This window comes from Kitasatospora sp. NPDC023118, from assembly GCF_055560875.1.
The window spans coordinates 1-56622 of the sequence record NZ_JBVHHW010000008.1; the positions used below are offsets into that span (position 1 = coordinate 1).

Genomic DNA, 56622 nt, shown 5'->3' on the forward strand with positions numbered 1-56622 from the left:
GGCTCCCAGTAGACGACTGGGTTGATAGGCCGGATATGGAAGCCCTGTGAGGGGTGGAGTTGACCGGTACTAATAGGCCGAGGGCTTGTCCTCAGTTGCTCGCGTCCACTGTGTTGTTCTGAAACAACGACCCCGACCGATCGTGGTTGGTGCGGTTGACAGTTTCATAGTGTTTCGGTGGTCATAGCGTGAGGGAAACGCCCGGTTACATTCCGAACCCGGAAGCTAAGCCTCACAGCGCCGATGGTACTGCAGGGGGGACCCTGTGGGAGAGTAGGACGCCGCCGAACAATTCTTCGAGAGAGGCCCCCGCCGGGTGAACCGGACGGGGGCTTTTCTGTTGTAAGGTCAACGTGCATTGTCGTCACATGGGACAGGAGGCCCCCAGGTGGAGGTCCAGGAGACGCGGGTCCAGACCGATCGCGTGCTCACCATCCCCAACCTGCTGAGCATGGGCCGGCTGGTCGGCGTTCCGCTTTTTCTCTGGCTCATCCTGTGGCCGGCCTTCGGCGGGCCCAACAATGACGGTTGGGCGTTGTTGATCCTGGCGCTGAGCGGAGTCAGCGACTACCTGGACGGGAAGCTCGCCAGGCGGTGGGGGCAGATCAGTCGGGTGGGGCAGCTGCTGGACCCGCTGGCCGACCGGCTCTATGTGCTGTCCACTCTGGTCGGATTGACTTGGCGTGAGATACTGCCGTGGTGGGTGACGGCGATTCTGCTGGCCCGGGAACTGTTCATCGCCTCGTTGCTGCCCATTCTGAACAAGCACGGTTACGGGCCACTGCAGGTCAGTTTCCTCGGGAAGGCCGCGACCTTCAATCTGATGTACGCGTTTCCGCTTCTGCTGCTCGGCAACGTGCACAGCTGGATCGCGCGGCCGGCCGAGGTGGTGAGCTGGGCGTTCATCTGGTGGGGAACCACGCTCTACTGGTGGTCCGCCATTCTTTACGCGGTGCAGGCGCGGCAGATCGTCAAGGCCGACTCCGCGGCCTCGGCGTCCACGGCCTGAGACGTGATCTGAGAGAAGTCCCACGCCGTACCGGTGCGTCGGACGATACCTTCCGGGTAGAGAACCCTCTGGAACGGTTTGATGGACCTGCAGGTCCACCACCGCGAAGGAGGACGCACCCGTAATGAAAGCCGTTGTAATGGCAGGGGGCGAGGGCACCCGACTCCGCCCGATGACCTCCAGCATGCCGAAGCCGCTGCTTCCGGTCGCCAATATGCCGATCATGGAGCACGTGCTTCGGCTGCTGAAGCGGCACGGCCTCTCCGACACCGTGGTCACCGTCCAGTTCCTGGCGTCACTGGTCAAGAACTACTTCGGTGACGGCGAGGAACTGGGGATGCATCTCACCTATGCCCATGAGGAGACGCCACTAGGCACTGCGGGGAGTGTCAAGAACGCCGAGGACGCGCTCAGGGGCGACTCCTTTCTGGTGATCTCCGGTGACGCGCTGACCGACTTCAATCTCTCTGAATTGATCGACTTTCACCGCAGCAAGAACGCCCTGGTCACCGTCTGTCTCACCAGGGTGCCGAACCCTCTGGAGTTCGGTATCACGATCACGGACGACGACGGGCGGGTCGAACGCTTCCTGGAGAAGCCGACCTGGGGGCAGGTCTTCTCCGACACGGTGAACACCGGTATCTACGTGATGGAACCCGAGGTCTTCGACTACGTCGCGGCGGGTGAGTCCGTCGACTGGTCGAGCGACGTCTTCCCGCAGTTGTTGAAGGAGGGCAAGCGGGTCTACGGCTACGTCGCCGAGGGCTACTGGGAGGACGTGGGCACCCACGAGAGCTACGGCAAGGCCCAGGCGGACGTCCTGGAGGGCAAGGTCGACGTCGAGATCGACGGCTTCGAGATCTCGCCGGGCGTCTGGGTGGCGGAGGGGGCGGAGGTCGACCCCGAGGCCGTACTGCGCGGGCCGCTGTACATCGGCGACTACGCCAAGGTCGAGGCCGGTGTGGAAATCCGCGAGCACACCGTGCTGGGCAGCAACGTGGTGGTCAAGCGCGGAGCCTTCCTGCACAAGGCGGTGGTGCACGACAACGTGTACGTCGGCCCGCAGAGCAATCTGCGCGGCTGCGTGGTGGGCAAGAACACCGATGTGATGCGGGCCGCGCGGATCGAGGACGGCGCGGTGATCGGGGACGAGTGCTTGGTCGGCGAGGAGTCGATCATCGCGGCGAACGTCAGGGTCTACCCGTTCAAGACCATCGAGGCCGGAGCCGTCGTCAACACCTCGGTGATCTGGGAGTCCCGCGGTCAGGAGCACCTCTTCGGTGTCCGCGGCGTCTCGGGGATCCTGAACGTCGAGATCACCCCCGAGCTGGCCGTACGGCTGGCCGGCGCGTACGCCACGACGTTGAAGAAGGGTGCCACCGTCACCATTGCGCGTGACCACTCGCGAGGTGCGCGTGCGCTCAAACGGGCGATGATCTCGGCGCTGCAGACGAGCGCGATCGACGTCCGGGACCTGGAGAACGTGCCGATGCCGGTGGCCCGGCAGCACACGGCGCGGGGGAGTGCGGGCGGGATCTTCCTGCGGACCACGCCCGGGGTGCCGGACTCGTTGGACATCCTCTTCTTCGACGAGCGCGGCGCGGACCTCTCGCAGGCGGGGCAGCGCAAGCTCGACCGCGTGTACGCGCGCCAGGAGTACCGGCGGGCCTTCCCCGGCGAGATCGGGGACCTGACCTTCCCGTCCAGCGTCTTCGACTCCTACGCGGGCAACCTGCTGCGGACGGTGGACACCACCGGGGTCCGGGAGGCTGGGCTGAAGGTGGTCGTGGACACCGCGCACGGCAGCGCGGGGCTGGTTCTGCCGAGCATCCTCGGCCGACTCGGGGTGGAGGCGCTCACCGTCTCCAGCGGGCTGGACGAGGCGCGGCCGACCGAGGACGCGGAGACGCGGCGGGCCGGGCTGGCCAGGCTCGGTGAGCTGGTGGCCTCGTCACGGGCGGCCTTCGGTGTCCGCTTCGACCCGGTCGGTGAGCGCGTCGCCTTCGTCGACGAGTTGGGCCGGGTGATCGACGACGACCGGGCGCTGCTGGTGCTGCTGGACCTGGTCGCGGCCGAGCGCCGCAGTGGGCAGGTGGCGCTGCCGGTGACCACGACCCGGATCGCCGAGCAGGTCGCCGCCTACCACGGCACCCAGGTCATCTGGACCACGACGACGCCGGACGACCTCGCGAAGGCGGCTTCCGCCGAGGGCACGGTGTTCGGCGGGGACGGGCGTGGTGGCTTCGTGGTGCCCGAGTTCAGCGGGGTGCTGGACGGCGCCGCGGCCTTCGTCCGGTTGGTCGGCCTGGTGGCCCGGACCCAGCTCACGCTGAGCCAGATCGACGCGCGGATCCCGCAGGCGCACATCCGGCGCCGGGACATCGCGACGCCGTGGGCGGCCAAGGGCATGGTCATGCGCTCGGTGGTGGAGGCGGCCGGAAGCCGGCGGCTGGACACCACGGACGGCGTCCGGGTGGTCGAGGCGGACGGGCGTTGGACGCTGGTGCTGCCGGACCCGGCCGAGGCGGTCACCCACCTATGGGCCGAGGGACCGGACGACGAGGCTACCGAGGCGCTGCTCGACGAGTGGGCGGCGGTGGTCGACGGCGCGGGGCGGTGACGGACTGAGCGTACGAATGCCCTGATCGGCGGGGCGTGCGACCTGCTTCGCACGCCCCGCTGTCCGTTTTCACATCATTCGGCGCAGTCCGTCGCTTTCCATGGGTGTGTGCAACGTGTGTGCAGCTCAGGGGCCGTGCACGGGGCCCCTCGCGTCCATGGGACGATGGTCCGCATGCCAGCGACGCCGACGCCGAGTGCCCCGAACGGACGGTACAACCGTCCGGACGCCTCGATGTCACTGCTGACGAACGTGATGGACCACAGCCTGGACGAGGGCTACGCCGAGGCGGCCGCTGCGCGGGGCGGCGAGCACGACAGCCGGATACCCCGGACCCTGCGGGGTCTGCTCACGCTGGGCGCCGGACTGGCGCTGGTCGGGGGCGTGGTGACGGTCGGCGCGGTGAACGCGCACAAGGCGGAGCCTTCGCTCGCCAAGGAGCGGGACGCGCTGATCCACCGGATCAACGACAGCAACGGCTCGGCCGACCACCTGCAGAAGCAGGTCCAGGACCTGCGGCGCAAGGTCGAGGACACGCAGCAGCAGGCGCTCCCCTCGGGGGACGGCGACGCGGGCGGTCTGACCGGCACGGTGGGCCTGGGGGAGGTCACCGGGCCGGGAGTGAAGCTGGTCCTGGAGGACGCCCCGGGGACGGGGAGCGGGGGCAATGTCGACCCGCGGGCCGGGCAGGGCTTCTCCAACAGCGGGCGGCTGCGCGATCATGACCTGCAGCTGGTGGTGAACGGTCTGTGGGGCTCCGGCGCGGAAGCGGTCTCGATCAACGGCCAGCGGCTGACCGCGCTGTCCGCGATCCGGGCCGCCGGTGAGGCGGTGCTGGTGGACAACCGGCCGCTGGTCCCGCCGTACAACATCCAGGCGATCGGGGACGGGCCGAAGCTCCTCTCCGCCTTCGAGAGCGACATGGCCGGGCAGTACCTGCGGCTGCTCCAGGAGAAGTACGGCATCAAGTCGACGCTCTCCACGCAGAAGAGCCTGACGCTGCCGGCGGCAGTGGGGGTGACGCTGCGGACCGCCCAGCCGGTCACGCCCGAGCCCACGCCCACGGCGACCCCCTCGGCCACGTCGTCGGCGACCTCGTCGGCCGGCCCGAGCGGCACTCCTTCGGGCGGTCCCGGAACCTCTGAGAGCCCCGGCGCGTCCGTTTCACCATCCGCACGCAGCGGTGGTCCGACCCCGAAGCGGCGTCCGACCAGCGGATCCGCCAAGACCACGACAGGGACAGGAGCAGCTAGACCGTGATTGCCGTACTGGGTCTCGTGATCGGGGTGGTCGTCGGCCTCTTCGTCCAACCCGAGGTGCCGGACGCCGTCGTGCCGTACCTGCCGATCGCGGTGGTGGCGGCGCTGGACGCGGTGTTCGGCGGCGTCCGGGCGATGCTGGACGGGATCTTCAACGACAAGGTGTTCATCGTCTCGTTCCTGTCGAACGTGGTGGTCGCGGCGCTGATCGTCTTCCTCGGTGACCAGCTGGGCGTCGGCTCGCAGCTGTCCACGGGAGTGGTCGTCGTCCTGGGCATCCGCATCTTCTCCAACGCGGCCGCGATCCGGCGTCATGTCTTCCGTGCCTGAGCCGGGCCGCGAGGCGGCGGCGGAGGAGAAGGCGGACGGGAAGGCCGTCGAGACGTCCGAGTCGGCGGCGGAGGAGGAGACCGCTGCGGTCGATCCTGCGGACTCGGGAGCGGAGCCGGGGGCGGCTGAGGCGGAGTCCGAGCCGGCGGAGCCGGAGAAGTCTGACGCTGAGGCTGAGCTTGAGGGCGCCGTGGCGGAGCCGGTGCCGGTGGTATCGCTGACGAAGGCGGCGGAGCCGGAGTCCGCTGCCGGGAAGTCGAAGGCAGAGCCCGAGCCCGAGCGTGACCCGAAGCCCGAGCCGAAGGACGAGGCAGGGCCGGAGCCCACTGAGTCCGAGCCGGCCGAGCCGGCCGGGATCGCCGAAGCCGAGCAGCCTTCCGCAGGGGACCGGAACGCCGGTCGGCGGCGGCTGAAGGCGGCGCTGTGGCCGCCGCGGCTGTCGCGCGGGCAGCTGGTCGTGGCGCTGCTGCTGTTCTCGCTCGGCCTGGCGCTGGCGATCCAGGTGCGCTCGACCAACGACCACCACAACCAGCTGCGCGGGGCCCGGCAGGAGGACCTGGTCCGGATCCTCGACGAACTGGACAGCCGTCAGCAGCGTCTCCAACAGGAGAAGGCGGAGCTCGAACAGTCCCTGGCGAAGTTGGAGAACAGCTCCAACCAGGCCAAGGAGGCCCAGGAGCAGACCAGGAAGAAGATGACGGAACTGGGTGTGCTGGCCGGTACGGTCAAAGCCACTGGCCCGGGCATCGTACTCACGGTCGACGATCCCCAAGGGCAGGTGAAGGCAGATATGCTGCTGGACACCCTGCAGGAACTTCGAGCGGCGGGGGCGGAGGCGATTCAGATCAACGATGTGCGCGTGGTGGTCAACACCTACTTCACCGACCTGTCGGGCGGCGGGGTGCAGATCGACGGCAAGAAGGTCGCGCCGCCCTATCGGTTCACCGTCGTGGGGAACCCGCAGGATCTGACTCCCGCGCTGAACATCCCGGGTGGTGTCGTCCGTACGTTGGAGAGCCACCAGGCGCGGGCGACGATCACCCAGCAGCAGAAGGTGGTCGTGGACGCCCTCGCGGATCCGAAGACGCCGCAGTACGCCAAGCCGGCTTCGAAGTGACGGGGCGCCCGACGAACGGCCCGTCACGGGCGGGCGGCACCCGGTGCGGGGAGCCGCCGCCGCGTGGGAGAGACTGGTTCGCACCAGTACGCTCCGTAGCACCAACCGCAGCACCAACCGTCGGAGTACCACTCCAGCAGGCCCGAGCCGCAACCGGGCCCGCAGCCTGTCCGAGGTTCTCACCCTGCCCCGCGGGCGGGTCTGTCACACGCAAGGGGATTCGCCCGTGAGTTTCTTCTCGAAGTTGTTCGGTCGTAACAAGGGCCGTGACGCGGCCGCCGTCGAGGCGCCCACCGCTCGGCACCGTCGGCCGGAGGACGAGCCCGTAGTTCCGGGCATGCGCCCCGCCCCCGAGGCCGCGCCGTACGCCGGACAGCAGCTGTACCGGGACGGCGGCGCCGCCCAGTACGCGGGAAATCAGGCGGGCTACGGCGCGTCGGTTGACCCCTCCGGCGACCCGCGCATAGGTTTCCCGTCAGCACCCTCAACCTCTGGTGGAGGGTTTGCCCCGGACCCGTACGCCGGGCACAACCCGTCGGGTGTGCCGCGCCAGGAGGCTGTGAACATGGCTGGCCCTACTCCGTGTCCCAGGTGTGGTAACCAGAACCCGGCCGCGGCCCGCTTCTGTTCCAACTGCGGCACCGCGCTGCGCGGCGGCCTGCTGCCCGAGGGGGCGGTGGAGACCACCTCGACCATCTCGATCTCCGGCCTGGAGTCCTACGACCCCACCGCCACGACCGGCACCGGCACCACGCCGGCCCTGTCGGCCGAGGTGCTGCAGGCGATCGACGCGCTGCCGCCGGGCTCGGCCCTGCTGATCGTGCAGCGCGGCCCGAACTCGGGCAGCCGGTTCCTGCTGGACTCGGACGTCACCACGGCCGGACGTCACCCGCAGGGCGACATCTTCCTGGACGACGTCACGGTCTCGCGCCGCCACGTGGAGTTCCGCCGCACCCCGGCCGGCTTCAGCGTCGCGGACGTGGGCAGCCTGAACGGCACCTACGTCAACCGGGAGCGGATCGACGAGGTGCCGCTGAACAACGGCGACGAGGTGCAGATCGGCAAGTACCGGCTGGTGTTCTTCGCCGGCCACCACCGGGGGTACTGAAACCAACGTCGGCAGGAGCCCGAGTGAGCAGCGATACCCCTTCTTCTCTCGGGGCGGCCAACCCCGCGTCGTCGTCCGGTCCGCAGGTGGACCGGGTCGGGCGCGGGGTGGTCGCGGGCCCCAGGCAGCCGCTCCGGCCGGACCGACCCGCCGGGCGGCGGCGGGGCGGTGACGAGTTGTTGAGCATCGGCGCGGTGCTGGCCTTCCTGCGCGACGACTTCCCCGAGGTGACCATCTCCAAGATCCGCTTCCTGGAGGCGGAGGGGCTGGTGGAGCCGCAGCGCACTCCTTCGGGGTACCGCAAGTTCAGCCCGGCCGACGTCGAGCGGCTGGCCTACGTGCTGCGGATGCAGCGCGACCACTACCTGCCGCTGCGGGTGATCCGCGAGCACCTGGACGCGATCGAGCGCGGCGAGGCCCCGCCCGCGCTTCCGCCAGCCGCCGACGGCCGGCCCGGGCCGGTGGAGGAAGCCGACCGCGAGCTGGTGGCCTCCGCCGACGTCCCGTCCGGGGTCCGGCTGGGGCGCGCCGAGTTGCTGGCCGCCGCCGAGGCCGGGGAGCGGGAACTCGTAGAGTGGGAGTCCTACGGGCTGGTCGCGCCGGGCCCGGACGGCGGGTACGACGGCGAGGCGCTGCAGGTGGCCCGGTTGGTCGCGGAGCTCGGCCGGTACGGGCTGGAGCCGCGGCACCTGAGAGCCATGAAGGCTGCGGCGGACCGCGAGATCGCGCTGGTGGAGCAGGTGGTGGCGCCGTTGCGGCGGCACCGGAACCCGCAGACCCGGGCGCACGCTGAGGCCACCGCGAGGGAGCTCGCGACGCTGTCCGTACGGCTGCACGCGGCCATGGTCCAGGCCGGTCTGCGGACCCGTCCGTAGCGTCCGAAGAGTCCTCCGCCCGCCGGGTGCACCGCGCTGACCAGCGGCGTCGGTCCTGCGCTTTCATATCCGGGGTCGGAGCCATAGGGTTGCCTGTGTGAATGAGCTCGACGTCGTGGGTGTCCGAGTGGAGATGCCTTCCAACCAGCCGATCGTGCTGCTGCGGGAGGTCGGGGGAGATCGTTACCTGCCGATCTGGATCGGCCCCGGCGAGGCGACCGCGATCGCCTTCGCCCAGCAGGGCATGACTCCGGTGCGCCCGCTGACGCACGACCTGTTCAAGGACGTTCTGGAAGCGCTCGGTCAGCAGCTCACCGAGGTCCGGATCACCGACCTGCGGGAGGGCGTGTTCTACGCCGAGCTGGTGTTCGCCGGCGGGGTCGAGGTGAGTGCCCGGCCGTCCGACGCGATAGCGCTCGCCCTGCGCACCGGCACGCCGATCTACGGGAGCGAGGAGGTGCTCGCCGAGGCGGGCATCGCGATCCCGGACGAGCAGGAGGACGAGGTCGAGAAGTTCCGCGAGTTCCTCGACCAGGTGTCCCCCGAGGACTTCGGGGGAAGCGGTCCGCAGTAGCGCGGACGGTCCGGTCGGCGGTTTCACGCGCCGTTTTGCCAAAAACCGCCCGTCTACCCACACTAGGGGCACGAAAAACCACTCTCCTGAGTGATGTGGTTTGTCTGGCCCGGCGTGGCGATCGTTGACGGGTCATAGGGGACTGCCTACCGTCAGGAGTGGCTGTCCGGGTGGCCGATGCCCGCAGTCGGGTTGCCCGCAGCACAAGTGGACGGAGGTAGGCATGAGCAGCACCGGCGATGACGCGGCCGGGGGAGGCCTGTGCGCCGTGCACGTGCCCCGCGCCGCTCGTACCGTGACCGACCTGCCCCGCATGGGCAGGTTCCCGGCCGTGCAGCCGGGTCAGCCCGCCATCGAGCGGCTGGCCCCGACATCCGAACTGATCGGCTTCCGCGGCCCGACGGCCTGCGCGGCGGCCGGTATCACCTACCGCCAGTTGGACTACTGGGCCCGCACCGGACTGCTGGAGCCCAGCGTCCGGACGGCGTACCCGGCGACGAGCCAGCGGCTCTACAGCTTCCGCGACGTCCTGCTGCTCAAGATCGTGAAGCGGCTGCTGGACGTCGGCGTCTCGCTGCAGAACATCCGGGTGGCCGTCGCCCATCTGCAGTCCGCCGACCAGGCCGACCTGGCCGGGCTGACGCTGATGTGCGACGGTGCGACGGTGTACGAGTGCACCACGCCGCAGCAGGTGGTCGATCTGCTGAAGGGTGGTCAGGGGGTCTTCGGCATCGCGGTGGGGGCGGTCTGGCAGGAGCTGGAGCTGACCCTCGGTCGGCTGCACGCGGAGCGCACCGACACCGGCGAGACGCTGGTCGGGCAGGACCCGGGGGACGAACTGGCGCAGCGGCGCAACCGGGCGGTCTGACGCACCGTTCCGGCGCACACGTCCTGACGTGCCGGTGGTGAGCCACTGATCTTGACGAGGCCGTGGGCCCGGACGCGGAACCGTTCGGGCCCACGGCCTCGTCGTGTTGCCCGGTGGAACGATCGAGGGAGGGCACGTGGGGGTCGGCACCGGGATAGCGGGGCTGCTGCGGCGCCGGGCGGTGGGGATGCGGGTGCGGATGCGGGAGCGGCGCACCCAGCGTAGGGTCTTCCAGGTGACGACGCTGCTCTGCTCGTTGGCGCTCGCGCCGAGCGCCTGGCTGTGGACCGCGGCGGGGGACCGGGTGGGCACGGTCGAGAGCGCGCCGTCCGCGCCGGTGGCGGTGGTCTTCGGCGCGGGCCTGGACCAGGGCAAGCCCTCGCCGTACCTGGAGCACCGGCTGACGGCGGCGCTGGATCTGTACCGGGAGGGGAGGGTGCAGGCCATCCTGGTGACCGGGGACAACGGGCGGGTCTCGTACGACGAGCCGGACGCGATGTACCGGTACCTGACCGAGCACGGGGTGCCGCAGGACCGGGTGGTCCGCGACTACGCCGGTTTCAACACCTGGGACTCCTGCACCCGGGCGCACCGGATCTTCGGGGTGGACCGCGCGGTGCTGGTCAGCCAGGACTTCCACGTCCGGCGGGCGCTGGCGCTGTGCGAGGCGGCGGGCATCCAGTCGTACGCGGTCGGGGTGCCGGAGCTGCACGACTCCACCTGGCTGTACGGCGGGCTGCGGGAGATCGCGGGGGCGGGCAAGGCGGCGGTGAACGCCTGGCTGCGGCCGGACCCGGCGCTGCTCGGGCCCAAGGAGGACGGCATCCCGAAGGCGCTGGCGCAGGAGGCGAAGGAGTAGCCGACGGCCCCGGCCACCGGCCCGGGGTCGCCGGGCGTCGGCCGTGGGGCGTCGGCCGCCGGTCGCGGGGCGTCGGCCGGGTTCGTACGCACTGTCGGACCCGTGCGCGATGATCTGCGGGTGCGATCTCTGCCGAGCATCATCCACCTCGACATGGACGCCTTCTTCGCGGCGGTGGAGCAGGCGGCCAAGCCGAGCCTGCGCGGCAAACCGGTGATCGTCGGCGGGCTCGGCGGGCGCGGGGTGGTCTCCACGGCCTCGTACGAGGCGCGCAAGTTCGGGGTGCACTCGGCGATGCCGATGGCCCAGGCGCGGCGGCTGTGCCCCAACGCGGCTTTCCTGTCCGGACGCTTCGAGGCGTACCGGCAGAACAGCGAGATCGTGATGGGTCTGCTGCGGGAGCTGTCACCACTGGTGCAGCCGCTGAGCCTGGACGAGGCCTTCGTCGACCTGGAGGCCGGTGCGTACGGCCCGGTGCTGGCGTCGGCGGACCACGACACCGGTGAGCGGTTGGTGCTCGCCCTGGCGGAGGACCTGCGGGCGGACATCCAGCGGCTCACCGGGCTGACCGGCTCGGTCGGGGCGGCGGGCTCCAAGCTGATGGCGAAGATCGCCTCCGAGCAGGCCAAACCGGACGGGCTGGTGCTGATCGAGCCCGGGCAGGAGCGGGCCGTGCTCGGGCCGATGCCGGTGCGGGCGCTGCCCGGCATCGGGCCGGCCACCGAGCAGGTGCTGCGGCGGGCCGGGCTGACCACGGTGGCGGACCTCGCGGAGGCGGGGGAGGCGGAGCTGGTCGCGCTGCTCGGGCGGGCGCACGGCGCCGGGATCCACCACATGTCGATAGGGCTGGACGAGCGACCGGTGGTGGCCGACCAGGACGCCAAATCGGTCTCGGTGGAGGACACCTACGAGGTGGACCTGGCCGACCGGGACCGGGTGCTGCGCGAGGTGGAGGCGCTGGCCGCCCGGTGCGTGCGGCGGCTGCGGGCGGCCGGGCGCTCGGGGCGGACGGTGGTGCTCAAGGTCCGGCGGTTCGACTTCTCGACGCTGACCCGCTCGGAAACCCTCGGCGGGCCCACGGACGACGAGGCGGTGATCACCGCGACGGCGCGGCGGCTGGCCGAGCAGGTGGACATCACCGGCGGGGTCCGGCTGCTCGGCGTGGGCGTGGCCCAACTGGCCGACTACACCCAGGAGGACCTGTTCGCGCAGGCGCTGCGCGAGGAGGCGGCCGAGCACACCGAGGCGGCCCGGGCGGCGGAGGCCGAGGAGGAGCCGGAGGAGGTCGTGGTGCGGCGCTGGATGCCCGGACAGGACGTCCACCACGCCGAGTTCGGGCCGGGGTGGGTGCAGGGCAGCGGCGTCGGGCGGGTCACCGTGCGGTTCGAGACACCGTGGAGCGAACCGGGACGGGTGCGGACCTTCGCGGTCGACGACCCGGCGCTGGATCCGGCCAGGCCGTTGCCGTTGCGGCGGGTGGCGGGAGCGGAGGACGGCGAGGGGCCGGACGGCTGAGGGGCTCGGGACGCGGAACGGCCCCACCCGGTAGGAGTACCGGATGGGGCCGCATACCGTGCCGGACTCCGCACCGTCGTGATGCCCTCGCGACGTACGGAGGCCGGGCCCGCGCGCCCTGTCCCTGAGCGCGCGGGCCGGACGCCTGGTCAGGCGTCGGTCTTGACCAGCTCGGCGCTGGAGTCCTGCGGGGCCGAGCCGCCCAGGGCGGTGGCGGCCGGCTTGACGGTGCGGATCAGGAAGGGGACGGCACCGGCGATGATGCAGACGACGGCCGTGGTCCAGAACGCGTGCTTGTAGGCGTCCAGGGTGGGCAGCAGCACCGGGATCTTGATCGGGAGCTTCATGGTGTCGCCGGTCAGGATGGCGGTCATCACGGCGGTGCCGATCGCGCCACCGACGGTGCGCAGCACGGAGTTCATGCCGTTGGCGATTCCGCTCTGCTCGACCGGGACGGCGCCGTTGATGAAGGCCGGCATCGCGGCGAAGGCGAGGCCGATGCCGAGGCCGAAGATCGCCGAGGCGGTGTAGATGTCGCCCTCGTGGCTGTGCCGCAGGGCCAGGTAGGCCATCGCGACGGCGCCGAGGACACCACCGAGGACCAGCGGCAGACGGGGACCGCGGCGGGCGATCAGCAGGGCGCCGACAGGGGCGGCCACCATCGAGCCGATCGCGGACGGCAGCAGCATCACACCGGCGTGCAGGACGGTCGCGGTGAAGCCGTAGTGGGCCAGCTTCTCCGGCGTCTGGGCGAAGTTGCTGATGACCATGAACGAGCCGTACATGCCGAAGCCGATGAGCAGGCCGGCCAGGTTGGTGAAGGCCACGGCCGGGCGGGACATCATCTTCAGGTCCACCAGCGGGTGCGGGACCTTGGTCTCGATGATCCCCCAGATCAGGGCGACCACGGCGGCGACGGCGAACAGGCCGAGGGTCTTGGTGGAGGTCCAGCCCCAGTGGTTGCCCTGGCTGACCGCGACCAGCAGGGCGGAGAGCCAGCCGGCCAGGGTGAGGGCGCCGAGCGGGTCGGCGCCGCCGTCCTTGTCGGTCACCGGGTCGGACGGGACGCGGAAGGCGACCAGGGCCACCGCGAGCAGGCCGAAGGCCAGGCCCATCCAGAAGATCGACTTGTAGTTCCAGTGCTCCAGCAGGAGGCCGGTCGCCACCAGGCCGAGGCCGGAGCCGACGCCCATCGAGGCGCTGATGGCGGCGACGCCGCCGGTCACCTTCTGCTTGGGCAGCTCGTCGCGGACGATGCTGATCGCCAGCGGCATCACGCCACCGCCGGCGCCCTGCAGGACGCGGGCGACGATCAGCCAGGTGAAGGAGTGGGTGCTGACCGCCAGCGCCGATCCGGCGACCAGGCCGGCCAGCGAGATCAGCAGCATGGGCTTACGGCCCCGGAGGTCGCCGAAGCGGCCCAGCAGGGGAGTCAGCACGGCTGCGGAGAGCAGGTTGGCAGTCATCAGCCAGGTGATGTTGGACCCGGAGACGTCCAGTTCCTTGGCCAGCGACGGCAGGATCGGGACGACCGCGGTCTGCACCACGCTGAACGACAGCATCGCCAGGATGAGGGCCGGCAGGACCCGGGCGTTGCTCTGCTTCTCGGCCGCGGTGGTGGGCTGGGGTGCCTCACTCACGGTTGCTTCCTCCCGTACATAGTGAATGAACTGAAGTAATCATGCAGGGAGATACTTCAGAGTGTCAAATATCGAGCGGTTAAGCTTTGGCAAAGGCGACGGGGTGTCGCCTGCGGCAGGGCTTGGGGCTGAGGGCAGGAGGGCGGTGTTTGCGGAGAGTTGGGGCGGGTGGGGGCATGGCGAGGGCCCCGGACGGGGTCCGGGGCCCTGGGGGTGGGTCGGGTCAGGTGAGGGGGCGCAGGGAGTCGGGGCGGACGCCGTTGGTCACGGGGGTGGTCGGGTCGGGGGCGGCGGTGGTGTTGTCGTGGACTTCGACGTGCTCGCGGCGGAGTTCCTCCTGGACCACCTTCTCCGTGGTGTAGCGCTCGACGATCAGGCGGACCCGCTCGATCGGGGCGAGGTACTTGCGGACGATGGGGTGTTCCTCGCGGAGGGTGACCTCCTCGACCGCCTCGGCGATCTCCTTGGCGGTGAGGGTGGAGCGTTCGGCGTCGCTGACCGGGATGCGCTCCACCCGGACCCGCTCGCGGACCAGCGGGACGCGGCGCTCGACCTGCTCGCTGGTCACGTACTTGCGCAGCTTCGCGGCGCCCAGGACGTGCCACTCGGTGGTGATGTCCAGCCGCTCCTCGTGGCAGGTGATCTCGACCGGGGCACTCGGGGCCGAGGTCGCGGCGGAGCTGGTGGGCGTCGGGGTGGTCGCGGCTGGCGTGCTCGGGGTTGAGGTGGTGGCGGAGCTGGTGGGCGTCGGGGTGGTCGCGGCTGGCGTGCTCGGGGTTGAGGTGGTGGCGGAGCTGGTGGGCGTCGGGGTGGTCGCGGCTGGGGCGGGCTTCGGCTTCGGCTTCGGCTCGACGGCGGGGGCGGTCGCTGTGGTGGCGGGAGCGGGGGTGGCGAGGGTCCGCATGGTGGCCTCCGCGGCGGTGTCGGTGCCGGCGGTACTGGGGGCGGTGACGGTGGTGGCGGTGTTGGTCGGGCCGGGCTCGGTGGCGTGGGAGTCGAGCGGTTTGGCGGTCGTGGTGGCCGCGGTGGCCGGAGCGGTGCCGAAGTCGCGGTCGGGCTGGACGGTCCGGCCGGGCTCCTCGGTGGCGGTGTGGCCGTCCACCTCGGTGTCGAGGCCGTAGTAGCGGTAGAGCTGGAGTTCCTGGGCCGGCGACAGGTGCTGGCCCACGCCGAAGTCCGGGGACTCCTTGACCAGCGACTTGTCGTAGGGCACCCGGAGCTCTTCGCCGGAGAACTCGCTCGTGGTGAGCGGGACGAAGGCGTCCCGGCCGAAGATGCCGGTCCGGACGGCGGCCCACTCTGGCTGGCCGGTGGCGTCGTCCAGGTACACCTCGTCGACCGTGCCGATCTTGTCTCCGTTGCGGTCGACCGCCTTGTGGCCGATGAGGTCTCTGGGGTCGAAGTCGGTCTGCACTCTTTCCTCCAGCTGCGCTGCGGCTGCGGAACTCCCGCAGGTACGGCCGTCGGAGCACCCGTCCCGGCCGTCACTTCACACCAAAAGGCATGAATCGGACCGACGCGACCGGGGTGCGCCGGACGGGCTCGGCGCTAGGCCGTCCGGGGGACGCGCGTAGACCTCGAGTGACCTGACGCACCCGTGATCGGAAGGCCTCCCGCTGGTACCCTGGGCGGCGACCGCCGAGCCCGCTCGGGAGAGTCCCCGACGGCGAAAACCGCTGGTCGGGGCGCCGAAGGAGCAACTCCTCCCCGGAATCTCTCAGGCATCCGTACCGTGCGGGATAGGTCACTCTGGAAAGCAGGGCAGGAGCGTCGGCGCGGGAGCCGGCGATCACCACCCTCACCGACGGTGCAAGCCGACGGAGCGCCGACGGCGCTCCGTGCGGGCGAAGCTCTCAGGTCCCGATGACAGAGGGGGAGGCCTTCCGGGTTCGTCCGCCCAGGCGATCCGCTGTCCGCAGCGGAACGACCGGTCGGCGTGCGTGCCCCCGCCGGTCCGTGACCAGGAGGCCTCGACCACCATGAACGCCCAGCCGAACGCGGGACGCCCCACCGGCGCCTCGACCCTCACCGAGCTTGAGCTGGCCAGCCCCTTCGAGAACCGCCACATCGGCCCCGATGCCGCCGCCCAGGAGAAGATGCTGGCGTCCGTCGGCTACGGCTCGCTGGACGAGCTCGCAAGCACCGCCGTTCCCGAGGCGATCCGCTCCATCACCGCCCTGGCCCTGCCCGCCGGTCGCAGCGAGGCGCAGGTCCTCGCCGAGCTTCGTGAGCTGGCGAGCCGCAACAAGGTGCTCCAGCCGATGATCGGCCTGGGCTACTACGGCACCTTCACCCCGCCGGTGATCCTGCGCAACGTCATGGAGAACCCGGCCTGGTACACCGCGTACACCCCGTACCAGCCGGAGATCTCGCAGGGCCGCCTGGAGGCGCTGCTCAACTTCCAGACCCTGGTCTCCGACCTGACCGGTCTGCCCACCTCCGGCTCCTCGCTGCTGGACGAGGGCACCGCGGCCGCCGAGGCGATGGCGCTGGCCCGCCGCGTCACCAAGGTCAAGGGCGGTGTCTTCCTGGTCGACGCCGAGACCCTGCCGCAGACCATCGCGGTGATCAACACCCGTGCCGTGCCGACCGGTGTGGAGGTCGTCGTCGCCGACCTGTCCGAGGGCATCCCGGCCGAGATCGCCGAGCGCGGCGTCTTCGGCGTGCTGCTGCAGTACCCGGGCGCCACCGGTGTGGTCCGCGACCTCGCCCCGGTGATCGAGCAGGCGCACGGGCTGGGCGCGATCGTCGCCGTTGCCGCCGACCTGCTGGCGCTGACCCTGCTCAAGTCCCCGGGCTCGCTGGGCGCCGACATCGCCTGCGGCACCTCGCAGCGCTTCGGCGTGCCGATGGGCTTCGGCGGTCCGCACGCCGGTTACCTGTCGGTGCGCGCCGAGTACGCCCGCTCGCTGCCCGGCCGCCTGGTCGGCGTGTCCGTCGACGTCGACGGCAACCGCGCCTACCGCCTGGCGCTGCAGACCCGCGAGCAGCACATCCGCCGCGAGAAGGCCACCAGCAACATCTGCACCGCCCAGGTGCTGCTCGCCGTGATGGCCTCGATGTACGCGGTCTACCACGGTCCGGACGGCCTGGCCGACATCGCCCGCCGCACCCACCGCTACGCCGCCGCCCTCGCCGAGGGCCTGCGGGCCGGCGGCGTGGAGCTGCTCCACGGCGAGTTCTTCGACACCGTCACCGCCGTCGTCCCGGGCCGTGCCGCCGAGATCGCCGCCGCCGCCCGCACCCACGGCATCAACGTCCACCAGGACGGCGCGGACCGGATCTCGATCTCCACCGACGAGACCACCACCCGTGAGCACCTGGCCGGCGTCTGGGCCGCGTTCGGCGTCCCCGCCGTCGAGGTGGCCGAGGCCGCCGAGACGCTGCCCGCCGCGCTGCTGCGCGAGGACGAGTACCTGACCCACCCGGTCTTCCACAGCCACCGCTCGGAGACCGCCATGCTGCGCTACCTGCGCCGCCTGTCGGACCGGGACTACGCGCTGGACCGCGGCATGATCCCGCTGGGCTCCTGCACCATGAAGCTCAACGCGACCACCGAGATGGAGGCGGTGACCTGGCCGGAGTTCGGCCAGCTGCACCCCTTCGCGCCGATCGATCAGGCCGAGGGCTTCCTGACCCTGATCCGCCAGCTGGAGCAGCAGCTGGTCGAGGTCACCGGCTACGACGCCGTGTCGATCCAGCCGAACGCCGGCTCCCAGGGCGAGCTGGCCGGCCTGCTGGCCGTCCGCGCCTACCACCACGCCAACGGCGACACCCAGCGCGACGTCTGCCTGATCCCGTCCTCGGCGCACGGCACCAACGCCGCCTCCGCGGTGATGGCCGGCATGCGCGTGGTCGTGGTGAAGACCCTGGTCGACGGCGACGTGGACGTCGAGGACCTGAAGGCCAAGATCGAGCAGCACCGCGACAACCTCGCCGTGCTGATGGTCACCTACCCGTCGACCCACGGCGTGTACGAGACCCAGATCACCGACATCTGCGCCCTGGTGCACGAGGCCGGCGGCCAGGTGTACGTGGACGGCGCCAACCTGAACGCCCTGGTCGGCCTGGCCAAGCCGGGCAAGTTCGGCGCGGACGTCTCGCACCTGAACCTGCACAAGACCTTCTGCATCCCGCACGGCGGTGGCGGCCCGGGGGTCGGCCCGGTCGCGGTGCGCGCCCACCTGGCGCCGTACCTGCCCAACCACCCGCTGCAGGAGGAGGCAGGGCCGGCCACCGGTGTCGGCCCGATCTCGGCCGCGCCGTGGGGTTCGGCGGCGATCCTGCCGATCTCCTGGGCGTACGTCCGGCTGATGGGCGGCGAGGGCCTGAAGCACGCGACCCAGGTCGCGGTGCTGAACGCCAACTACATCGCCAAGCGGCTGGCGCCGCACTTCCCGGTGCTCTACACCGGCCCGGGCGGGCTGGTCGCGCACGAGTGCATCATCGACCTGCGCCCGCTCACCAAGGAGACGGGCGTGACGGTGGACGACATCGCCAAGCGCCTGATCGACTACGGCTTCCACGCGCCGACGATGTCCTTCCCGGTGGCCGGCACGCTGATGATCGAGCCGACCGAGTCCGAGGACCTGCACGAGATCGACCGGTTCTGCGACGCGATGATCGAGATCCGGGCCGAGATCGACAAGGTCGGCTCGGGTGAGTGGGCGGCCGAGGACAACCCGCTGCGCAACGCCCCGCACACCGCGGCCACCCTGGCCGGCGACTGGGCGCACGGCTACTCGCGGCAGGAGGCGGTCTTCCCGGCGGGCGTGAACCCGGCGGACAAGTACTGGCCGCCGGTGAGCCGGATCGACGGTGCGTACGGCGACCGCAACCTGGTCTGCTCCTGCCCGCCGCTGGACGAGTACGGCGTCTGATCCTCAGCGGGCGGACACGAGGCAGGGCCCCGGCAGAACGTTTCTGCTGGGGCCCTGCCCTTTGTCGTTCCCGGTCGGGTCGTCTTTCACGGTCGGGTCGGCGGCTGCCCCGCCGGGCGGCCTCGGGCCGTACGGTTCCGGCCGTACGGGTCGGGTCGCCCGCCCTCGGTCCCTGCTGTCCCAGCCCGTGGTGTCTCAGGCCGCGTGGGCGACAGGACGGCGCGGGGCGATCACCCGGCCGTCGGGCAGCAGCTCTCCGGTGTCCTCGAACAACACGACGCCGTTGCAGAGCAGGCTCCAACCCTGCTCCGGGTGGCAGGCCACCGGCACGGCCGCCTCGCGGTCCTCGGACTCGGCCGACGGGCACTCAGGACGGTGCTGGCACATACGCGTACCCTCGCTTCGCTCTGCGATCCTCCCCGTGGTGCGGTCCCGGAGGTGGTGCCGTCCGGAGCCGCCGCGGTAGTCGGATCCTGTCCGCAACGCCGACCAGGTGTGGACCGGCGCTCAAGTGGGTAGGACAGGTGGTCCTTCCACGCTGGTTCCCAGTGTCGGCATCTGCGGACGCCCGCGCAGGGATTTCGTGACATGCGCCACAACTCCCGGGCAGAGATCACCCGTTCAGGTGGGGCCGGAGGGAGATCGCGCACTGATGGGCCAGTCGGGGGATAGCCCGGTGGGGCCATTGCGGGCGGCCCGTCCAGATGGTGGCCGTTCGGGTGAGGCCGCGGAGCGGGGAGGGCGCGGCGAAGGGCCGCCGGGCGGGTGGCCCGGCGGCGGGGTGCGGACGGGGCGGCGCAGGCTCAGGAGGAGCCGAGCAGCAGCGGTCCGGCGAGCGGAGCACGGGCGAGCAGCGGCAGCAACTCGGCGGCCGGGTAGGCGCGGTGCGCGGTGACGCCGAGCGGGGCCGGGGCGAGTGGGATCAGCAGGTCGGCGGCCGGCCCGGTGTCGGGACTGTGCAGCCAGAGCGCCGTCGCGTACTGGCCGGGGAAGGTGAGCAGCCGGGGCTGGCATCGGGAGCGGGCGTTCTGGGCGAGCTGCCAGGCCTCGCGCAGTGCCCGGACGGTGGAGGAGAGGTAGGGGCCGGCGGTGAAGTGGGAGAAGGTGTGGCCCTCCGCGCTCTGGACCACCTCGGCGGCGGCGGCCACGTCGGCGCCGTCCTTGATCAGGAAGCGCCAGCCGGTCCGGCGGGCGGCGGGGAGCTCGGGGCGCGGGCCGTCCAGGACGTGCACCGCGAGCGGATGCGCGGGGAGCAGTGGTCCGGTCGGGTGACGCAGTGCTGCGGCGGCGGGCTGGCGCAGCGCGGTGTCCGAGGCGAGAGCGCCCAGGACCGCGCGCAGGGCGCTGGGCGGGGGCTGGGGGGTCTGCAGGGTCATGGCGGGGTCCGCCTCTCCAAGCGAGATCGGCGTGTGCGGCATACCGGCGTGGCACGGGTGCGTCTTCGGTGACGGGGGCCTGGCCGTGTCCGGTTGTGCAGGATCGCGGAGCCGGCGCGGTCGCCGCCGTCGACGAGGGACTCGGGGCGGGAGAAGACCGGCCGGAGCGCAGTGCGGATTCCTCGAATTCATCGAACAAATGCGCAGGGTGATCTGTTTATCACAGGCCGTGGTGGCGGGCAAGTCTGCAGATGGTCTGAATTTCCGTCAGTTGCCTTGCATTGCAAGCCAGTACAAGCATTCGGGTATCGATCTTCGAGGTGGGCATGATGCTTGCACGGTCGGACGGCCGGGTGTCTCAGGAGGAGGGGACCGTGGGCGAGAAGGTCGTGGCGACTCGGGCGGATCTGGCGGACCGGCAGCAGTACCGGCTCAAGCTCCAGGCCTGCCTCGACGCGCTCGGGCGGATGCTGCGCGAGGACCGCTTCGACCGGCCGCGGGCGGTGCTGGGGCTGGAGATCGAGCTCAACCTGGCCGACGAGCAGGGCCTGCCGGTGATGCGCAACGCCCAGGTGCTGAGCGCGATCGGCTCCAGCGACTTCCAGACCGAACTGGGTCAGTTCAACATCGAGGTCAACATCGTGCCGCACCGGCTCTGCGGGCACGTCTTCGAGGAACTGCGCGAGGAGATCGACACCGGGCTGCGCTACGCCGACCGGCGTGCGGCCGAGGCCGGTGCCCGGATCGTCATGGTGGGCATCCTGCCGACCCTGGAGCACGACCACACCGGGCTGGACGCGATGAGCCACAACCAGCGGTACAGCCTGCTCAGCGACCAGATCCTGGCCGCCCGGGGCGAGGACATCGCGCTGGACATCGAGGGCGTCGAGCACCTCCAGCTGGAGTCGGTCACCATGGTGGCCGAGGCCGCCGCGACCTCGCTGCAGCTGCACCTGCAGGTCACCCCGGAGCGGTTCTCCTCGGTGTGGAACGCCGCCCAGGCGATCTGCGGGCCGCAGCTCGCGCTCGGCGCCAACTCCCCGTTCCTGTTCGGACGGGAGCTGTGGCGGGAGACCCGTCCGGTGCTCTTCCAGCAGGCCTGTGACACCCGTTCGGCGGAGCTCAAGGCCCAGGGCGTGCGCCCGATCACCTGGTTCGGCGAGCGCTGGGTGGACTCGGCGTACGACCTGTTCGAGGAGAACCTGCGCTACTTCCCGGCGCTGCTGCCGATCTGCGACGACGAGGACCCGCTCAAGGTGCTGGCCTCCGGCGGCGCGCCCAAGCTCGCCGAGATGCGGCTGCACAACGGCACCATCTACCGCTGGAACCGGCCGATCTACGACGTCTCGGGCGGGGTGGCGCACCTGCGGGTGGAGAACCGGGCGCTGCCGGCCGGGCCGACGGTGGCCGACACGCTGGCCAACGCCGCCTTCTACTACGGGCTGGTGCGGGTGCTCGCCGAGCAGCCCCGGCCGGTCTGGAACCGGCTGCCGTTCGAGCGGGCGGACGAGAACTTCCGCCAGGGCGCCCGGTACGGCATCGACGCGGTGTTCCAGTGGCCGCGGCCCGGTCGGGCGGGCCGCGGCGGCGGGCTGCAGACGGTCTCCGCCGTCGACCTGGTGCTGGGCGAGCTGCTGCCGATGGCCTACCAGGGGCTGGACGAGTGGGGCGTGGAGCCGGCCGACCGGGACCGCTACCTGGGGATCATCGAGCAGCGCTGTCTGCGCCGCACCAACGGCGCGGCCTGGCAGAGCGCGACCTTCCACCGGCTGCGCGAGCAGTACGGGATGGACCGGCCGGCCGCGCTCGCCGCGATGACCAGGCGCTACGCCGAGCACATGCGCGGAGGGGAGCCGGTGCACACCTGGCCCGTGGGGTAGGGGTCGGCGGATCCCGCCGGGCCTGCACATCCGCCGGACAGGCCCCGCCGGGGCTGTGTCAGGATGATCGCTCCGGTGTCGGCCGACGGCCGGAGCGACCGCCCGTCCGCTGGAGCGCCCGTGACAACCCGCCCGACCGCGCCGGAGACCGCGCAGCCCACCCGCCGGCTGCTCGGCGCGGAGTTGCTGATCGTCCTCGGCCTCTCCCTCGGGGCCAGCGGGATCAGCGCGCTGATCAGCTTCGCGGGCTCGCTCACCGAACCGCTCCGGCTCGGCCAGCAGGTCGCGACGCTGAACGGCTCGCGCGCGCCCGGGCGGCCCTGGCTGGACCTGGTGTGGCAGCTGTACTACATCGGGCGCGGACTGATGCCGGTGGTGCTGGTCGGCTACCTGCTGGTGCGCGAGGGCACGTCGCTGCGGGTGCTGGGCTTCGACCTCGGGCAGAAGCTGCGCGACCTCGGCCGGGGCGCGGCCGTCGCGGCGGCGATCGGCGGCTCCGGGCTGGCGCTGTACCTGGCCTCGCAGGCGGCCGGGTACAACCTGACGGTCGCGCCCTCGGGGCTGCCGGAGGTGTGGTGGCGGGTGCCGGTGCTGGTGCTCTCGGCCTGGCAGAACGCGATCCTGGAGGAGGTCGTCGTCCTCGGCTACCTGCTGCGCCGACTGGGGCAGTCGGGATGGTCCTGGCCGGCGGTGCTGGTGGCGAGCTCGGTGCTGCGCGGCTCGTACCACCTGTACCAGGGGGTCGGCGGGCTGGTCGGCAACATGGTGATGGGGGCGGTGTTCTGCCTGCTGTACCGGCGCTGGGGGCGGGTGATGCCGCTGGTGGCGGCGCACGCGCTGATCGACACGGTGGCCTTCGTCGGGTACGCGCTGCTCGCCGGGCACGTCAGCTGGCTGCCGACCCCCTGACCGCCGATCCGCCTGCGGTCGGCGCCCGGCGGCGCGGCGGGCGGGTGAGGAGGCGGTCGACGTGCCGGCGCTCCAGGCCCTGGCCGGGGTCTATCGGCAGCAGCAGCCGGTCGCGGCGCCACAGCGACCTGCGGACCAGCCGGGGCGGGATGACGTCGTCCACCCAGGCGAACGGCCGCCCCTCGGCGTAGCGCAGCAGCGGCGCCCACTTGCGGGCGGAGAACAGCTCCAGCAGCGGGACGCGCGGGTCGCCGGGCTGCGGGACGTACCCGGTGAAGCGGACGAAGGGGAGCGGGTCCAGGCCGATCGCCGGGGCGATGTGGGTGTTGGCGTGCTCCTCCCAGGTGGTGGCCCAGACCAGCTCGTACGATCCGGCGAGTTCGCGCAGCCACTGGCCGTGCTTGGCGGCGAGCAGGACGGCGTAGCCGAGCAGGGTGTGGGAGTCGAAATCGGCGTCCGGATGCGGACAGACCGGGTTCAGCACCCCGTCGACGTCCAGGAACAGCAGTGGTTTCGGCACCGGTGGGGCCCCCAAATGGACGGTGTTTCCTACTCGGTCGGACGAATCACGGGCCCCACTGGTTGCTCGTCACCGGGCGCACGCGGGGCGCACAGGGTGCTCACGACGCGGGCGCGGGCTCGTCGACGGGCACCGGTGCGTCCGAGGTGCCCCGGCCGGGGGACCGGCGGGTGAGCCGGCGCACCTGGGAGTCGAGCAGGACCGCGGCGCTGAGCAGGAGGCACAGCGCGGCGCACGCCCAGAGCGCGCCGGACAGGCCGAGCACGGTGGCGGCCGGGCCGGCCAGCGCTGTGCCGATCGGGGCCAGCGAGTAGGAGCCGAGCTCGTCGTAGGCGGTGACCCGGGAGAACATCTCCTCCGGGATCTCCTGCTGGAGCGCGACCATCCAGTTGACGCCGAAGACGGTGACGCCGACCCCGGAGAGGAACATCGCGGCGACCAGCACCGGCAGCGGTGCGGCGACGGCCAGGGCCAGGGCGGGCACGCCGAACAGGAACACGCCCCAGTTGCCGACCAGCAGGATCCGACGGGGACGCCAACGCGCCATCAGCAGACCCGTGACCACCAGGCCGACGCCGTAGGCGGACATCGCCAGGCCCCAGGCGCCCGCACCGCCGAGCCGGTCCTTGGCCACGGTCGGCCCGTACACCGCCTCGACCGCGTTGATGCAGGCGACCAGGACGGCGAACTGCGACACGATCACCCAGAGCCAGCGGCGGGAGGCGAACTCCTGCCAGCCCTCGCGCAGGTCGCGCAGCATGCTGCTGCCGGAGGGGGCGGGCACGGACTCGGCCTCCAGGAGGAACCGGAGGGCGGCGGCGATCAGGAAGCACAGCGCGTCCAGGGCGAGCACCCAGCCGGGGCCGAAGGCGGCGGTGAGCGCTCCGCCGAGGGCGGCGCCGCCGATCTGGGAGGCGTTCTGGCCCATCCGGAAGACCGAGAACGCACGGGCGGCGTGCTCCTGGGGGACGGCCTGCATGATCATGCCGCCGGCGGCGGGGGAGTAGAGGGCGTAGCCGGCGCCGCCGGCGGCGGAGAGCACCAGCAGCTGCCACAGCTGGACGTTCCCGGCCAGCACCAGCACGGCCAGGACGGCCTGGGAGACACCGCTGAACAGGTTGGCGGTGACCATGAGGTGGTGGCGCGGCAGCCGGTCGGCGAGGGTGCCGCCGACCACCAGGAGCAGCACGGTGGGCAGCAGGCGGGCGGCGGTGACGTAGCCGACCTCGGTGGTGGTGCCGCTGTTGCCGAGGACGGCGAAGGCGGTGGCGATGGGGGCGCCGGCGTTGCCCAGACCGCTGATCACGGTGGCGGTGGTCTGGATGCGGAAGTTGCGGCTCGCCCAGGCGAAGCGGCGGGCGGCTGTCGGTGGGGGTGGGGTCGGCACCCAGCGACTATGGCCTTGAGTTCGTACAGGTGTCCACCGTGTTTTGACACCTGGATCGGCGGTCAGCCGAGGTGGCCCCAGAGGAAGCTGACGGTACGGCGCCAGGCGATCCCGGACTGCAGGGCGTCGTAGGTGCCGAGCGGGTTCACGTCGTTCATGAAGGCGTGCCCGGCCGGGTAGAAGTGGAACTCGGGGCGGACGTCGGTGGCCTCGCCGATCCGGATCGCGGCCTCGTCCACGGCGGCCATCGGGATCGAGCGGTCGAGTTCGCCGAAGTGCCCGAGGACGTGGGCGGTCAGACCCCGGTAGTCGAAGTCCGGGTCGGGCGGCAGGCCGTAGAAGGGGACCACTGCGGCCACCTTGTCCTCGGACCGGGCAGCCAGCATCAGGGCGAAGCCAGCGCCCATGCAGAAGCCGACCACGCCGACCGCGTCGCCGACCATGCCGTCCAGCGAGAGCAGGTGGTCGACGGCGCCCGCGAGGTCCTCGACGGCCCGTTCGACGGGGAGTTCGCGTTTGAGGCGGGCGGCCTCGGTCCGGTCGTGGGTGGTGGCGCCGCCGAACAGGTCGGGGGCGAGGACGGTGAACCCCTCGGCGGCGAAGCGGTCGGCCATGTCCGCGATGTGCGAGGTGAGACCCCACCACTCCTGCACCACCACCAGGCCAGGCCCGACCCCCTGCTGAGGCCGGGCCAGGTACCCGTGCGCGGTGCGGCCGTTGCTCGGGAAGGTGACGTTCTGCCGGGAGCCGCCCTGATCAGGCATGGTTTCCTCTCGGTGGGTCGGGCCGCGTGCGGCGTGGGTGGGGGGAGGGGAGCGGCCTCTCAGCCCATCTCCTCCAGGGCGCGGCCCTTGGTCTCCTTGATGCAGAAGGCCACGAACGGGATGGAGAGCAGCGCGAAGGCCGCGTAGATGACGTACGTCGCGGAGAGGTTCCAGTCGGCGAGGTCCGGGAAGCTGACGGTGATCGCCCAGTTGGCGATCCACTGGGCCGAGGCGGCGACCGACAGCGCCAGCGCCCGGATCCGGTTGGGGAACATCTCGCCGAGCAGCACCCAGACCACCACGCCCCAGGAGAAGGCGAAGCAGAGCACGAAGACGTGCGCGGCGATCAGGGCGACGGTGGCGTGGGTGTTGTCGAGGGTGGCGGTGTCGCCGGTGCCGTGCCGGTAGGAGAACGCCCAGGCGGCCGCGCCCAGCGCGATCGCCATGCCGATGGAACCGGCCAGGGCGAGCGGTTTGCGGCCGATCCGGTCCACCAGAACCATCGCGATCACCGTGCCGATCACGTTGATGATCGAGGTGGAGAGGCTGATCAGCAGCGAGTTGGACTCGTTGATGCCGACCGACTGCCAGAGGAAGGAGGAGTAGTAGAAGATCACGTTGATGCCGACGAACTGCTGGAACACCGAGGCGCCGATGCCGACCCAGACGATCGGCAGCAGACCGAAGCGCCCGCCGAGCAGGTCCCTCAGCCGGGGCTTGTGGGCGGACTCCAGCACCGCGCGGATCTCCGCCACCCGGGCGTCCAGGTCGATGTCCTGACCCTCGACCTCCACCAGCACCTTGCGGGCCTGCGCCTCGCGGTGGTCGGCGATCAGGAAGCGCGGCGACTCCGGGATGGCCAGCGCCATCAGGCCGTACACCAGGGCCGGGATGGCCTCGACGCCGAGCATCCACTGCCAGGCCTGGATGCCGCCGAGGTGGCCGGTGGACTCGCCGCCGGCGGCCTGGTTGAGCGCCCAGTTGGCGAGCTGGGAGACGGTGATGCCGAGCACGATCGCCATCTGCTGGAAGGAGGCGAGCCGGCCGCGGTAGGCGGTGGGGGCGACCTCCGCGATGTAGGTGGGCGCGATCACCGAGGCGATGCCGATCGCGATGCCGCCGACCACGCGCCAGGTGGCCAGCACCTCGATGTTCGGCGGGAACATCGAGCCGATGCCGCTGGCCGCGAACAGCGCGGCGGCCAGCAGCATCGTGCGCACCCGGCCGAGGTGGTCGGCCAGCCGGCCGGCGGCGACCGCGCCGACGGCCGAGCCGAGCAGCGCGATGGCGACCACGAAGGCGGTGGTGCCGTGGCCCACGGCGAAGTGCTTCTGGATGCCCGTCACCGCGCCGTTGATCACCGCGCTGTCGTAGCCGAACAGGAAGCCGCCCATGGCCGCCGCCGCGGAGATGAACACCACGTGCCCGAGGTGGGCCTCGCCGGAAGCCCGCTGATTGTGGACTGTGGACACACGCGCTCCCCGAGGTGGACGGGCCCGCACCTACGGCTGCGCAGGGCTCGTCTCACATTCGATCAGCCCGGCGGCCGGCCTGCCCGAGTGGAGGGCCTGATCGGGTGACCCGGGGTCAGTCGGCGGCGCGTGTCATGGCCGTGCGCCGTTGATGGCGCCGCAGCAGCTGGGTCCGGGCGGCGGTGTCCTGGTCGTAACGGAGGGCCGGGGCGCCTGAGCGCTCGGCGAGGCGCTCGGCGATCGCGCGCTGCGCCTCGGCGGGTTTCTTGTCGTCGTACTTGAACTTGGCCCGCACCTCGCGCACCGTCAGCCGGAGCCCGCGCAGCCCCGGCAGGAGCCGGGCGAACTCGCCCTCGCCGGGGACCACCCGGACGTCCGGGGTCTCCGGCTGGAAGTGCGCCAGCTGACGGTTGAGGATCTCCGCCTTGTCCGCGGCGGACTCGACGACCTCGGCCGTGCAGTGGAAGTGGACCGAGCCGTAGTAGCTGGTCGGCGTGCCGGGCGCGCCGCGCCAGTGGCCGGGGGCGAAGGCGTAGCCGTCGGTGACCGCGAGGGTGACGTTCGGGTCGGCCCGGACGGCGGCCAGCAGCGGGTTGGGCGCGGCGAGGTGGAGCAGGATCTCGCCGCGCTCGGCGTCCAGCAGGAAGTGCGTCGGGACCAGCACCGGGCCCTCGTCGGGGCGGCCGTTGGCGGCGAGCAGGCCGAAGTCGCGGCCCTCGGCCAGCCAGGCGCGCCACTCGTCCTCGTCGCCGCGGTCCCAGGACCTGATCAGCATCGGTGCGGCCCTTCTCAGCGGGGGTAGCCGTGCAGATGCGCGGGCAGCGGGACGGACTCGTCGTACGGGACGGGGGTGCCGTGCACGGTGGTGACCGGGATCAGGCCGGACCAGTGCGGCAGGTCGGCGTCCTCGGGGTCGTCGTCGGCGCCGTCCTCGCGGGTCTTGGCCGAGACCTCGTCCAGCTCCAGCCGGATCACGGCGGTGGCGGCGAGTTCCTTGGCGTTGGCCGGGCGGATCTCGCCGGAGCGGCCGGGGATCGCGTGGTCGACCAGGGCGGCCAGCGCTATGTCCAGCTCCTCCGGGTCGGTGACCTGGTAGGCGGTGCCGTGGGCCACCACCGAGCGGAAGTTCACCGAGTGGTTGAACGCGGACTTGGTCAGCACCAGGGCGTCGACCTGGGTCACGGTGATGCAGACCGGCATGCCCTGCTCGTCGGAGGCGCCGCGCAACGGGCGGCTGCCGGTGGAGCCGTGGACGTAGAGCCGGCTGCCGACCCGGGCGAAGATCGTCGGCAGCACGACCGGGGCGCCGTCGGCGATGAAGCCGAGGTGGCAGATGTAGGCGCTGTCGAGGATGGCGTGGATCGCCTCCTGCTCCCAGGTGGCGCGGTCCTTGTAGCGGGTGGGGGTGGTGCGGGGGGTGCGGGAGTAGGTGGCGTCGCTGGTCGGCGTCGTGGTGCTGTGCGTCGGCGTGTCCGGCATGACAACCTCAATGTACTAGTGCATAATCTACTTTGTGCTAGGAGACTATCCGCTGACAGGGCGACGCGCCAGCGAAATCGCCGCCCACATCGAACAGGGCGTGAGCAGCGGGCGGCTCGCCCCCGGAACCACGCTGCCCCCGCTGCGCGACCTGGCCGCCGAACTCGGCGTCAACCCCAACACCGTGGCCGCTGCCTACCGGCTGCTGCGCGACCGGGGCGTGATCGAGACGGCCGGCCGCAAGGGCAGCCGGATCCTGCCCCGGCCCGCGCTCACCACCCGCGACCAGATCCGCATCCCCGTCCCCCCGCACGCCCGCGACCTGTCCGCCGGTAACCCGGACCCGGCCCTGCTGCCCGACCTCGCCCGGGCCCTCGCGGCCGCGGCCGAGGCCGCGAAGGCCGAGCCCGTGCTCTACGGGCACCCGAACATCGACGCCGGACTGCTCGCGCTCGCCCGTGCCTCCTTCGAGGCCGACGGGCTGCCCGGCGGCCCGATCGTGGTCGCCTCCGGCTCGCTGGACACCATCGAGCGCACCCTCGGCGCGCACCTGCGCCCCGGTGACGCGGTGGCGGTGGAGGATCCGGGCTGGGGCAGCCTGCTCGACCTGCTGCCCGCGATGGGGCTGCGGCCCGCGCCGGTGCGGCTGGACGACGAGGGGCCGCTGCCCGACTCGTTGGCCGCGGCGCTCGCCGAGGGTGCCCGCGCGGTCGTGGTGACCAGCCGGGCGCAGAACCCGACCGGCGCGGCGCTCAGCGCCCGGCGGGCCGAGGCGCTGCGGGCCGTCCTGGCCGGGCACCCCGGGGTGCTGCTGATCGAGGACGACCACGGGCACGGCATGGTCGACCAGCCGTACCACCCGCTGGCCGGCGCCGGGCCGCGGCACTGGGTGGTGGTGCGCTCGGCGGCCAAGGCGTACGGGCCGGACCTGCGGGTGTCGGTGGCGGTCGGCGACGAGGAGACGATCGGCCGGGTCGCCGGGCGGCTGCGGCTGGGCGCCGGGTGGGTCAGCCACCTGCTGCAGCGCGCCGTCGCCGAGCTGTGGCGCACCGACGCGGCGCCGGTCGCGCGGGTGGCGGCCGCCTATCGGGCGCGGCGGGACGCGCTGCTGGGCGAACTGGCGGCGCGTGGGATCGCGGCGCACGGGGAGAGCGGGTTGAACGTCTGGGTGCCGGTGCCGGACGAGACCTCGGCGCTGGCGGCGCTGGTGCAGCGCGGCTGGGTCGCGGCGCCCGGGGCGCGGTACCGGATCCAGTCGCCGCCCGGGCTGCGGTTCACCACGGCCCGGCTGGAGGCGGCGGACGCCCGGCGGTTGGCGGAGGACCTGGCGGAGGTGCTGGGGTCGGGCGGGGCCGGTTCGCGGCTGGTGTGAGCGGGGTGGTCGGGGCTGCCGGGGGCGGGGTGGTTTGCGGGCGGAGTCCGGCGGCGGGGTGAGCTGCGGGTCGACCGCGGGTGAGGTCTGGTCTGAACCCGTCGGTAACAAATGCGGAAACCTGGCGCAGATGCCTAGCGGCGGCGGGCGAGGCCATGTCATCTTCATCGCGCCACCGGCCGGCGGCCCACCCTCACCTACGCGTCTTCCCGTCCCCACACCACGGGGAGACCGAGCCGCAGGAGTTCCGCCGTGCCCGAAAACTGTTCGAGCATCACCCGCAGCACCCCTCGACTCGGCCGTCGGCTGCTCGCCGCAGCCTTCGCCCTGCCGCTGACCGTGGCCGGGCTGGCCGTCGCCACGCCCGCCTCGGCCGTCCCGGGCGGGGTTTCGGCCGGGGTGGCCGGCGTCTCGGCCGGCGTGTCGGCCGGGCCCACCGCGAGCGTCACGCTCGGCGACAGCTACATCTCCGGCGAGGCCGGACGCTGGATGGGCAACGCCGCCGGCACCACCGACGGCCACAACGGCACCGACCGGGCCTGGAACGGCAGTTCGGCAGATCCTTCGGTCGTCTACGGCGCCACGGCGGCGAGCGGCTGCGACCGCTCCGACGTCGCCGAGGTGATCGGCGCCTCGACGGTCGCGCAGAGCCAGATCAACCTGGCCTGCTCCGGGGCCGTCACCGCGAACATCTTCCGCGCCGCCGACGGCGGTCAGTCGCTCAAGGGCGAGGCCCCGCAGGCCGACCAACTCGCCACCGTGGCCCGGAAGAACAACGTCAAGCTGATCACCCTGTCGATCGGCGGCAACGACCTCGGCTTCGGCGGCATCATCTCCGACTGCGTGCAGGACTACCTGATCTGGTACTCGTACTGCCACGACTCGGCGCAGTCCTCGGTCGACTCCAAGATGCCGACCGCGATGGCCGGGGTCGGCAAGGCGATCGACGAGATCCGCGCGGTGATGGCCGACGCAGGCTACGCGCAGTCGGACTACCGGCTGGTGCTGCAGTCCTACCCGTCGCCGATCCCGCGCAGCGCCGAGATGCGCTACCCGGAGAGCGGCTGGAGCCGTTCGGACACCGGCGGTTGCCCGTTCTGGAACGCGGACGCCGACTGGGCGCGCGACTCGATGGTGCCGCAGATGTCCAAGGCGCTGGCCGGGGTCGCGGCGACCAAGGGCGCGCAGTTCCTGGACCTGTCCGACATGCTGCAGGGCCGCGAGGTCTGCTCGACGGCCACCCGGCAGCCGACCGCGAGCTCCGCTCCGTCCGCGACCAGCAGCGAGTGGGCGCGGTTCGTGGACGGCGGGTTCAACACCACCCAGGGTGTGCTGCAGGAGTCGATGCACCCCAACTACTACGGGCAGTTGGCGCTCGGGCGCTGCCTGACCCTGCTGTGGGGGCAGAGTGGCGGTGGCTACGCCTGCCGCAACACCGCCGGGCAGGACGCGAGCGGGATGTACCTGGCCGCACGCTGAAGGACGCGCTTCGGCGCCCCCGCGGCATTCGCGGCGGGGACGCCGATGGCGTCCCGGTTCAGCCCTTGGCGAGCAGCGACTGGGCGTGGGCCCTGACCTGATCCTTCGTCAGATAGGCGTCGGTGTACTCGAAGTCGCGCAGACGGGCGGGCTGGCGGGCGAGGAAGCCGGTGCGGACGAAGTCGTCCCCGGCGGTCGCGTTGAGCAGCCAGTTCGCACCCACCCGGAACTTGGCCGCATTGGTGCGCATTGCCATCAGGTGGTAACCGCGGGCCACCAACTGGGCGGGCAGGCCGTGCAGTTCGACACCAACCGGCTTGGATACCGCGTCCTTGCCGCCAAGGTCGACCACCAGGCCCAGATCCCTGTGGTAATACGGCTCCAGCGGCTGGTTGCGGAGCGAGGCGATCACGTTGTCGGCCACGGTGCGGCCCTGCCGGGCGGAGTGCTGGGCGGTCGGCGGGCAGACCGCGCCGTCGCCCTTGGCGAGGTCGGGGACGGCCGCCGCGTCGCCGAGCGCGAACACCCCCTCGAACTGCGGCACGCGCATCTCCGCCGTCACGGCGAGCCGGCCGCGGACCGTCTCCGCGTCCAGGGTGCCGATCAGCGGGCTGGCGGCCACGCCGGCGGTCCAGATCAGCGTGCGGCAGGGGAGCACCCGGCCGTCGGTGAACTTGACCGTCTCGGCGCTGACTTCGGCCACCGAGACGCCCAGCGACACCTCGATGCCGCGGCCCCGCAGGATCTCCAGGGCGGCGGTGCCCAGCACGTCGCCGAGTTCCGGCATCAGCTTCGGGGCGATGTCGATCAGGTGCCACTTGATCTGCCGGGCGTCGAGCCGCGGGTAGCGGCGGGCGGCGGCGGTGGTGAGGCGCTGCAGGCAGGCGGCCGTCTCGGTGCCCGCGTAGCCGCCGCCGACCACCACGAACTGCAGCCGGGACTCGCGCTCCTTCTGGTCCAAGGTGGCCGAGGCGAGGTCGAGTTGGGAGATCACGTGGTCGCGGATGTAGGCGGCCTCGGCGAGCGTCTTCATGCCGCGGGCGTAGTCGGTGAGCCCGGGGATGTCGAAGGAGCGGGTGACGCTACCGGGGGTGAGGACCAGGGCGTCGTACTTCTTCGCGACCACCTCGTCGGTGATCTTGCGGATGACGCAGACCTTGGAGGCCGGGTCCACACCGATGGCGCCGCCGGGGATGATGTGGGTGCGGCGCAGGGATCGGCGCAGCGACACGGCCACGGACTGGGGGGTGAGGACGCCGGCGGCGACGTGGGGGAGCAAGGGGAGGTAGAGCTGGTAGCTGAACGGCGTGACCAGCGTGATCTCGGCCTCCGACGGCGCGAGCTTGCGTTCGAGGCGGCGGGCGCACTCCAAGCCGGCGAAGCCACCGCCCACGATCAGGATCCGAGGTCGTTCCATCGCTCATCCCTTTGTCGTGCAGGTCGTACCGTGAGAGTCCCCACTACTGTCCGCCACACTCGCACGGAGCAGCGGGGCCTGCCACCGGGGGCGGGCGGATGAGGGAGATGAGGGAGGGGAGCGGCAGGTGGGAAACGGGGGTTGGCGGGGGCGCTGCCGGGTGGGGCGGATGAGGGAGGGGGAGCGGTTCGGGGCGTGAGGAGGGGGTGGGCACCGATAAGCTGTCGGGCGTGCTCCCCGAGGTGACGGCGGTCCGGTATGTGACGCCACTGCGAGAAGGCGGCTCGATGCCGGGCCTGGTCGAAGCCGACGACCGGCGGCTGTACGCGCTGAAATGGGTCGGCGCGGCGCAGGGCCGCAAGGCGTTGGTGGCGGAGGTGTTGGCCGGGGAGTTGGGCCGGCGGATCGGGTTGCCGGTGCCGGAACTGGTGACCGTCGACCTGGACCCGGTGCTCGCGCGCAGCGAGCCGGACCACCAGATCCAGGATCAGATGCGGGCCAGCGGCGGCACCAACCTCGGGATGGCCTTCGTCAGCGGCGCGCTCAACTTCGATCCGCTGTGCTTCGACGTGGACCCCGAACTCGCCGGTCAGGTGCTCTGGTTCGACGCGCTGATCGGCAACGTCGACCGCTCCTGGCGCAACCCCAACCTGCTGGTGGCGACCGGCGGGCTGCGGCTGATCGACCACGGCGCGAGCCTGATCTTCCACCACAACTGGGCGGGTGCCGCCGCCTGGGTGCGCCGTCCGTACGACGCCTCCGACCACGCGCTGCTGCGCGCCCGGCCGGACCTGGCGGCGGCGGACAAGGCGCTGGCGCCGCTCGCGGAGGCGGCGATCGAGGCCGCGGTGGCGCAGATCCCCGAGGTCTGGCTGCTGGACGAGTTCGGCTTCGACTCCCCTGAGGAGGTACGCGCCGCGTACCGATCCCAGCTGACCGAGCGACTGGCCGGTCCGCGTGACTGGCTGCCGGAGGTGCCCGCATGACCGGGCCGCTGCCGGCCGGGCTGCCGGCCGTCGTGGAGCTGTACGACTACGAGTACGCCGTGATCCGCGCGGTGCCGAGGGTCGAGCGGGGTGAGTGCGTCAACGTCGGGGTGCTGCTGTACTGCCGGCAGAGCGCGCACCTGGCCGCGCGGACGCACCTGGACCAGGCCCGGCTGCTGGCGCTGGACCCGGTGGCGGACGTGCAGGGGGTGCGGCGGGCGCTGCAGGGGATCGAGGCGGTCTGCCTGGGTGGGCCGTCGGCCGGTCCGGCGGCCTCGGACAGCCCCGGGCAGCGGTTCCGCTGGCTGACCGCGCCGCGCAGCGCGATCGTCCAGCCGGGGCCGGTGCACACCGGGCTGACCGCGGACCCGGACGCGGAGCTGCGGCGGCTGTTCGACCAGCTGGTGCTCTGATCAGACCCTGATCCGCTTCGATCGGTGCTGATCCGCTGCGATACTGCTCCGAATGGCGGTGCTGTGAGGCGGCTCGCCGACGGTTGCCGTGGTCAAAGCTTGAGTTACTGAAGCACTGGGCCGTACGCTGGCCCCATGGGTTCGACCTCGACGACGACCGTACCGACCAACGCCGAGCTGATGGAGGCGTTGGCCGCCGTCGGCGCCGCGTACTTCCAGGACTTCGCGGCGGCCGCGGCCCGGCACGGGCTCTCCTCCTCGCAGGCCAAGGCGCTGGGCTCGGTGCAGGAGCCGGTGCCGATGCGGGCGCTGGCCGGGCGGCTGGGCTGCGACGCGTCGAACGTGACCGGGATCGTGGACCGGCTGGAGTCGCTGGGCCTGGCCAACCGCGAGGCGGCGGCCGGTGACCGCCGGGTGAAGATCGTGGTGATCACGGACGAGGGCCGGGAGATCCTGAACCGCATCCGCGGTGAGATGGCCCGCACCCACCAGGCCTTCGAGGCGATGACCGACGAGCAGCGGGTCGCCCTGCACTCGATCTGCGCGCAGGTCCTGCCGGTGCTGGCCGGTCGGACGGGCGGCGCGCAGCAGTAGCGGGCCGTCCGGCGCGATGATGTCCAAGGTGCCGACGGGCGCGGGCGGTTCGGCGAGCGGAACGGCGAGTCCGTCCGGGCCGTGTGCGGATTCCGGCCCGGCCTCCCCAGCCGCCGACGTTCGGCGTGACCTCGGCTGTTAGGCTTGCGAAGCGTGAGCGCGAAGCCCCAGATCCCCAATGTCCTGGCCTCCCGGTACGCCTCGGCGACCCTGGCCCAGCTGTGGTCCCCCGAGCACAAGGTGGTCCTTGAGCGCCACCTGTGGCTCGCCGTCCTGAAGGCCCAGCAGGACCTCGGTGTCGAGGTGCCGGCGAACGCCGTCGCCGACTACGAGCGGGTGATCGACCAGGTCGACCTCGGCTCGATCGCCGCCCGTGAGCGGATCACCCGCCACGACGTGAAGGCCCGCATCGAGGAGTTCAGCGAGCTCGCCGGCCACGAGCAGATCCACAAGGGCATGACCTCCCGGGATCTGACCGAGAACGTCGAGCAGCTGCAGATCCGCCAGTCCCTGGAGCACGTGCGGGACCGTACGGTGGCCGTGCTGGTGCGCCTGGCCAGCCTCGCCGCCCAGCACTCCGAGCTGGTCATGGCCGGCCGCTCGCACAACGTGGCCGCGCAGGCCACCACCCTGGGCAAGCGTTTCGCGTCGATCGCCGACGAGCTGCTGGTCGCCTTCCGCCGCCTGGAGGAGCTGATCGCCCGCTACCCGCTGCGCGGGATCAAGGGCCCGGTCGGCACCGCCCAGGACATGCTGGACCTGCTCGGCGGCGACACCGAGAAGCTGGCCGAGCTGGAGCGCCGGGTCGCCGGGCACCTCGGCTTCGAGAACGTGCTGACCAGCGTCGGCCAGGTCTACCCGCGCTCGCTGGACTTCGAGGTGCTCACCGCCCTCGTCCAGCTGGCCGCCGCGCCGTCCAGTCTGGCCAAGACCATCCGCCTGATGGCCGGCCACGAGCTGGTGACGGAGGGCTTCAAGGAGGGTCAGGTCGGCTCCTCCGCGATGCCGCACAAGATGAACACCCGCTCCTGCGAGCGCGTCAACGGCCTGGCCGTGATCCTGCGCGGCTACGCCTCGATGACCGGCGAGCTGGCCGGCGACCAGTGGAACGAGGGCGACGTCTCCTGCTCGGTGGTGCGCCGGGTCGCGCTGCCGGACGCCTTCTTCGCCTTCGACGGCCTGCTGGAGACCTTCCTGACCGTCCTCGACGAGTTCGGTGCCTTCCCGGCCGTCGTCGAGGCCGAGCTGGACCGCTACCTGCCGTTCCTGGCCACCACCAAGGTGCTGATGGGCGCGGTGCGCGCGGGCGTCGGCCGGGAGACCGGGCACGAGGTCATCAAGGAACACGCCGTCGCCTCCGCGCTGGCCATGCGCGCGGGCGCCCGGGAGAACGAGCTGCTGGACCGGCTGGCCGCCGACGAGCGGATCCCGCTGGACCGGGCCGCGCTGGACGCGCTGCTGGCCGACAGGCTGTCGTTCACCGGTGCGGCCGGGGCGCAGGTCGCCGAGGTGGTCCGCCGGGTGGAGGCCGTCGCGGTGGCCTACCCGGAGGCGGCCAAGTACGCGCCGGCCGACATCCTCTGATACGGCGTCAGCTGTCTGGAGAGGGCCCTGCCACCGTTCCGGTGGCAGGGCCCTCGGGCGTCTTGGTGTGTCCGGGGTCGAGCGGCGGGGTGGTGGTGGCGCAGGGCCAGTCGCAGTTCGGCTCGGCGACCGGGCGCTCGTCCGGGGTGAGCACGTTGCCCCGGACGGTGGCGAAGGCGATCAGCCCGCCGCCGACCAGCAGGCCCGCGCAGATCAGCATCGCGGTGTGGAAGGCGGAGTCCACCGAGGACGGCACCCGGTAGGCATCGCCGCTCAGGCCGGCCAGCGCCGGGAGGGCGGCCACCGCGAGCAGGCCGGCCGCGCGGGCGGCGGCGTTGTTGACGCCGCTGGCGATGCCCGCGTGCCGTACGTCGACGGCGGCCAGCACCGTCGCGGTCAGCGGGGCGACCAGCAGGGTCATCCCACTGCCCATCACCGCGACGGCGGGCAGCACGTCCGCCCAGTAGGAGGAGCCGGGACCGGTGCGCAGCATCAGCAGCACCCCGGCGGCGCAGAGCAGGGGGCCGACGGTGAGCGGGATGCGTGGGCCGATCCGCTTGCCGAGGCGGCCGGCGCGCGCCGACAGGGTCAGCATCAGCACCGTGATCGGCACCAGGGCGAAGCCCGAGACCAGGGGCGAGAAGCCGGACACGATCTGCAGTTGGACCACCAGCAGGAAGAACACCCCGCTGAAGGCCGCGTAGACGCAGAGGGTGACCAGGTTCACGGCGGTGAACAGCCGGGACGAGAACAGTCCGAGCGGCAGCATCGGAACGGGTGCGCGGCGCTCGACGGTGACGAAGGCGGTGCCGAGCAGCAGGCCGATCGCGCCGGTGAGCCAGACGGCGGGGGACAGGCCCTCCCCGGCGGCGGTGAGCGCGTAGGTGATCGCGCCGAGGGCGAGTGCGGCGAGCAGTGCGCCGGGCACGTCGAAGCGGCCGGAGGCGGACTCGTCGCGGCTCTCCGGGACGTAGCGGGAGGTGACCGCGATCACGGCGGCGGCCAGCGGAAGGTTCAGCAGGAAGATCCAGCGCCAGCCGGGGCCGTCCACCAGCCAGCCGCCGAGGAAGGGGCCGATGGCCGCGGACACCCCGCCGAGGCCGGACCACAGGCCCACCGCCGCCGAGCGGTCGTCAGGATGGAAGACCGCCTGGAGCATGGCGAGCGAGCCGGGGGTGAGCAGTGCCCCGCCGATGCCCTGGACGGCGCGGGCGGCGATCAGCACGTTGATGTTCGGGGCGACGGCGCAGGCCGCGGAGGCGGCGGCGAACCAGACCACGCCGATCAGGAAGACCTTGCGCCTCCCGTACCGGTCGCCGAGCGCGCCGCCGAGCAGGATCAGGCCCGCCAGGGTGAGCAGATAGGCGTTCAGCGTCCATTGCAGGGACGCCAGGGAGGCGCCGAGGTCGGAGCCGATCCGGGGCAGGGCGACGTTCACCACGGTGCCGTCGAGCATCGCCATGCTGGAACCGAGCACCGTTGCCAGGAGAACCCAGCGGCCCTGCGCGGTGCCCAGGCGCAGGGTGCCGGCCGTTGAGGTGGCCACGGCCTGATCCTGCGCCCGGCGGGGTGCACGTGACAAGGGTCACCGGGCGGTGTGTCCGGGGTGGGCGGTGCGTGAGCGGAGGGTCGCGCTGGGCTGCCGAGGTCGGCGCAGGGTCGTGGATCAGTGGCGCCGAGTGAATGGATTGTGTACGCACCGCACAACGGGCCATGCGGAGGGTGACCGCGCCTCGGGAGGTTGTCGCCGGTTCAAGAGATCGACATTGCTTCACCCGAACGGATGGGTTTTAGTTCAGCGACCACCTGGCCAGCCCGGGTGGATCCACCGGGTGGAACGCCGAGTCCTGCCGCTGCCCGGTGGTTCGAACTGAGCTCTGCACGGCAGGAGCGGGGGACCCACAGGTAAGTCGCCGGACCGGAGTCCGCGCTGTTCAGCGCGAACGTCCAGGGCCGGCTCGGGGTGAAGCCGCGCATGCGGCCGGGCAACTCCAGCCCGAACCCGACAGCTCACCTCGCAGGCGTCGGAGAGGAATCCCATGCCTGCTCAGGCTCGTCGTATCGCCCTGCCCCGCGCCGCCCGCATCGGCATCGCCACCGCCGTCACCGGTGTCTCCTTCGCCCTGCCGCTCGTGACCGCGATGAGCGCCCAGGCCCACAACGCCCCGGCCGCCTCGGTCGTGCAGCACGCCGCAGCCGCGGACGCCGAGTCGGCCCCTGCGGCCGCCCACGAGAGCTACCGCGTCGTCGGCGGCGACAGTCTGTCCAAGATCGCCGACGCCAGGAACGTCGAGGGCGGCTGGCCCGCGCTGTACGAGCAGAACCGCTCGGTGGTCGGCGCCGACCCGAACCTGATCTTCCCGGGTCAGTGGCTGTCGCTCGCGGCCCACGCCGACACCGCCGAGCCGGCCGCCCCGGTCAAGCCCGCGGCCCCGGCTGAGCCGACCGCCCCGGTCACCCAGAGCGCTCCCGCCGCCGCCGACGCTCAGATACAGGTTCAGACCGAGGCCGCCAAGCCGGGCGTCCAGGTCCAGGCCCAGATTCAGAACGCCGCTCCGGCCCAGGCTGTCACCGCCGCCCCGGTCGCCGCCACCTCCGGCTATGTCGCCCCGCTGGCCAACCCGGTGCTGGGCGAGGCCTACGGCGTGGCCGGCTCGATGTGGGCCTCCGGCCACCACACCGGCCAGGACTTCGTCGCCTCCACCGGCACCCCGGTGCGCGCGGTCGCCAACGGTGTCGTGGTGAAGGCCGGCAACGGCGGTGCCTACGGCAACCAGGTCGAGATCAAGCTCGCCGACGGCAAGTACGCCCAGTACGCGCACCTCTCCGTGATCGGCGTGAAGATCGGTCAGACCGTCACCGTCGGCCAGCGGCTCGGCCTCTCCGGCGCCACCGGCAACGTGACCGGGCCGCACCTGCACTTCGAGATCCGCACCGGGTCGGAGTACGGCTCGGACATCAACCCGGTCACCTACCTGCGGGCGCACGGCGTCGCGCTCTGACGCTGCGCAGACCCTGTTCGGACCCCGCGCTGACCGCGGGTTTCAGGAACCACCGCTGGTGCGGGGCGAATCGACCGCCCGGGATGGTCATGTCGGGTGACCGCTCGACCGGGTGATCGCCGCACCGGTGGACATGGGCGCGGGACACGCCCAAGGCCGGCCCTGCTTCGTGAGGACCCCTCGTGGAGCCGGGCCGGCCGTTGCCGTTTGCGGATCCGGGTGAGTTCGAGTGGTCGAACTGGGCGTCAACTCCTGCCGCCTCTGGCGAGATCCGTCGTCTTTCGGGTGCGGTCCCGGTCGCGCGATGCTGTCGGGCAGTCGGCGCCCGGCCTTGCTCCGCGGGCGCGAGGGTTTGGACGGACGAGGAGGCCGAATGGCGGTCGGGAGCGGGGACGCGGTCGGGGAACGGTCCGGCGCGGGCGGGGTCGACCGGTTGAAGGCGGGCTCGGTGGGCCTGGTGGGCGTGGTGTTCATGGCGGTCGCCACCGCGGCCCCGATCACCGCGATGACCGGGAACCTGCCGATCGTCGTCGGGCAGGGCAACGGGGTCGGCGCGCCCGCCGCGTACATCGTGGCGACCGTGGTGCTCACGGTGTTCTCGGTCGGGTACGTGGCGATGGCCCGCCACATCACGGCCGCCGGGGCGTTCTACGGGTACATCTCGCACGGGCTGGGCCGGGTCGCCGGGATGGCCTCGGGGCTGCTCGCGGTCATGGCGTACATCGTCTTCGAGGCCTCGATCATCGGCTTCTTCGCGTACTCGCTGCGCGGGTTGGTCCGTTCGCGGCTGGGGGTGGACCTCGGCTGGGGCTGGTACGCGCTGTTCGGGGTGGCCGTGATCGGGGTGATGGCGTGGTTCGACCTGCACCTGACGGCGAAGGTGCTCGGGGTGGCGCTGGTGCTGGAGATCGGGGTGCTGGGCGCGGTCTCGCTGGCCGTACTGGCCTCCGGCGGCGGGCCGGACGGGATCGTGGGTGAGGCGGTGAATCCGCTGAACGCCATTAAGGGGGTTGGGAGTTCGGGCGCGGAGGCGGCCGGGCTGGGGCTGTTCTTCGCATTCTGGTCCTGGGTGGGCTTCGAGTCGACCGCGATGTACGGGGAGGAGTCGCGCGACCCGAAGCGGGTGGTGCCGCGGGCCACCCTGGTGTCGGTGGTCGGGATCGGGCTGTTCTACGTCTTCGTGTCCTGGATGATCGTGTCCGGCAACGGAGTCGAGCATGCGATCGCGGTGGCGAGCGGGACGGTGCCGGGCAAGGACGGGAACAGCCTGTTCTTCGACCCCTTGGGCGCGCACCTGGGGGCCTGGGCGGTGACGGTGTTCCAATGGCTGGTCGTCACCGGCTCGTTCGCCTGCGCGATGGCCTTCCACCAGTGCGCGGCACGGTACTTGTACGCGATCGGGCGGGAGGGCTTCCTGCACCCGGCGCTCGGCCGGACCCACCCGCGGCACGGCTCGCCGTACCTCGCCTCGGTGGTGCAGTCGGTGATCGCGGCCGTGCTGGTGGTGGCCTTCCTGGCGGCGGGGATGGATCCGTACGTCCATCTGTACACGCTGCTCGCGCTGTTGGGGACGATGGCGATCCTCGTCGTGCAGACGCTCTGCTCCTTCGCGGTGGTCGGGTACTTCCATGTGCGGGGTCGGCACCCGGAGACCGCGCACTGGTGCCGGACGCTGGTCGCGCCGCTGGTGGGCGGGGTGGCGATGGCCGGGGTGGTGGTGCTGCTGGTGGTCAACGAGGACGCGGCGGCCGGGGCGGCCTCGGGCACCCTGCTGTTCCGGCTGATCCCGTACCTGGTGATCGGGGTGTTCCTGGGCGGGATCGCTCTGGCGCTGGCGATGCGGCGCTGGCGGCCGGAGCGGTACGCGCGGATGGGGCGGATCGTGCTGGAGGACGCCGCCGAGCGGTGACGCCCGGGCGCGGTCAGTTCCGGCGGACGGGCAGGCCGTGCTCGGCGGCGGACAGCAGCTCGTGCATCCGGTGACCGAAGTCCTCGGTGTCGCCGGCGGGTTCGGGGAAGACCAGGCGGACGTCGCGGTGGCCGTGCGGGTGGTCCAGGCGCAGCACCAGGCCGTAGCGGTCGAGGGCGAGCGGGCGGATGTCCGGGTGCCTGGCGAGCAGGGCCGGGTCGAGTAGGCCGGTGAGCAGGTCGAGGGCGTCGGTGTGCTCGTCGGCCAGGTGGGTGAGTAGCGCGGCCTCGTGCCGGGCCAGCGGGTCGGGGGCGGCGAGGGCGAGGTCGGCGGCGGTGAGCGCGCCGGTGCCGTACGGGGTGGCGAGGACGGCGTGGGCGACGTCCACGCGCAGGTGGACGCTGAGGCCGTCGTCGGCGAGGTGGGCCAGGTGCAGCCGGCCGGCCAGGGTGAGGCGGCCGCGGACCCGGTCGCGGACGGCGACCGGGGACACGTCGGTGACGTCGAGGACGACGGCCAGGCCCTCGGTGGCTCCGGCGGCGGCCGCGGTGAGCGGGGCGTCCAGCGGGGCGCGCAGGCGCAGCCGGGAGCCGTGCACGGAGACCGGGGTGTCCAGGTCGTGGTGTTCGCCGAGGGCACGGACGGTGAGTGAGGAGGTCGCGCTGAGCAGGCTGTGGACCCGTTCGGCGGTGGTGGGCTCGGGCACCTCGGCGTCGCCGGTGGCAAGACTCATGAACGGACCTCCCAATAGTTAGGTGAGCCTAACCTAATGTTTGCGTGGGGGTGTGGCAAGTGGGTGGCGGGGTGCGGCGAGGGCCCGGACGCTTGGCGGCGGCGTCCGGGCCCTCGGGGGTTTCGCGGGGTGTCAGGCGACGACGGCCTGGGCGTCGATCTCCACCAGCATGGGCTCCTGGGGCAGCTCCACGAAGACGGTGGTGCGGCAGGGCTTCACGCCGCCGGGCTTGATGTTCTCCTCGATGAACTCGGCGTAGACCTCGTTCATCAGCGGGAAGTCGGCGCGCTTGGTGAGGTAGACGCGGAACATCACCACGTCCTCGATGGTCGCGCCGCCCGCCTCGACGATGGCCTTGACGTTCTCCAGGGTGCGGCGGGTCTGGGCCCTCACGTCGCCGTGGTGGAGGTACTCGCCGGTGGTCGGGTCCTGCGGGCCCTGGCCGGAGACCTGCAGGATCGGGCCCTTGCGGACGCCCTGGGAGAACATCCACGCGGGGGCGGGGGCGCCGTCGGTGCGGATCTCGGTCTTGTCGCCGATCCGGGGGTGCTCGGACATGGGGTTCCTTTGGCTGTGACGATTCGTCAATTGTCGTCCGTGCAGCCGCAATCGGCCGAGACGGCGCGGGTGGTGGCGAGTAGTTGCGGGAGGAGCTCCAGTACTTGCTCGTACGGGAGAACGACGTCGGGGACGGAGATGGAGGCGGCGGCGACCACCCGGCCGCTGGCGTCCCGGATCGGGGCGGCCACGCAGTTGATGAAGGGCTCGTGCTCGGCGTGGTCCTGAGCCCAGCCCCGGGCGGCGGCCTTCTCCAACTCGGCGAGCAGCGCCTCGGGCGTGGCGAGGGTGCGATCGGTGTACGGGGTGAAGTCGATCCCGGCCACCACCCGGCGGCGCTCGGGCAGCGGCAGATCGGCCAGCAGCACCTTGGACACGGCGGCGCAGTGCAGCGCGGCACGCAGGCCGATCCGGGAGTACATCCGGACCGGGTGGCGGGAGTCGAACTTGTCGATGTAGACCACCTCGCCGCCCTCGTACGCGGCCAGGTGCACGGTCTGGCCGGTGGCGGCGTTCAGCTCGGCGAGGTGCGGGGCGGCGATCCGGCGGATGCCGCGCTGTTCCAGAGCGAGGCCGGAGAGCGCGAACAGGCCCGCGCCGAGGTGGTAGCGGTAGGCGGAGTCGCGGTAGACGAACCGTTCCTCCTCCAGGCTCTGGAGGAGTCGGAGCACGGTGGTCTTGTGGACGCCCAGCACCTCGGCCAGCTGGTCGAGGGAGCGCTCGCCCTCGCCGAGCTGGGCGAGGATGCGCAGGGCGCGGGTGACGGTCTGGCTCATCGGGCTCGGGCTCCGGTCGGTGGGCGGGGGGTCGTGCTCATCGTGCCCGGGCCCGATCGGCCCGTGCCCCGGTCGGGTCGGCCTGCGGCCGGGGCGGGTCGGCCTGGGCTCGGGGCTGTTCGCCGTGGGTCCGAGGTCGGTTGCCTCGGGTCCAGGACTGCTCGCCCCGGGCCCGGGACCGGTCGTCGGCGGGCAGCGCCGGGGAGGTGACGCCCTCGGCGCTGACCCGGGTGGCGGCCCAGTCTGCGGGCGAGGCGTCGAGCAGCGCGGCCACCACGGGCTCGGGCGGCAGCTCGGCCTGGTCGCCGGGGGCGGTCAGCGCGCAGGCGGCGCTCAGGTGGCCGAGCCGCAGTCGGCCGCGCTGGTCCAGGCCGTGGATCGTGCCGGCCAGGTAGCCGGCCGCGAAGGCGTCACCCGCGCCGGTGGCCTCGACCACCTCGACGGCCAGTGCCGGTTCGGCGACCGCCGTACCGTCCCGCTCCAGGGCGGTGGCCGCCCGGGCGGCGTCCTTGACCACGACGGTGACGGGGGAGGGGAAACGGCGGCGCAGCGCGGTGGGCTCGTCGGTGCCGAAGGCGGCCTGTGCCTCGTCGGCGCCGAGCAGCAGCAGATCGGCGGCGTCCAGCAGCGGCGGCAGCACAGCCGGGTCGCGGTCGCGCCAGAGCGCGGGGCGCCAGTTGAGGTCGAAGCTGACCAGCCGGCCCGGGCGGCGGTCGGCGAGCAGGGCGCGCAGCAGGGCCAGGCAGTCGTCGGAGAGTGCGGCGGTGATGCCGGACAGGTGCAGCAGCCGGGCGCCGGCCAGCAGCGCGACGGCGGCCGGGTCGGTGAGCAGTACGGGGGAGAGCGCGGCGGCCGCGGAGCCGCGCCGGTGGTAGTGCGGGCGGCTGCGGCCGGGGCCGAGGTCGTGCCGGTGGCCGGTGTCGCCGCCGACCTCCTTGAGGTAGAGGCCGGTCGGTCGGTGCGGGTCGACCGTGACGGCGGAGACGTCCACTCCGCGGGCAGTGAGCTCGGCGAGCAGGCGGCGGCCGAAGCCGTCGTCGCCGACCCGGCTGATCCAGGCGGTCGGCACGCCGAGTGCGGCCAGCGTCCCGGCCACGTTGGACTCCGCGCCGCCGACGGACAGTCGGAAGTTCTCCACCGCCTCCAGCGGGCCCGGGCGGTCCGGGAGCAGGGCGGCCATCGATTCGCCCACGCAGACGGCCGTCGGGGGAGGACCGGGGCGGGTCGGCCCCGGGGTGTCCTGTCGCGGCATCTGCTGGGCTCCTCGTCTGCGGCCGTTCCGTCGTGCGCGGGTCGACCTGGGCCGACCGTCGGTGCGTGAGCGTCGGTGCGTGAGCGTCGGTGCGTCGGCGTCGGCGTCAGACCGTCGGTGCTTGAGCGCCGCTGTTCGACCGTCAGCCGGGTCCGTTGACCGTGATCCGGCGCCGATGCTAGAACCGTGCTGCCAGCATGTGCAACCCTCGTTGCGCATGTTGCAACGAGGTGGATGGAGGAAAAGGTGGAGCAGACGTTCGCGAGCGGCACCAACGGGCCGGGCATCGCCGAAGGTGCGGTGGCGGCGTTGGCCGATGAGACGCTCGACTGGCGGTTCAAGGCCGCCCCGCCGGAGAGCTGGGGGCACACCGTCCGGGACTGGCTCGCCACCGGCCCCACGCTCTCCTCACTCGGCACCCCGCTGCTCACCCTCGACGGCGCCGCGCTCGACCACAACGTCCGTACCATGGCCGACTGGTGCGCCAAGGCGGGCGTCGCGCTCGCCCCGCACGGCAAGACCACCATGGCGCCCGCCCTGTGGCAGGCCCAGCTCGCCGCCGGCAGCCACGGCATCACCCTCGCCAACCTGCCGCAGGTCCGGGTCGCCCGCGCCTTCGGCGTGCGGCGGATCCTGCTCGCCAACACCCTGCTCGACCCGGCCGGGCTGGCCTGGCTCGCCGCCGAGCTGCGCGCCGACCCGGGCTTCGCCTTCCTCTGCTGGACCGACTCCACCGAGGGCGTCCGGCTGATGGACGAGGCGCTGCGCGCCGCCGGGGCCGAGCGGCCGGTCGAGGTGTTGGTCGAACTCGGCGGCCCGGGCGGGCGGACCGGCGCGCGCGGGGTGGACGCGGCCGTCGAGATCGCCGCCGCCGTCCTGCGTGCGCCCACCCTGCGGCTCGCGGGCGTCGGCGGGTACGAGGGCGCGCTCGCCCACGACGCCACCGCCGAGGGGCTGGCCACCGTCCGCGGCTACCTGAAGGCCCTCGGCGAGTTGCACGGCCGGCTCGCCGGCGCCTACCCGGACGATGCGCCGCCGGTGGTCTCGGCCGGCGGCAGCGCCTACTTCGACCTGGTGGTCGAGGAGTTGGCCGCACTGCCGGAGGCCCTGGTGGTGCTGCGCTCGGGCGCGTACATCGCCCACGACGACGGCTTCTACCGGGGCATCTCGCCGCTCGCCCGGCACAGCGGCCAGGCCGCGTTCCGCGGCGCGCTGCACGGCTGGGCCCGGGTGGCCTCCCGGCCCGAGCCGCAACTGGCGCTGCTGGACGCGGGCAAGCGCGACCTGCCCTTCGACGAGGGCCTTCCGGAGCCGCAACTTGTCCGTGGTGGAGCTGAGTTGACCGGCGCGGCGGCCCGGATCACCGCGCTCAACGACCAGCACGCCTTCCTGCGCGGCGCGGGCGACCTCGCGCCGATCGGCGCGGTGCTGCGGCTCGGCGTCTCGCACCCGTGCACGGCCTTCGACAAGTGGACGGCGATCCCGGTGCTGGACTCCGCCGACGCGGCCGAGCCGAAGGTCACCGGGCTGGTCAGGACGTTCTTCTGATGACGGAGGCGGCGAGAACGGTCTTCAAGGGCGCGACGGTCGTCGACGGCACCGGCGCCGAGCGCTACCGGGCCGATGTCCGGATCGCCGACGGCCTGATCGCCGAGATCGGCCAGAGCCTGGACGCGCCGTCGGTGGTGGACGCCGACGGGCTGGTGCTCGCCCCCGGGTTCATCGACATGCACGCCCACTCCGACCTGGCCCTGCTGCTCGAACCCGAGCACCCGGCCAAGGTCACCCAGGGCGTCACCTGCGAGGTCCTCGGCCAGGACGGTCTCTCCTATGCCCCGGTGGACGACACCACGCTGCCCGCGCTGCGCCGCCAACTGGCGGGCTGGAACGGCGATCCGGAGGACCTCGACTGGGACTGGCGTGACGTCGCCGGCTATCTGGACCGGATCGACCGCACCGGCGTCGCCGTGAACGCCTGCTACCTCGTGCCGCACGGCACACTGCGGATGCTTGCCATGGGCTGGGTCGACCGCCCGCCCACCCAGGCCGAACTCGACCGGATGCGGCAGGTGTTGGCGAAGAGCCTGCTGGAGGGCGCGGTCGGCATGTCCAGCGGCCTCAGCTACACCCCCGGGATGTACGCCGACACCGCCGAGCTGGTCGAGCTGTGCACCGTGGTGGCGGCCTACGGCGGCTTCCACGCCCCACACCAACGCTCCTACGGTGCCGGGGCGTTGGCGGGCTACGCGGAGATGGTGGAGATCTCCCGGCGGTCCGGCTGCGCACTGCACCTGACCCACGCCACGATGAACTTCGGCGTCAACCGGGGCCGGGCGGGCGAACTGCTGGAGCTGGTCGACCGGGCGCTCGCCGACGGTGTCGACCTCACCCTGGACAGCTACCCCTACCTGTCCGGCTCCACCACCCTGGCCGCCCTGCTGCCGAGTTGGGCCGGCGAAGGCGGACCGGCCGCGACGCTGGCGCGGCTGGCCGATCCGGCGCAGTGCGAGCGGATCCGGTACGAGGTGGAGGAGAAGGGCAGCGACGGCTGCCACGGCGTGGTCGCGGACTGGGCGACGATTCAGATCTCCGGCGTCCGCTCGGCCGAGCTCACGGGGGTGGTCGGCCGGACGGTCGCCGAACTCGCCGCCGAGCAGGGGCGCGGCGGGACGGAGGTCTTCCTCGACCTGCTGCGCCGCGACGGGCTGGCCACCACGATCCTCCAGCACGTCGGACACGAGGAGAACGTCCGGGCGATCATGCGCCACCGCGCGCACACCGTCGGCAGCGACGGGCTGCTGGTCGGCGCCCGCCCGCACCCGCGTGCCTGGGGCGCCTTCCCGCGCTACCTCGGCCATTACAGCCGGGATTCGGGCGTGCTGACCATGGAGGAGACGGTCGCCCGGATGACCGGCCGGCCCGCCGCCCGGCTGGGACTGCACCGGCGCGGGCGGATCGCCCCCGGACACCACGCCGACCTGGTGCTCTTCGACCCCGAGCGGGTCCGGGACGCCGCCACCTTCGAGCAACCCCGGCTGCCCGCCGAGGGGATCGTGTACGTGTACGTCAACGGCACCGCCGTCGTCCGGCAGGGTCGTACCACCGGCACCCGGCCGGGGCGCGCCCTGCGCCGCACCGATCGAGGAACTCTGGCCCCATGACCGCTCCTTCCGCCGGCTCCTCCGCCGCTTCGTCCGCCGGGCTCTCGGCCGGCCGCTCCGCCGCTTCGTCCGCCGGGCTTTCCGCGCTGAGCGGCGATCCGGTGATCGCGGTGGTCCGCGCGCCCCGCATCCCGGACGCCGCCGCGCTCTGCGCCGCGCTCGCGGCGGGCGGCATCCGGCTCGCCGAATTCACCTGCACCACACCGGATGTGACGGACCATCTGGCTCGGGCGTCCGAAGCGGGATGGCGGGTCGGGGCCGGGACGGTGCTGACCACCGAGCAGGCCGAGCGCGGCATCGCCGCCGGGGCGTCCTTCCTGGTCACCCCCGGCTGCCGGCCCGAGGTCGCGGAGCGGGCGCGGGCGTGCGGGGTGCCGGTGGTGCTGGGGGCGCTCACCCCGACTGAGGTGGCCCGGGCGGTGGACCTCGGGGCGGCCGCCGTCAAGATCTTCCCGGCCCGGGCGTTCGGACCCGGCTACTTCAAGGACCTTCGCGGGCCGTACCCGGACGTGCCGCTGGTGGCCTCCGGCGGCGTGAACGCGGGAAACGCGGCCGAGTTTCTGGCACAGGGCGCACTCGCGGTGTGCGCGGGGACGGACGTGGTGCCGCCGGAGGCGGTCGCGGCGGGGGACTGGGCGGAGATCACCCGGCGGGCCCGGGTGTTCACGGAGGCGTGTGCGGCGCCTTTCGAACGGTAGCGGGGCGGTCGGGCCGGGACCGTGGAGCTGAGCCGGGCCGGGATCGCGGGGAGGCGGCCTGTCGGGACGGCCGGGATTGGACGAGAATCGTTGGCACCCGGCTCAGCCGGGCAAGCCCGGCCCCTCGGCCCCGGCCCGTACGCCCCCGGACCCGGTAGGAGGACCCACCCCATGACCTCGACCCGCCCCGGGCCTGACTGGCTGGACGACGCCGTCCTCTACCAGATCTACCCGCAATCCTTCGCCGACTCCGACGGGGACGGCATCGGCGACTTCGCCGGCATCACCGAGCACCTCGACCACCTCGCCTGGCTCGGCGTGGACACGGTCTGGCTCAACCCCTGCTTCGCCTCGCCGTTCCGCGACGCCGGCTACGACGTCACCGACTACCTCACCCCGGCGCCGCGCTACGGCCGCACCGAGGACCTGGTCGCGCTGGTCGAGGCGGCGCGCGGCCGGGGCATCCGGATCCTGCTGGACCTGGTCGCCGGACACACCTCCGACCGCCACCCCTGGTTCCTGGCCGCGGCCGAGGACCCGTCCGACCACCGCTACATCTGGTCCGACCGGCAGGTGGACGGCTTCGTCGCCTCGCCCGGCAGCCGCCCCGGCTGGTATCGGCCGAACTTCTTCGACTGTCAGCCCGCGCTCAACTTCGGCTATGCGCGCGGCAGTTCCGAGGAGCCGTGGCGTCAGCCGGTGGACGCCGACGGTCCGCGCGCCAACCGGGCGGCGCTGCGCGGGATCATGGCCCACTGGCTCGGCCTCGGCGTGGCCGGGTTCCGGGTGGACATGGCGTACTCGCTGGTCAAGGACGACCCGGGCAAGGCCGAGACCGCCAAGCTCTGGGCCGAGCTGCGCGACTGGCTGGACCGCACCCACCCCGGGGCCGCACTGTTCGCCGAGTGGGGCGAGCCCGCCGCAGCCGTCGCGGCCGGATTCCACGCGGACTTCTTCCTGCACTTCGGCGGCGACGACCACGGCCTTCCGCTGCGCTCGCTCTGGAACAACAACGCCGGGACGGTGGAGGAGTTCTGGCAGCAGGGCCCGTGCTACTTCGAGGCCGAGGGGCGCGGCACCCCGCAGCCGTTCCTGGACGCCTGGCGCTCCGCCGCCGAGCTGACCGAGGGCAGCGGGCACATCGTGCTGCCCACCGCCAACCACGACTTCTCCCGGCTCGCCACCGGCCCGCGCGGCGGCGAGCAGCTCGCCCCCGCCTTCGCCTTCCTGCTCACCTGGCCGACCCTGCCCGCCGTCTACTACGGCGACGAGATCGGCATGCGGTACGTGCCCGGGCTGCCGGACGTCGAGGGCAGCGTGCTCGGGCCGCGCTTCAACCGGGCGGGTTCGCGGACCCCGATGCAGTGGACGCCCGGCCCCGCCGCCGGGTTCTCCAGCGCGCCGCCCGAGCGGTTCTACCTGCCGCTGGACCCGGACCCGCAGCGCCCGGACGTGCTCTCCCAGCGAGCCGACCCGACCTCGCTGCTGCACACCGTCCGTCGGCTGATCGCGCTGCGCCGGGCGCATCCGGGGCTGGGCGCCTCCGGTGGGGTGGAGGTGCGCAACGCCGGGTACCCGCTGGTGTACACCCGGGCCGGACGGTACCTGGTGGCGGTCAACCCGCGCCGGGAGCCGGGGGCGGTGCGGCTGGCGGACGGCCGGGGCGGGGCGCGGCCGCTGGAGGCGCAGGGCGTGCGGGTGGCGGACGGCGAGCTGCGGGCGGACGGGTTCTCGTACGGAGTGTTCGAGCTGTCGGACTGAGCGGCTTGGGGTCGGCCCGGCTTTCGATCGGCGTCTAATAGTTGTAAGCTACATCCATAGATAGTTGCATTTACCACCTGCATTGGTTGTATTCACCACCTTGATCGAAAGCTCGCCGGAGGACGTACGAACGCCATGAGCACACCCCGGACACCCGCCGCAGCGCCCACCCTGGGGCGCTCGCTCAAGCACCTCGCCGTCCACCTGCTCACCCCGCTGCTGATGTGCCTGGGCATGGCCCTCGCCTACCAAGCCGCCTTTCACCAGCCGGAGCCGAACCACCTCAAGGTCGCCGTGGTCGGGACCAGCCCGCAGGCGCGGGGGCTGGCGCAGGCCATCCAGACCAAGGCCGGTGACGCGCTCGACGTGCGCACGGTCGGCGACCGCGCCGCCGCCGAACAACTGCTGCGCGACCGCGACCTGGTCGGCGCCTTCGTCCCGGACACCAAGAGCCCCGAGCTGATCGTGGCGAAGGGCAACTCGGACACCTCGGTGGTGGCCGCCACGGCGGTGTTCACCAACGTCACCGACAAGCAGGGCGTCCCGCTGCACGTCACCGACCTCACCACCCCCGCCAAGGGCGACCCGACGGGGCAGGGCCTGTTCTTCCTCCTGGTCGCGCTGAGCATCGGCTCCTACGCCAGCGTCGCGGCGATCGGCGCCGCCGGTGCCGGGCTGAGCATGCGGATCCGGGTGCTGGCGGGCGTGGCGGTCTCGCTGGTCGTCAGCGTGATCGGGATCGTCACCGCCGGACCGGTCTTCCACGTGGTCGACCACGACTACGCCGCGATCTGGGCGCTCGGCTGGCTCTACTCGGCGGGCATCGTGCTGATCGGCATCGGCCTGCACAGCTTCCTGAAGAAGTGGACCACGCTGGCCCTGATGGTGCTGTTCGTGATGCTGAACTTCACCTCCTCCGGCGGCATCTACCGGCCTGAGCTGCAGAGCGGCTTCTTCGGCGCCCTGCACGGTTTCTGGACCGGCGCCGGCTTCCTGGAGGGCGCGCGCAGCATCATGTACTTCGACGGCGGCGCCGGCCTCGGCGGGCACGTGGTGACCCTGCTGGTCTGGCTGCTCCTGGGCGGGGCGGCCCTGGTCGCCGCGGCGATGTGCGAGGGCCGCGGGCGGCGTCCGGTGGAGACGGCGGCGGAGGCCGAGGAGGAGATGGAGGAGGCGGTCGCGGTCTGAGGACCGCCGACCGCAGGGCCTCGGAAGGCCCGGGAAGGCTTCACCCGGTGCCTCGGGCATCGGCGCCGGGTGGGGGATTGGCGGCCCGCGCCCGGCCTTGGACAAGCCAGGCGCGGGCCGTTCGTGCAGGTGCTAGTCGTCCCGCTTCCGTCGGGCCGGCGGCCGGGTGAAGCAGCAGTCCCCGCAGAGCCCCGCGCCCGGCCCGATCCGGTAGTAGAGGCAACAGCTCGTCCGCCGGAACGTTGTACCGCGCGGGCCGGTGAGCAGCGCGCCGGAGCCCGCCAGCGGCGGACGGTCCAGCAGCTGCGCGACCAACTCCCTGGCCGGACCCGTCGCATGGGCGTCCAGCACCCGGAACGTCCCGGCCAGTGCGGAGGCGGCGTTGCCGCGCAGCAGGCGCGCCGAGAGCGGCGCGGCGGCGCGCACTGCTGCTGCCAGTGGCTCCAGCTGGCCGATCAGCACGGCCTGGTGAAGCTGATCGACGAGCTCCCCGGAAACCTGGCGGATCGGTTCCGGCGGCGTCCAGAGGTCGATCGGCCCCTGGTTTGGGATCCGCACCCAGGCGCGCTCCAGCGTCGGGACCGTCCCCAGCAGGACGGCCGATCCGACGCCCACCGACCAGAACCGGGCGGCCAGCCCGAGGTGCAGGATCGAGGCGGCGACCCGGAGCTCGGCCGTGCCCAGGTGCTGCGCCACCACCCGGACCCGGGTCGCGAGCGGGGCGTCCGGCCCGGTGGCGTACAGCTCCGGCAGTGGACGGAAGCCGGGCGGCGGGGCTCCGGCGGGGGAGGTGTCGAGAGCGAAGTACGGGCCGACGGCGGCGAGTCGGTCGTAGTCGGGGTGCTGGTGCTCGGGCTCGGGATTCGGCGGGGGTACGGATGCGGGGTTCAACGGCCCTCCCCGGTGGGGTCGTTGAACCCCGCGCCGGCTTCGGCCGACCCGAGTGTGGTCGGGCGGTCGAGGAACATCGGGCCTCCAGAGGTCCGGGGGATCGGGCGGATGGTGACACCCGGCCGGTCATCGGAAGGCCCCGGTCGGGCGCTGGTCAGCCGCGCACGGTGAAGTCGCCGGTGGTCGTGCGGATGAACGGTACCGTGCCCTGGCAGTCCGAGACCGGCTGGCCGAGGAAGCCCCAGACCCAGCCGACCCGGTCCCCGTGCCGACCTTCATCCTCCACCGTGAGCGCCACCTTCTGGCCGATCAGCGGCCGGCCCGGGAACCACGGCAACTCGCCGTTGGTGATCACGCCGGTGGCGATGGCCTCCCGGCCGCCGACGGCCAGGCAGGTGATGTCCCCCTCGAAGTCGCCCACCAGCCGGCCGTCGGTGTGCACATGACGGACGTGGAAGTGACCGCGGGTGGTCTTCAGGGGATTGAGGTCGTCGGCATGGGTGTCGATCGTGAGCTGGACCGGGTCGCCCTCGAAATCGTGGAACCTGGAGTCGAGGACGGCGCCGCCACTTCCGTGCAGGCTCACCGACCCGTAGCCGGCGGCGACTGCCTCCCCTGACGGGACCGGTTCCCCAGCGGAGGCCGGAGCGGCGGTGGCGACCGTCGCCGCGAGGAGACAGAGCGAGGCCGCGGCGACGGCGAGACGACGGTTCATGATGATTCGACCTCCTGCGGGCGGTTATTCCGACGGCATCGAGTCTGGCCCGGGCGAGCCGGGCAAACCTCCCGCTGTGGAGGGGAGTTGCCTCCATCGCGGGGAGGAGCCCGCCTCCCCCGGGAGAGCTGCCCGTAGGCTCGGCGGTGTGCGTACCGACCCCCTGACCCGCCCTGTTCGGCCCCGTCGCCGGTCCGCCGTCGTCGCCGCCCTCCTGCTGCTCGCGCCCATCGCGCTCGCGCACCCGGGGGACCACGGTGCGGCCGTGCTGCTCGCCCTGACGGCCGCGCTCGCCGCGGTGGTGGCGCTGCTGTCGTAGCCGCTCGGGCGGATCACGCCGACCGCTGCCGCGGGAGCGGTGGCCGGGGCCTCGCTGCTGGTCGACCTGCTCTACCAGGGGCCGTACCGGCTGCCCGCGTTCTGGCTGCCGTTCGAGTGGTTCGCGCTGCTCGGCGTGCTGTTCCGAGCCGTCCGCAGGCTGCCCGACCGGTGGGCCGGGCCGATCGGCGGACTGGTCGGGTTCGCGGCCGTCGTACTGCCGCTGCGGTTCGCCCTCCGGATGCCGCACGGCGGCGCGGCCGGGCCGGTTTTCGGTGTGCTGCTGTCCCTGCTCCCGGTGCTCGGGGTCGCCGGGGCGAGCCTCTACCTGCGCGTCCTGGACGCTCGCCGGGAACGCGCCGTCACCCGGGCGAGGCGCGAGCAGCGGCTCGAAGTCGCCCGCGGCCTGCACGACTTCGTCGCCCACGAGATCACCGGGATCGTGCTGGAGGCCCAGGCCGGCCAACTCCCGGGTCAGGAAGCGGGGGAGACCGCCGCCCTGCTGCGCCGCCTGGAGGAGGCGGGCCTGCGCGCGCTCGACTCGATGGACGAGATGGTCGGCGCCCTGCGGGAGGACCGGGCGGCGGTCGGGACCACCCGCCGACTCGGCCTGGCCGACCTGCCGGAGCTGGTCGCGCGCTTCGGTACGACGGGCGGCCCGTGCGCCACCGTCGAGCTGGCCCCGGAGGCCGCCGGGCTGCTCGCCGCCGAGGCCGAGGCGACCGTGTACGCCGTCGTCCTGGAGGCCCTCACCAACATCCGGCGACACGCCCCGCAGGCCACCGAGGTGACCGTCCGGGTGGCCCCCGCGGACGACGGGAGTGCCGTCCGGGTGACCGTCACCGACGACGGCGGCCCCGCCGTTCGCAGGCCCCTGCTGCGCCGCCGGCCCGGCTCGGGCGGTACCGGCCTGCCCGGCCTCACGGCCCGTGCGGCGGCCCACGGCGGCACCCTGACCTCGGGCCCGGTCGCCCCGGCGGGGTGGCAGGTGGTGTGCGTGCTGCCGGGGCGGTAGCGCTGAGCTGCCCGGTGGGGTCGGCCGAGCGGGCTCGGCCGACCCCGCGTCCGTGCGGGTCGGCGGCCGTCCTGATGGTCGGCAGCACCGCCCACGGGGCACACCCGCACCCCCGTCGGGCGTCTCAGCGCTCGCGGCCGCCGCCCCGGGCGCCGCGCGGGCGGGTGAGGGTGAAGCGGTCGACCGGGACGAGGTCGCCGGAGGGGCCGCTGACGGAGTAGTACGTCACGTCGATGGTGGTGTCGCCGCCGTGTTCGCCCGGGTTGACGTCGAAGGAGGCGAAGCCGTACGGGTTGTCGGCGTCGCGGAAGGCGGACCAGGGGGCGTCCTCGATCACGTAGACCGGGGGCCGCTTGCCGGTGGCCCTGTCGACGGGGCCGACGCCGGTGATGACGCGGGCCTTGGCGGGGGTGAAGAAGAGCTTGTTGGAGGGGGCGGAGGTGCCGCCGCCGCCGATGACCATGTGGACGGTGCCCTGGGTGGTGTCGACGGTCTCGGTGTCGGTGGCGGTCGGGATCGGGGTGCGGGTGTCGGTCGGCTGCTGGCCGCGGACCGGGTGGGAGCGCTCGTAGTGGTGCTCGTGGCCGCAGACCACCAGGTCGACGCCGTACTTGTCGAACAGCGGTACCCAGGCTTCGCGGACGCCGAGGTCGGCGCCGTTGAACTTGTCGGCGGTGGAGATGACCACCTGGTGCATGCAGACCACGATCCAGTCGATCCCCGGGTCCGCGTTGGCGGCGATCAACTCCCGCTCCAGCCATCGCTGCTGGGCGCCACCGGAGTAGCCGTGCACATAGGAGTTGCCGCCGTCCTGATAGGCGACGTCGTCGTTGTTGAGGCTGATGACGCGGACCGAGCCGGCCGTGAACGCGTACCAGAGGCCGTGCAGTTCGTCGTCCGAGCCGGCGTCCGGCAGGTCGAAGTAGGCCTGGTAGGCGCCGTAGCCGATCGGGCCGTTGCCGCGCTCGTTCTCGTGGTTGCTGGCGGCGGGCATCCAGGGCCGGTGGCGGGCCGAGCGGGTGTTGTTCTCGAACCAGTCGGACCAGGTGCGGACCCGGTCGGTGGCGAGGTTGGCGTAGCAGAGGTCGCCGTTGACCAGGTGGAACAGCGGGGCGACCCGTTCGACCCCGGCGGTGGTGTCGCCCGCGGCCGGGCTGCCGAGGTTGTCGTTGGCGTAGCCGTTGGCGGTCTGCTTGCCGAGGGTGGGGGTGCCCTGGTCGCCGAAGCTGGTGAAGGTGAAGGCGGCCCGACCGCGCGGGGCGGTGCGGACGGTGCCGAGCTCGGGGGTGGCGCCGTCGTGGACGGCGGCGTAGACGTAGTCCGTGTCCGGGCGCAGGCCGGTGAGCCGGGCGTGGTGCACCTGGACCTCGGTGCCGGAGGCGGCGTCCCGGTAGGTGCGAGTCTCGGCCTGCTCGCTGCGGCCGAAGCCGCCGTGCGAAGTCCCGTACATCACCCTGGGGTTGGAGACGGACATGGTGGTGTGCCAGGAGACCGTGACCTCGCGCGAGGCGTCCGAGCCGAACTGCAGGTGCAGTCCGGCCACCCGCGGGGCGCCGGAGCGGTCCGGCCGCTCCCACAGCAGCGGGGAGGCGACGGCCGGGGTGGGCGCGATGCCGGAGAGGGAGACGGCGCCGCCGAGGCCGAGACCGGTCGCCCCGGCCAGGAGCCCGCGCCTGCTGACGGGGAGACGTCCACTGGATGCGTTCATGGCGGCCAGCCTCACCGGACGGAGGTGAACCGCGCCGGACCGGCAGCGTGAACTTTCCCACCGGGCGGGCGATGCGGGAGACTGCCCGCTGTGACGAGTACGAACGGTGAGTGTCCGCGGGTGATCCGCACCCTGATCGCGGACGACCAGGAGGCCGTACGGCGGAGCGTGCGGCGGATCCTCGACGCGCAGCCGGACATCGAGGTGGTCGGCGAGGCCGGCGACGGGCAGGCCGCGCTGGAGCTGGCGGCCGAACTGCGGCCGGACGTCGCGCTGGTGGACATCCGGATGCCGAGGCTGGACGGGCTGGAGGTGACCCGGCGGCTGTCCGGTTCGGTGCGGGTGGTGGTGCTGACCACCTTCGACCTGGACGAGTACGTCTACCCGGCGCTGCGGCACGGCGCGTCCGGGTTCCTGCTGAAGCGTTCCGGCCCGTCCCTGCTGGCCGAGGCGGTCCGGGCGGCGGCGGACGGGGAGAGTCTGATCAGCCCGTCGGTCACGGTGCGGCTGCTGAAGCACGTGACGGCGCCGCGCCGGCCCGCGCGGCCGGCCCCGGTGGTACCGCTGACCGAGCGCGAGGTGGAGATCGCCGGTCACGTCGCCGCGGGCCGCACCAACGCCGACATCGCCGCCGAACTGTTCATCTCCCGG

General features: G+C 72.5%; 49 protein-coding genes, 2 rRNA genes, 1 pseudogene and 3 riboswitches (1 of these 55 only partly in view). Of the genes and pseudogenes, 32 read left to right on the plus strand and 20 right to left on the minus strand.

The genetic code is table 11. The features are described 5' to 3' along the window. From ACZ3UD_RS12125 to ACZ3UD_RS12185, 13 genes are all read left to right on the plus strand, one after another. Nucleotides 1–93 (plus strand): 23S ribosomal RNA (locus ACZ3UD_RS12125); the annotation flags it as partial. A gap of 80 nt (nucleotides 94–173) precedes the next feature. Then, nucleotides 174–290: ribosomal RNA gene (gene rrf, locus ACZ3UD_RS12130) — 5S ribosomal RNA — on the plus strand. 98 nt (nucleotides 291–388) lie between these two features. Next, nucleotides 389–1009, plus strand: coding sequence for a CDP-diacylglycerol--glycerol-3-phosphate 3-phosphatidyltransferase (pgsA, locus tag ACZ3UD_RS12135; protein WP_465585480.1), 621 nt, complete (start codon nucleotides 389–391; stop codon nucleotides 1007–1009). A 124-nt stretch (nucleotides 1010–1133) separates the two neighbouring features. Continuing rightward, a complete protein-coding gene (locus tag ACZ3UD_RS12140) occupies nucleotides 1134–3629 on the plus strand; it encodes a sugar phosphate nucleotidyltransferase (RefSeq protein ID WP_465585482.1) in 2496 nt (831 codons plus the stop codon). Nucleotides 3630–3803: 174 nt separating this feature from the next. After that, a complete protein-coding gene (locus ACZ3UD_RS12145) occupies nucleotides 3804–4889 on the plus strand; it encodes a DUF881 domain-containing protein (protein ID WP_465585484.1) in 1086 nt (361 codons plus the stop codon). Continuing rightward, entirely contained in the window at nucleotides 4886–5218 is a 333-nt protein-coding gene (locus tag ACZ3UD_RS12150) for a small basic family protein (protein ID WP_030062488.1), read from the plus strand. Before ACZ3UD_RS12145 ends, ACZ3UD_RS12150 begins: the two co-directional genes overlap by 4 nt. 217 nt (nucleotides 5219–5435) lie before the next feature. Continuing rightward, the gene (locus ACZ3UD_RS12155) at nucleotides 5436–6335 is read left to right on the plus strand and encodes a DUF881 domain-containing protein (RefSeq protein ID WP_465585852.1); all 900 of its coding nucleotides are present in this window, start codon (nucleotides 5436–5438) and stop codon (nucleotides 6333–6335) included. Nucleotides 6336–6900: 565 nt separating this feature from the next. Further along, nucleotides 6901–7443: an FHA domain-containing protein gene (locus tag ACZ3UD_RS12160; RefSeq protein WP_465585485.1), complete on the plus strand. Its 543-nt coding sequence runs from the start codon at nucleotides 6901–6903 to the stop codon at nucleotides 7441–7443. 179 nt (nucleotides 7444–7622) lie between these two features. Further along, on the plus strand, nucleotides 7623–8318 hold the full coding sequence (gene ftsR / locus ACZ3UD_RS12165) for a transcriptional regulator FtsR (protein WP_465585854.1): 696 nt from the start codon (nucleotides 7623–7625) through the stop codon (nucleotides 8316–8318). 97 nt (nucleotides 8319–8415) lie between these two features. Then, nucleotides 8416–8892, plus strand: coding sequence for a bifunctional nuclease family protein (locus ACZ3UD_RS12170; RefSeq protein ID WP_030303568.1), 477 nt, complete (start codon nucleotides 8416–8418; stop codon nucleotides 8890–8892). Nucleotides 8893–9115: 223 nt separating this feature from the next. Beyond that, on the plus strand, nucleotides 9116–9760 hold the full coding sequence (locus ACZ3UD_RS12175; RefSeq protein ID WP_465585486.1) for a MerR family transcriptional regulator: 645 nt from the start codon (nucleotides 9116–9118) through the stop codon (nucleotides 9758–9760). A gap of 187 nt (nucleotides 9761–9947) precedes the next feature. Then, the gene (locus ACZ3UD_RS12180) at nucleotides 9948–10619 is read left to right on the plus strand and encodes a SanA/YdcF family protein (RefSeq protein ID WP_465585855.1); all 672 of its coding nucleotides are present in this window, start codon (nucleotides 9948–9950) and stop codon (nucleotides 10617–10619) included. A gap of 120 nt (nucleotides 10620–10739) precedes the next feature. Further along, nucleotides 10740–12134: a DNA polymerase IV gene (locus ACZ3UD_RS12185; protein ID WP_465585488.1), complete on the plus strand. Its 1395-nt coding sequence runs from the start codon at nucleotides 10740–10742 to the stop codon at nucleotides 12132–12134. Nucleotides 12135–12283: 149 nt separating this feature from the next. Here the strand turns inward: ACZ3UD_RS12185 and ACZ3UD_RS12190 are convergent, their stop codons facing one another. The 3 genes and pseudogenes from ACZ3UD_RS12190 to ACZ3UD_RS12200 all read right to left on the minus strand — a co-directional run. Then, nucleotides 12284–13774 (minus strand): MFS transporter, encoded by a 1491-nt coding sequence (locus tag ACZ3UD_RS12190; protein WP_465585489.1) that lies wholly within the window; start codon nucleotides 13772–13774, stop codon nucleotides 12284–12286. Nucleotides 13775–13997: 223 nt separating this feature from the next. After that, complete coding sequence (locus tag ACZ3UD_RS12195; protein WP_465585857.1) at nucleotides 13998–14678, minus strand: YsnF/AvaK domain-containing protein; 681 nt, start codon at nucleotides 14676–14678, stop codon at nucleotides 13998–14000. 135 nt (nucleotides 14679–14813) lie between these two features. Next, nucleotides 14814–15188, minus strand: a pseudogene (locus ACZ3UD_RS12200) (PRC-barrel domain-containing protein); the annotation flags it as partial. 225 nt (nucleotides 15189–15413) lie between these two features. Further along, nucleotides 15414–15517, plus strand: a riboswitch (glycine riboswitch). Nucleotide 15518: 1 nt separating this feature from the next. Beyond that, nucleotides 15519–15651, plus strand: a riboswitch (glycine riboswitch). Nucleotides 15652–15753: 102 nt separating this feature from the next. On the opposite strand from ACZ3UD_RS12200, the gene gcvP reads away from it, so the two are divergent. Then, nucleotides 15754–18654, plus strand: a complete 2901-nt coding sequence (gcvP, locus tag ACZ3UD_RS12205; RefSeq protein WP_465585491.1) for an aminomethyl-transferring glycine dehydrogenase — start codon at nucleotides 15754–15756, stop codon at nucleotides 18652–18654. A 195-nt stretch (nucleotides 18655–18849) separates the two neighbouring features. Here the strand turns inward: gcvP and ACZ3UD_RS12210 are convergent, their stop codons facing one another. Together ACZ3UD_RS12210 and ACZ3UD_RS12215 are read right to left on the minus strand one after the other, a co-directional pair. Next, the gene (locus ACZ3UD_RS12210) at nucleotides 18850–19041 is read right to left on the minus strand and encodes a DUF5999 family protein (protein WP_380613480.1); all 192 of its coding nucleotides are present in this window, start codon (nucleotides 19039–19041) and stop codon (nucleotides 18850–18852) included. A 416-nt stretch (nucleotides 19042–19457) separates the two neighbouring features. After that, a complete protein-coding gene (locus ACZ3UD_RS12215; RefSeq protein ID WP_465585492.1) occupies nucleotides 19458–20030 on the minus strand; it encodes a hypothetical protein in 573 nt (190 codons plus the stop codon). A 374-nt stretch (nucleotides 20031–20404) separates the two neighbouring features. Between ACZ3UD_RS12215 and ACZ3UD_RS12220 the strand changes: the two genes are divergently transcribed. Both ACZ3UD_RS12220 and ACZ3UD_RS12225 read left to right on the plus strand, forming a co-directional pair. Further along, on the plus strand, nucleotides 20405–21910 hold the full coding sequence (locus ACZ3UD_RS12220) for a glutamate-cysteine ligase family protein (RefSeq protein WP_465585494.1): 1506 nt from the start codon (nucleotides 20405–20407) through the stop codon (nucleotides 21908–21910). A gap of 120 nt (nucleotides 21911–22030) precedes the next feature. Then, a complete protein-coding gene (locus tag ACZ3UD_RS12225; protein WP_465585496.1) occupies nucleotides 22031–22819 on the plus strand; it encodes a CPBP family intramembrane glutamic endopeptidase in 789 nt (262 codons plus the stop codon). On the opposite strand, the gene ACZ3UD_RS12230 is transcribed toward ACZ3UD_RS12225, so the two are convergent. The 6 genes from ACZ3UD_RS12230 to ACZ3UD_RS12255 form a co-directional block, all read right to left on the minus strand. Beyond that, a complete protein-coding gene (locus ACZ3UD_RS12230) occupies nucleotides 22797–23339 on the minus strand; it encodes an HAD domain-containing protein (protein ID WP_465585498.1) in 543 nt (180 codons plus the stop codon). The two genes, ACZ3UD_RS12225 and ACZ3UD_RS12230, sit on opposite strands and share 23 nt — an antisense overlap. A gap of 100 nt (nucleotides 23340–23439) precedes the next feature. Then, nucleotides 23440–24726 (minus strand): MFS transporter, encoded by a 1287-nt coding sequence (locus tag ACZ3UD_RS12235; protein WP_465585500.1) that lies wholly within the window; start codon nucleotides 24724–24726, stop codon nucleotides 23440–23442. A gap of 62 nt (nucleotides 24727–24788) precedes the next feature. Then, nucleotides 24789–25490: a dienelactone hydrolase family protein gene (locus tag ACZ3UD_RS12240; RefSeq protein WP_465585501.1), complete on the minus strand. Its 702-nt coding sequence runs from the start codon at nucleotides 25488–25490 to the stop codon at nucleotides 24789–24791. A 59-nt stretch (nucleotides 25491–25549) separates the two neighbouring features. After that, nucleotides 25550–26962 (minus strand): sugar porter family MFS transporter, encoded by a 1413-nt coding sequence (locus tag ACZ3UD_RS12245; protein ID WP_465585503.1) that lies wholly within the window; start codon nucleotides 26960–26962, stop codon nucleotides 25550–25552. Nucleotides 26963–27077: 115 nt separating this feature from the next. Next, nucleotides 27078–27737: an FMN-binding negative transcriptional regulator gene (locus ACZ3UD_RS12250; RefSeq protein ID WP_465585504.1), complete on the minus strand. Its 660-nt coding sequence runs from the start codon at nucleotides 27735–27737 to the stop codon at nucleotides 27078–27080. Between the two features lie 14 nt (nucleotides 27738–27751). Then, on the minus strand, nucleotides 27752–28441 hold the full coding sequence (locus ACZ3UD_RS12255) for a pyridoxamine 5'-phosphate oxidase family protein (RefSeq protein WP_465585505.1): 690 nt from the start codon (nucleotides 28439–28441) through the stop codon (nucleotides 27752–27754). Nucleotides 28442–28475: 34 nt separating this feature from the next. Here ACZ3UD_RS12255 and ACZ3UD_RS12260 point away from each other — a divergent pair, with 34 nt between their 5' ends. Then, nucleotides 28476–29813, plus strand: coding sequence for an aminotransferase class I/II-fold pyridoxal phosphate-dependent enzyme (locus ACZ3UD_RS12260; protein WP_465585507.1), 1338 nt, complete (start codon nucleotides 28476–28478; stop codon nucleotides 29811–29813). 252 nt (nucleotides 29814–30065) lie between these two features. Next, nucleotides 30066–31292, plus strand: a complete 1227-nt coding sequence (locus ACZ3UD_RS12265; RefSeq protein WP_465585508.1) for a GDSL-type esterase/lipase family protein — start codon at nucleotides 30066–30068, stop codon at nucleotides 31290–31292. A 58-nt stretch (nucleotides 31293–31350) separates the two neighbouring features. Here ACZ3UD_RS12265 and ACZ3UD_RS12270 read toward each other — a convergent pair whose 3' ends face one another. Then, nucleotides 31351–32709, minus strand: coding sequence for an NAD(P)/FAD-dependent oxidoreductase (locus tag ACZ3UD_RS12270; protein ID WP_465585510.1), 1359 nt, complete (start codon nucleotides 32707–32709; stop codon nucleotides 31351–31353). 230 nt (nucleotides 32710–32939) lie between these two features. On the opposite strand from ACZ3UD_RS12270, the gene ACZ3UD_RS12275 reads away from it, so the two are divergent. The 4 genes from ACZ3UD_RS12275 to purB all read left to right on the plus strand — a co-directional run bounded on the left by ACZ3UD_RS12275 (nucleotide 32940) and on the right by purB (nucleotide 36286). After that, nucleotides 32940–33695, plus strand: coding sequence for a HipA family kinase (locus ACZ3UD_RS12275; protein ID WP_380613540.1), 756 nt, complete (start codon nucleotides 32940–32942; stop codon nucleotides 33693–33695). Continuing rightward, complete coding sequence (locus ACZ3UD_RS12280) at nucleotides 33692–34108, plus strand: DUF3037 domain-containing protein (RefSeq protein ID WP_465585512.1); 417 nt, start codon at nucleotides 33692–33694, stop codon at nucleotides 34106–34108. The genes ACZ3UD_RS12275 and ACZ3UD_RS12280 overlap by 4 nt, the downstream gene beginning before the upstream one ends. A 135-nt stretch (nucleotides 34109–34243) precedes the next feature. Beyond that, nucleotides 34244–34702, plus strand: coding sequence for a MarR family winged helix-turn-helix transcriptional regulator (locus tag ACZ3UD_RS12285; RefSeq protein WP_465585514.1), 459 nt, complete (start codon nucleotides 34244–34246; stop codon nucleotides 34700–34702). Nucleotides 34703–34855: 153 nt separating this feature from the next. Beyond that, nucleotides 34856–36286 carry an adenylosuccinate lyase gene (purB, locus tag ACZ3UD_RS12290; RefSeq protein ID WP_465585516.1) on the plus strand — a complete coding sequence of 477 codons (1431 nt, stop codon included), beginning with the start codon at nucleotides 34856–34858 and terminating at the stop codon, nucleotides 36284–36286. 7 nt (nucleotides 36287–36293) lie between these two features. Here purB and ACZ3UD_RS12295 read toward each other — a convergent pair whose 3' ends face one another. Then, nucleotides 36294–37832 carry an MFS transporter gene (locus tag ACZ3UD_RS12295; RefSeq protein ID WP_465585518.1) on the minus strand — a complete coding sequence of 513 codons (1539 nt, stop codon included), beginning with the start codon at nucleotides 37830–37832 and terminating at the stop codon, nucleotides 36294–36296. 317 nt (nucleotides 37833–38149) lie between these two features. Then, a riboswitch (cyclic di-AMP (ydaO/yuaA leader) is annotated at nucleotides 38150–38323 on the plus strand. Nucleotides 38324–38325: 2 nt separating this feature from the next. Between ACZ3UD_RS12295 and ACZ3UD_RS12300 the strand changes: the two genes are divergently transcribed. Both ACZ3UD_RS12300 and ACZ3UD_RS12305 read left to right on the plus strand, forming a co-directional pair. Beyond that, a complete protein-coding gene (locus tag ACZ3UD_RS12300; RefSeq protein WP_465585519.1) occupies nucleotides 38326–39288 on the plus strand; it encodes a M23 family metallopeptidase in 963 nt (320 codons plus the stop codon). A 373-nt stretch (nucleotides 39289–39661) separates the two neighbouring features. Next, the gene (locus tag ACZ3UD_RS12305; RefSeq protein ID WP_465585520.1) at nucleotides 39662–41197 is read left to right on the plus strand and encodes an APC family permease; all 1536 of its coding nucleotides are present in this window, start codon (nucleotides 39662–39664) and stop codon (nucleotides 41195–41197) included. 13 nt (nucleotides 41198–41210) lie between these two features. Here ACZ3UD_RS12305 and ACZ3UD_RS12310 read toward each other — a convergent pair whose 3' ends face one another. The 4 genes from ACZ3UD_RS12310 to ACZ3UD_RS12325 all read right to left on the minus strand — a co-directional run bounded on the left by ACZ3UD_RS12310 (nucleotide 41211) and on the right by ACZ3UD_RS12325 (nucleotide 44516). Continuing rightward, a complete protein-coding gene (locus ACZ3UD_RS12310; protein ID WP_465585522.1) occupies nucleotides 41211–41930 on the minus strand; it encodes a DUF2470 domain-containing protein in 720 nt (239 codons plus the stop codon). 132 nt (nucleotides 41931–42062) lie between these two features. After that, complete coding sequence (locus ACZ3UD_RS12315; protein ID WP_465585523.1) at nucleotides 42063–42488, minus strand: RidA family protein; 426 nt, start codon at nucleotides 42486–42488, stop codon at nucleotides 42063–42065. Nucleotides 42489–42514: 26 nt separating this feature from the next. Further along, nucleotides 42515–43264 (minus strand): IclR family transcriptional regulator, encoded by a 750-nt coding sequence (locus tag ACZ3UD_RS12320; RefSeq protein ID WP_465585526.1) that lies wholly within the window; start codon nucleotides 43262–43264, stop codon nucleotides 42515–42517. Between the two features lie 37 nt (nucleotides 43265–43301). Next, nucleotides 43302–44516 (minus strand): sugar kinase, encoded by a 1215-nt coding sequence (locus ACZ3UD_RS12325; RefSeq protein WP_465585527.1) that lies wholly within the window; start codon nucleotides 44514–44516, stop codon nucleotides 43302–43304. A 246-nt stretch (nucleotides 44517–44762) separates the two neighbouring features. Here ACZ3UD_RS12325 and ACZ3UD_RS12330 point away from each other — a divergent pair, with 246 nt between their 5' ends. From ACZ3UD_RS12330 to ACZ3UD_RS12350, 5 genes are all read left to right on the plus strand, one after another. After that, a complete protein-coding gene (locus ACZ3UD_RS12330; RefSeq protein WP_465585529.1) occupies nucleotides 44763–46064 on the plus strand; it encodes a type III PLP-dependent enzyme domain-containing protein in 1302 nt (433 codons plus the stop codon). Then, on the plus strand, nucleotides 46064–47677 hold the full coding sequence (locus tag ACZ3UD_RS12335; protein WP_465585530.1) for an N-acyl-D-amino-acid deacylase family protein: 1614 nt from the start codon (nucleotides 46064–46066) through the stop codon (nucleotides 47675–47677). The genes ACZ3UD_RS12330 and ACZ3UD_RS12335 overlap by 1 nt, the downstream gene beginning before the upstream one ends. Further along, nucleotides 47674–48375 (plus strand): bifunctional 4-hydroxy-2-oxoglutarate aldolase/2-dehydro-3-deoxy-phosphogluconate aldolase, encoded by a 702-nt coding sequence (locus ACZ3UD_RS12340; protein ID WP_465585532.1) that lies wholly within the window; start codon nucleotides 47674–47676, stop codon nucleotides 48373–48375. Before ACZ3UD_RS12335 ends, ACZ3UD_RS12340 begins: the two co-directional genes overlap by 4 nt. Nucleotides 48376–48546: 171 nt before the next feature. Further along, nucleotides 48547–50136, plus strand: a complete 1590-nt coding sequence (locus ACZ3UD_RS12345) for an alpha-amylase family glycosyl hydrolase (protein WP_465585533.1) — start codon at nucleotides 48547–48549, stop codon at nucleotides 50134–50136. 135 nt (nucleotides 50137–50271) lie between these two features. Next, nucleotides 50272–51324 carry an ABC transporter permease gene (locus tag ACZ3UD_RS12350; protein ID WP_465585535.1) on the plus strand — a complete coding sequence of 351 codons (1053 nt, stop codon included), beginning with the start codon at nucleotides 50272–50274 and terminating at the stop codon, nucleotides 51322–51324. Between the two features lie 132 nt (nucleotides 51325–51456). Here ACZ3UD_RS12350 and ACZ3UD_RS12355 read toward each other — a convergent pair whose 3' ends face one another. Together ACZ3UD_RS12355 and ACZ3UD_RS12360 are read right to left on the minus strand one after the other, a co-directional pair. Further along, on the minus strand, nucleotides 51457–52215 hold the full coding sequence (locus ACZ3UD_RS12355) for a (2Fe-2S)-binding protein (RefSeq protein ID WP_465585537.1): 759 nt from the start codon (nucleotides 52213–52215) through the stop codon (nucleotides 51457–51459). Between the two features lie 154 nt (nucleotides 52216–52369). Continuing rightward, a complete protein-coding gene (locus tag ACZ3UD_RS12360) occupies nucleotides 52370–52930 on the minus strand; it encodes a hypothetical protein (RefSeq protein ID WP_465585538.1) in 561 nt (186 codons plus the stop codon). A 148-nt stretch (nucleotides 52931–53078) separates the two neighbouring features. Between ACZ3UD_RS12360 and ACZ3UD_RS12365 the strand changes: the two genes are divergently transcribed. Both ACZ3UD_RS12365 and ACZ3UD_RS12370 read left to right on the plus strand, forming a co-directional pair. After that, entirely contained in the window at nucleotides 53079–53249 is a 171-nt protein-coding gene (locus tag ACZ3UD_RS12365) for a hypothetical protein (RefSeq protein WP_465585539.1), read from the plus strand. A 39-nt stretch (nucleotides 53250–53288) separates the two neighbouring features. Next, the gene (locus tag ACZ3UD_RS12370) at nucleotides 53289–54263 is read left to right on the plus strand and encodes a sensor histidine kinase (RefSeq protein WP_465585541.1); all 975 of its coding nucleotides are present in this window, start codon (nucleotides 53289–53291) and stop codon (nucleotides 54261–54263) included. A 124-nt stretch (nucleotides 54264–54387) separates the two neighbouring features. Here ACZ3UD_RS12370 and ACZ3UD_RS12375 read toward each other — a convergent pair whose 3' ends face one another. Further along, nucleotides 54388–55971, minus strand: coding sequence for a purple acid phosphatase family protein (locus tag ACZ3UD_RS12375; RefSeq protein ID WP_465585543.1), 1584 nt, complete (start codon nucleotides 55969–55971; stop codon nucleotides 54388–54390). A gap of 90 nt (nucleotides 55972–56061) precedes the next feature. Here ACZ3UD_RS12375 and ACZ3UD_RS12380 point away from each other — a divergent pair, with 90 nt between their 5' ends. Next, a protein-coding gene (locus tag ACZ3UD_RS12380) for a response regulator (protein WP_465585545.1) crosses the window boundary here: on the plus strand, nucleotides 56062–56622 show its 5' portion. Its footprint extends 108 nt past the window's final position; the window shows 561 of its 669 coding nt (coding positions 1–561); it begins with the start codon at nucleotides 56062–56064; its stop codon lies beyond the right edge, outside the window.

What these genes read in the sequence shown, in the direction of transcription:
- ACZ3UD_RS12140 (WP_465585482.1), top strand. Translation starts at nt 1,134, where the DNA reads ATGAAAGCCGTTGTAATGGCAGGGGGCGAGGGCACCCGACTCCGCCCG.
- ACZ3UD_RS12145 (WP_465585484.1), top strand. Translation starts at nt 3,804, where the DNA reads ATGCCAGCGACGCCGACGCCGAGTGCCCCGAACGGACGGTACAACCGT.
- ACZ3UD_RS12160 (WP_465585485.1), top strand. Translation starts at nt 6,901, where the DNA reads ATGGCTGGCCCTACTCCGTGTCCCAGGTGTGGTAACCAGAACCCGGCC.
- ACZ3UD_RS12175 (WP_465585486.1), top strand. Translation starts at nt 9,116, where the DNA reads ATGAGCAGCACCGGCGATGACGCGGCCGGGGGAGGCCTGTGCGCCGTG.
- ACZ3UD_RS12180 (WP_465585855.1), top strand. Translation starts at nt 9,948, where the DNA reads ATGCGGGTGCGGATGCGGGAGCGGCGCACCCAGCGTAGGGTCTTCCAG.
- ACZ3UD_RS12195 (WP_465585857.1), bottom strand. Translation starts at nt 14,678, where the DNA reads ATGCGGACCCTCGCCACCCCCGCTCCCGCCACCACAGCGACCGCCCCC.
- gcvP (WP_465585491.1), top strand. Translation starts at nt 15,754, where the DNA reads ATGAACGCCCAGCCGAACGCGGGACGCCCCACCGGCGCCTCGACCCTC.
- ACZ3UD_RS12210 (WP_380613480.1), bottom strand. Translation starts at nt 19,041, where the DNA reads ATGTGCCAGCACCGTCCTGAGTGCCCGTCGGCCGAGTCCGAGGACCGC.
- ACZ3UD_RS12215 (WP_465585492.1), bottom strand. Translation starts at nt 20,030, where the DNA reads ATGACCCTGCAGACCCCCCAGCCCCCGCCCAGCGCCCTGCGCGCGGTC.
- ACZ3UD_RS12240 (WP_465585501.1), bottom strand. Translation starts at nt 25,490, where the DNA reads ATGCCTGATCAGGGCGGCTCCCGGCAGAACGTCACCTTCCCGAGCAAC.
- ACZ3UD_RS12250 (WP_465585504.1), bottom strand. Translation starts at nt 27,737, where the DNA reads ATGCTGATCAGGTCCTGGGACCGCGGCGACGAGGACGAGTGGCGCGCC.
- ACZ3UD_RS12255 (WP_465585505.1), bottom strand. Translation starts at nt 28,441, where the DNA reads ATGCCGGACACGCCGACGCACAGCACCACGACGCCGACCAGCGACGCC.
- ACZ3UD_RS12270 (WP_465585510.1), bottom strand. Translation starts at nt 32,709, where the DNA reads ATGGAACGACCTCGGATCCTGATCGTGGGCGGTGGCTTCGCCGGCTTG.
- ACZ3UD_RS12280 (WP_465585512.1), top strand. Translation starts at nt 33,692, where the DNA reads ATGACCGGGCCGCTGCCGGCCGGGCTGCCGGCCGTCGTGGAGCTGTAC.
- ACZ3UD_RS12285 (WP_465585514.1), top strand. Translation starts at nt 34,244, where the DNA reads ATGGGTTCGACCTCGACGACGACCGTACCGACCAACGCCGAGCTGATG.
- ACZ3UD_RS12300 (WP_465585519.1), top strand. Translation starts at nt 38,326, where the DNA reads ATGCCTGCTCAGGCTCGTCGTATCGCCCTGCCCCGCGCCGCCCGCATC.
- ACZ3UD_RS12305 (WP_465585520.1), top strand. Translation starts at nt 39,662, where the DNA reads ATGGCGGTCGGGAGCGGGGACGCGGTCGGGGAACGGTCCGGCGCGGGC.
- ACZ3UD_RS12310 (WP_465585522.1), bottom strand. Translation starts at nt 41,930, where the DNA reads ATGAGTCTTGCCACCGGCGACGCCGAGGTGCCCGAGCCCACCACCGCC.
- ACZ3UD_RS12315 (WP_465585523.1), bottom strand. Translation starts at nt 42,488, where the DNA reads ATGTCCGAGCACCCCCGGATCGGCGACAAGACCGAGATCCGCACCGAC.
- ACZ3UD_RS12320 (WP_465585526.1), bottom strand. Translation starts at nt 43,264, where the DNA reads ATGAGCCAGACCGTCACCCGCGCCCTGCGCATCCTCGCCCAGCTCGGC.
- ACZ3UD_RS12325 (WP_465585527.1), bottom strand. Translation starts at nt 44,516, where the DNA reads ATGCCGCGACAGGACACCCCGGGGCCGACCCGCCCCGGTCCTCCCCCG.
- ACZ3UD_RS12335 (WP_465585530.1), top strand. Translation starts at nt 46,064, where the DNA reads ATGACGGAGGCGGCGAGAACGGTCTTCAAGGGCGCGACGGTCGTCGAC.
- ACZ3UD_RS12340 (WP_465585532.1), top strand. Translation starts at nt 47,674, where the DNA reads ATGACCGCTCCTTCCGCCGGCTCCTCCGCCGCTTCGTCCGCCGGGCTC.
- ACZ3UD_RS12345 (WP_465585533.1), top strand. Translation starts at nt 48,547, where the DNA reads ATGACCTCGACCCGCCCCGGGCCTGACTGGCTGGACGACGCCGTCCTC.
- ACZ3UD_RS12350 (WP_465585535.1), top strand. Translation starts at nt 50,272, where the DNA reads ATGAGCACACCCCGGACACCCGCCGCAGCGCCCACCCTGGGGCGCTCG.
- ACZ3UD_RS12360 (WP_465585538.1), bottom strand. Translation starts at nt 52,930, where the DNA reads ATGAACCGTCGTCTCGCCGTCGCCGCGGCCTCGCTCTGTCTCCTCGCG.
- ACZ3UD_RS12375 (WP_465585543.1), bottom strand. Translation starts at nt 55,971, where the DNA reads ATGAACGCATCCAGTGGACGTCTCCCCGTCAGCAGGCGCGGGCTCCTG.